Raw genomic sequence first — 57,671 nt, 5'->3', positions numbered from 1 at the left:
TGTATTACGACCCGGAATTGAGATCGCTTGTATTTTACAAGGGACACCGGTACTTGTCGTTGTCATGCCGGGGGCAGGATCAGAAGGAGGCGGGAATGACTTCGTATGCGACCGGGCAAAAGGAAATAAACCGGCTCGAAGGGACATGGCGGGATGCGGAAGACGGGCGGCTCGGGGGCAATCCGATTGCGCAAGGGGCGGTTGACGGAACGGCCGAGCTGGCCTTGCGGGTACCGGCCAAGGGGGCGAAGGAAGCGTGGTTCTGGGTATGCTTCGCCCGGGAAGACCGGGAAGTCCGCAAGCTGGAGCGCACGGTCCGATCGGCGACGCCGCATGCGTTGCTCCAGCGCACGTACAATTTCTGGGGTCAGTGGCTTGGACAGGACCGGCACGATTTGAAGCTGCTTGAGCCGGACATCGCTTCCTTTTACAAGCGCAGCCTGCTCGTGGTCCGCACGAATACGGACAACCGGGGGGCCATTCTGGCCGCCAACGATTCGGACATTTTGAAGTTTGCGCGCGACACGTATTCGTATATGTGGCCACGGGACGGCGCGCTGATCGCGCATGCGCTTGACCGAAGCGGCTACCATGCGCTGACGAAACGATTTTTCCAGTTTTGCAAGCGGGGATTGTCGGAGGAAGGCTACTTGCTTCACAAGTACAACCCGGACGGTTCCGTAGGTTCGAGCTGGCACCCGTGGGTCAATGCCCGCGGCGAGAAGCAGCTTGCCATTCAGGAGGACGAGACGGCGCTTGTGCTGTTCGCGCTGTGGCATCATCACCGGCTGGCCCGGACGCTGGACGAAGCGCGCGACGACTACGACAACCTCGTCCTGCCTGCGGCCGATTTTATGGCGCGTTATACCGATGCCTCCGGATTGCCGCTGCCTTCGCACGATCTGTGGGAGGAACGTTACGGCGTGCATTTGTTCACGGTCGCGAGCGTCTATGCGGGACTGCTTGCCGCCGCGGGCTTCGCCGAGCATTTCGGAGACAAGCTGAGGGCGATGCACTACCGGGATAAGGCGGACAGCGTGAAGCAGGCGGTCGAGCACTCGCTCTATTCCGAGCAGGAGCAGCGGTTTATTCGTTCGCTCTATTGGAATGACGAGAAGCAGGCGTACGAGCCGGATTTGACGCTGGATGCGAGCATGTACGCGATATTCGACTTCGGAATGTTTCCGCCGGACGATCCGCGGGTCGTTTCTACCATGAAAGCAATCCGCCGGCAGCTCTGGGTGCAGACGGAAGTGGGAGGGCTTGCCCGGTATTCCAACGATTATTATCATCAGGTGACGAAGGATGTCGCCAAGGTGCCGGGCAACCCGTGGTTTATTTGCACGCTCTGGTATGCGGAATACGTGATTGCCGCGGCGAAAAGCGAAGAGGAGCTGAAGGAGGCGGCGGATCTGCTGCGATGGACGATGAGCCATGCGCTGCCTTCGGGGATTTTGGCCGAACAGGTGCATCCGTTCAGCGGCGAGCCGATGTCCGTTTCGCCGCTGACTTGGTCCCATGCGACGTTCGTCAAGGTGGTGCAGGAATATTTGGCGAAGCTGAAGCTGTTCCGGCACCGGGAACGCGGCCAAGAGGATCAGAGCGACGCGAGGCTGCTCCATGCGGCGGGAGAGAAGCGATGAAGGCGGTGCGCGTAACCGGCCTTGCCCCCGCAGGCGGAGAGGGTGCAGGGGCGGCGTCGCCGAAGCTGGAGCTGATCGAGGTCGAGCGTCCCGGACGGCAGACGAAGACGGACGTGCTCGTCCGCGTGCTCTGCATCGGTCTTGACGGCACGGACCGCGAGATCATGAGCGAAAAGTACGGCGTGCCGCCGGCGGGCGAAACGTCGCTGACGATCGGGCACGAATCGCTCGGCGTCGTGGAAGAGGCCGACCCGGCCACGGGATTCGCGCCGGGAGACGCGGTCTGCGCCTTGGTGCGCAGGCCGTGCGCGGAGCCGGGCTGCGTCAACTGCCGCAATGGGCAGCAGGACTTCTGCGAAACGGGGCAGTATACGGAACGCGGCATCCGCGGCGCTCACGGGTATTTGTCGGACTACTATATCGAGGATGCGAGATATTTGGTCAAGGTGCCTGCGGGCAGTCTCGCCTACGGGATCTTGGCCGAGCCGCAGAGCATTGTCGAGAAGGTGTGGAGCGAGGTGCAGCGCATTCAACAGCGGCTCGTCTGGCAGCCGAGGACGGCGGTGGTGCTCGGCTCGGGGCCGCTTGGGCTGCTCGCCGCGCTTACGTGCCGGTGTCTGGGCCTGGATACCGTGGTATGGTCCAAGTCGCCGGACGATTCGATCGGGGCCGAGTTGGTGCGGGCCTGCGGAGCGACATACGCGCGGGCGGAAGACGAAGCAGCCGCCCCGGCGGGCTCCGGGGGCGCTCCCGCGGTATCCGCGCTGGGGGCGTTCCTGCAGCGAAACGACCGGCGCGCGGACCTCATCTTCGAATGTACGGGCTACAGCCCGCTCGCGTTTGACGCGATGGCCGCCTTGGGGCCGAACGGCGTGCTGGCGCTCCTCGGGGTAACCCCGGGCAACCGGAGCATCCGCATTTCCTCCGACCAGATTAACCAGGAGCTGGTGCTGGAGAATAAATGCGTGCTCGGCTCGGTGAACGCGTCGCGCAAGGATTTTGAAACCGGGCTGTACCGGTTGAAGCAGATGGAAGTCCGCTTTCCCGGCCTGCTGGGCAGGCTGATGACCGACCGGCTGACGCTTCAGCAGGTGCCGCAGCTGGATTTCGGCCGGATCGCCGTCAAAGCCGTGGTCGATCTTGTGCCGCGGGAGCAATGGACCGGACTGGTCCGGCACGAAGCGGGCGAGGTGGCGTACAGCTTCTCGGTATAATGTGTAAGGCAGCGTCATATTGAGATGAATGGAAAATAAGCGGCAGCGCCTTCGACCTTGAAGGCGGCTGTCCGCTTATTTTCGTTTGGGATCGCGGCGGCGAGCAATCATCAGGCTCGCCAGCAACACCGCAAATATGAGTGCCACGACCGCTCCTGCAACCGTGAAGCTCCATGGTGCTGCCGGGGAGTCCTCGGGCGTAACCGATGTCGGGGGAAAAGACGCCGTATCCGCGCGTCCCTGCTCCCACAGCGCAGTTCGGCCACAGAGGTGCGCGGTAAGCACTCCGTTTTGCTGGGCGGCGTAGACGAGATACGCCTCGCCTTGCTGCACCGGCATCCACATGTTGCTTACCAGCACGTCGATTTTGTCGGAAGCGACGCCCTTCCAGGCTTCTGTCACCTCGAACGTCGTTGCTCCGTTTTTTCGCTCGCCAACGGCTTTGCCATGAAATACGACCGTGCTGCGGGCGAATTCCTCATTGACGGACGGTTGTCTGGCACAGGATAGCGCGTTTGCCTCTCCTGCAGGCCATATCAGCCCAAGGACCCAGATCAGAAGCAAAGCTGCCGCAAAATAGCGTCTCATCGGGAACACGGTTCTCCTTTCCGCTCGGGTGTTGGAGTCTTCCTCCCCTAAGACGCGCCGGTCCGCTCAAAGGTTGCTAGAATTCGCAGTCGTGCGGATGGACCTGCCGGTTGTGACGGTATTCGGAGGGCGAGTGCCCGCAATATTTTTTGAACTGCTTGGAAAAGTACAGCGCATCGCCGAAGCCGACGGAGGAGGCGACCTGCTCGATCGTCAGCGGCCCCTGCAGCAGCAGCTTCGCGCGTTCCATGCGGATTTTCAGCAAAAACTGCATGGGCGACAGGCCGGTATGCTGCTTGAACATTTTGGACAGGTGCGTCCGGTGGTACCCGAGCGTCCGGGCCATCTGCTCGATGGAGATCGGCTGATAATACTGCAGGGTCAACCAGCGAATCGCCTGTTCCACCTGCTGCTGAATGACCGAGCCTTCTTCTTTCGGCACCTCATCCCGCATCCGGTCCTGTGCGTATTCGCCTAGCAAGAGGCGCAAGTAGCCGCCTGCTTGCATATCGCAGCCGGGCTTGGCGAGCTGCAGCGTCTTTTCCAATTGATAATAAAGCGCTGTCAATCGGCGCAGCCGTTCGGAGGAAATCACCGGTTTATCCGGGGAAATGCCGGCCTTGCTCAAAAATTCATCCGCGCGTTCGCCCTTGAAGCCGACCCAGCGGTACGCCCACGGCTCCGAGGCATCCGAAACGTAGGTGACCAGCTCGCCCGGAAAAATAAAGAAGCTGCTGCCTCGCTCCAGACGGTAATCCCGATGCAGGCAGCGAAAGTTCCCCCGGCCCGAAACGACCGTATGCACCAAATGATAGTCCAGCACCTGCGGTCCGACCTTGTGCTGCGCTGCGGTCTGGGCATGGCCTGCGAACAGCACGGTCAGCTCGCCTTTGCCGGGGTGAGGATTGAACGCCGCCTCGTGATAGACATGAGCTATGATGGTACACCTCCGTCAGTTTTGATATGATGTAGACATGAAAGAAGGGAGAGATTGACGAATGAATTGGAAGCAGACCATCCGGGAGAACGGGCACCATCTGTCATGGGTTGTTGCGCTCACGGCGACGCTGGGAAGCCTGTATTTTTCGGAGATTATGATGTTTACTCCATGCAAGCTGTGCTGGTACCAGCGCATCCTGATGTATCCACTCGTGATTATACTGGGCATCGCAGCGGTGCGCAAGGAACGACATATGTACCTGTATGTTCTGCCGATGTCCATTTGGGGCGGGGGCATTTCGCTATACCATTACCTCATGCAGAAGACCGAGTGGTTCAAGACCGGAGCAGCGGCGTGCGGCCCGGTTCCATGCGACTTGGACTATATCGATTGGTTCGGGTTCGTCACGATTCCGTTCCTGGCACTGGTCGCATTCGCGCTGATTACGGTTCTGCAGATTTTGATGTGGGTGGCTGAAAAGAAATAAGACACACTACATTTCTCCATACGAAAATGGTTTGTGTCCATATGCATTCCCGGCGAAGCGGAGTATAGTCAAAGCAGGCAAGACAATGACGTTTCCACAAGCGGGGAGGCAAAAGAAGATGGCAAAAATTACTTTTCTTGGAGCAGGCAGTACCGTATTCGCCAAAAACGTGCTCGGCGACGTTATGCTCACGCCGGCGCTGCAGGAGTTTGAGCTGGCCTTGTTCGACATCGATTTGGAGCGGCTGAAGGATTCCGAGGACATGTTGAACAATCTGAAAAGCTCGCTCGGCAGCGGCTGCACGGTGAAAGCGTATACGAACCGCAAGGAAGCGCTGCGCGGCGCGAAATATGTCGTGAATGCCATCCAGGTCGGCGGGTACGATCCTTGCACGATTACGGATTTTGAAATTCCCAAGAAGTACGGCCTTCGTCAAACGATTGCCGATACGATAGGGGTCGGCGGCATTTTTCGGAACCTACGAACCATTCCGGTCATGCTGGATTTTGCCAAGGACATCCAAGAGGTTTGCCCGGACGCCTGGTTCTTCAATTACACGAACCCGATGGCGGTCTTGACCAATGCGATGATTACATACGGCGGTGTCAAGACGGTGGGGCTGTGCCACAGCGTACAGGCGTGCGTGCCGCATCTGTTCCGCAATCTGGGGCTGGACAGCGAAGGGGTGCAGGCGAAGATCGCGGGCATCAACCATATGGCCTGGCTGCTGGAGGTGACGAAGGACGGCGTAGACCTGTATCCCGAGATCAAGCGCCGCGCTTCGGAGAAGCAGAAGGAGAAGCATGGGGATATGGTGCGTTACGAGCTGATGTTCCGGTTCGGCTATTATGTGACGGAATCCTCGGAGCATAACGCCGAATATCACCCTTACTTTATCAAGAAGAAGTATCCCGAGCTGATCGAGCGGTTCAACATTCCGCTAGACGAATACCCGCGCCGCTGCATCCATCAGATCGAGAAATGGAAGACGATGCGCGAGGAACTCGTCAACGACAAGAGCCTGACACACAGCCGTTCAAATGAGTACGCCTCGTATATGCTCGAAGCGATGGAGACGGATAAGCCGTTCAAGATCGGCGGCAATATGATGAATACCGGACTTATCACGAATTTGCCGAAGGAAACGTGCGTCGAGGTGCCGTGCCTTGTCGATACGAGCGGCGTCACGCCGACGTATGTCGGGGATTTGCCGCCGCAGCTTGCCGCGCTCAACCGCACGAACATCAATACCCAACTGCTGACGCTGGAGGCGGCCGTCACCGGCAAAAAGGAGCACATTTACCATGCCGCGCTGCTGGACCCGCATACGTCGGCAGAGTTGTCGATCGACGACATCGTGGCGCTGTGCGACGATCTGATCGAGGCGCATGGCGATTGGCTGCCGAAGTATCGGTAAATAAGCTGTCGAAAGTATGGTAAATAAGATATATTGAAAATTCGCAGGCGCTCGAAGAGACCGGGTTATCGATCTCTTGGGGCGCTTTTTTGTAGTGCTTGCATACCATTTTCTTATTTTATTGTATAAATTTACATAATTGTTCTTGTGAATCTTATTTTACAATATTATACTATCATCATTATCAACTACTCTATTAAAATTTCATAGGGATAGGCTTCGACAAACGAATTCCCTTGCTTCGTCCCTGCTTGGAGGTGATTGTCCGCAAACTCTCATTCCGGTAAGGCATGACTTGAAAGCAACCAGATCCGCAGATGTTCTCTCTGGAGGATGCCACGTATTTGCTGAAACCAAGTCAAAGGAGCGGATGAATATTGTTGAAGCATAAAAAGTTAAGCAAGCATCTTTCCCTGGGGATGGCTATTCTCCTCTCGCTAACCTTCAGTTATCCGGCCAGTGCCGATAACACAAGCGTCTCTCAAAAGACAGATCTCAAATCCAGCTCTCCCCACATCGCCACCGATAAAGTTTCTTCCAAGCTCAGCCAGCAGTTTGCCGATGACGAATACGTCACTTACCTCGTTAAAATGAAAGAGCAGGCGGATACGACAGCCGCTTCCAAAAATGCCCTGCAAAAACTCACTCTCGAAAAGGCCACACCGGCCGCAATCAAGCTCGCCAGACGGAGCTCCGTTGTCAGCACGCTCCGCGAAACGGCTTCCCGCTCGCAGCAATCCTTGGAACATTATCTCAAGAAAGAACTTGAGCAGGGGGGAGTTAAAGATTACAAGAGCTTCTTTATTGTCAACGCGATGGCGGTAACGAGCAGCAAATCCGTTATGGAGAATATCGCCCAGCTCCCGGAAGTCGACAAAATTTTGCCGAATGAAGAGCGGTTTCTGGATAAAGTGGAAATCGACAAAGAGGCCGAGGCCAAAACGGATACAGTCAAACAGGACAATGTGAAAACGGATGCAGTCAAACAGGACAATGTGGAGTGGAACATCTCGCAGGTCAACGCTCCCGAGGTTTGGGCCAAGGGCATCGATGGCACCGGCATCGTTGTGGCCAACCTGGATTCGGGCGTGGAGTACACGCATCCAGCGCTGCAGCGCAAGTGGCGGGGACTGGATGCATCCGGGAACGTCGTGAATCCGGAGCTCAGCTGGTACGATCCCCACAGCAGATCGCCGCTTCCGGCTGACGGAGACGGCCACGGCACCCATACGATGGGAACGATGGTCGGTTCGGAGGCGAACGGCACGAACCAAATCGGCGTTGCCCCCGGGGCAAAATGGATCGCGGTGCGGATCTTCAACCCGAGCACGACCGACGCCATTATTCTTGACGGCGCCCAGTGGCTGCTTGCTCCCAAGGATGCGCAGGGCAATCTTCACCCCGAGTTGGCGCCGGATGTCGTGAACAACTCCTGGAGCGGTGGCGCGGGACTCGACGAATGGTTCCGGCCCATGGTTCAAGCTTGGCGGGACGCGCAAATTTTCCCCGAATTTTCGGCGGGGAACAAGCGGGCGACGAATCCCGGCGGACCCGGCTCCGTAGCCAATCCGGCCAACTATCCCGAAGCGTTCGCCACCGGAGCGACCGACATCAACAAGAACTTGGCCGATTTCTCGCTCCTCGGTCCTTCTCCTTACGGCGAAATTAAACCGGAGGTTTCGGCTCCCGGGGTCAACATCCGTTCTTCCGTTCCGGGCGGAAAATATGAGGGCGGCTGGAACGGTACCTCGATGGCCGGCCCGCATACGACCGCGATTGCCGGGCTTCTGCTGCAAGCCAATCATTCCTTGACGGTAGATCAGCTCGAGCAAATCCTTATGGATACGGCGACCAAGCGAACGGACAGCCAATATCCTGTCACCCCGAACAACGGATACGGCCACGGCATCGTCAACGCGCTTGATGCGGTCGGGTCCGTTCTGGAGGGAGTCGGTACGGTATCCGGCAAGGTCGTAACCGCCGGAGATGATGACGAAGCTCCCGTATTGGAGCATACGCCGTTAACCCTCGTTTTTAAGGGGCTGGATGCCCGGGTGTCCGCCCGCGTGAAAGATAATGTAGCGGTGAACGCCGTTGAATTGTTTGCCAAAGTGGCAGGAACGGATCATTACACGTACATTCCGATGGAGCGCAAGTCGGGCGACAGCAAGGACGGTATCTACGAAGCGACGATTCCTGCGTTTCTGCTCGATACGAAAGGGCTGGAGTATTATATCCGCGTGAACGATTACGGCAACAACGGCTTTAACAGCAGTGTGTACAAGATCCCGGTATCCAGCGGCGTTAAGCCTGGTTATTTCCAGGATTTTGAAAAAGACAATATGGGCTTTACCACGGGAGGCGAAGGGGGCGCTTGGGCTTGGGGCGTTCCGAGCAGCGGTCCGGGAAGCGCCTATTCCGGGCAAAAGGTAGTCGCCACCAATCTGACCGGCACTTATCCGGCCAGCGCCAATTCCTATTTGCTTGCCCCGCCGATCGATCTTACGGCAAGTCCGGAAGGAGCCGTGCTTTCCTTTAAGCAATGGTACGACTTGGAAAACAATATCGACTTCGGCAAAGTGTACATCGCCTCCAAGACCAGCGACGATGCTTTCGTGCCGCTCTTGACTTTCACTGGAAGCAGCGGGGGCTGGAAAACGCAGTATGTGGACTTGAAGCCGTATGCGGGCCAAGAAATTTCCCTGATGTTTAATTTGACCAGCGACGCCTCGATGCAGAAGGCGGGATGGTATATCGACGATCTTTCCATCCAGCCGCCGGATCGTACCGCCCCGGCAGCTCCTGGCAGCTTGGGCGCTTCGGCGGACCCTGTCGGCAACGTCACGCTGACTTGGACTCCGCCTGCCGACGAAGATCTCAAGCAGTATAAGGTGTACCGTTCCACGCGTTCCGGCACAGGCTATGAAGCGATCGGCACGGTAACGTCGGCAACGTATACCGATACGAATACGGTGGAGAATACCACCTACTATTATGCCGTGACCGCTCAAGATTACAGCGGCAACGAAAGCGTCAAGTCGAACGAAGCCTCGCTGACCGTTCGCCGTCCCGCTATCCTGTTCAGCGATTCTTTCGATTCGAATACGGATAACGGATGGACCCACAGTGGAGCCAAGGACGAATGGGAACGGGGAGTGCCTACAGCTCCCGGACCGGCCGAAGCCGTATCCAAGCCTAACGTATGGGGAACCGATCTGGATGGAACTTACGAGAACGGTGCTGACGCTTCGCTGGTTTCTCCGAGCATCAATCTGACGAATGTGACGAACGCGACGCTGGCGTTCCAGCATTGGTTTGAAATCGAAAGCGGCTACGACTACGGCTATGTGGAAATATCCACAAACGGGGGAGACACGTGGTCCGAGCTGGGCAAATTCTCGCATAACACGAGCGGAAAGCAATGGAGCCCCGTCTACTACAATCTGGACAAGTACACCGGGAAAGAGGTCCAAATCCGCTTCAGACTGAAGAGCGACAATACCGTATCGAAAGCCGGATGGTACATTGACAACTTCCAAGTACTGAATGTGACTACCGCCGTGCAGACGCAAAATACGGCTCCCGAGATGAATCTGCAAAAGCCGAAGCCGGTTTATGACAATCCGCTGTACAAGATCTCAAGAACCGAGAAGAGCGAGTTCAAGCCTGCGGTGAACAACGACAGCATAGGAACGGAGAGCTTGCCTGCAAGCGCAACCGTCACCGTGCTTGAGACCGGCCGTTCCGTCAAAACGGATGCTGCCACGGGACGCTACAGCTTGACTCATGTGGCCGGCAAGTTCACGCTGAAGGCGGAAGCTTACGGGTACTATCCGCGGACCCAGTCTGTCACAGTTACCGATGGGACCGACGTCAAAGCCAACTTTAATCTGGAAGCCATTCCTCACGGCCTAATTAACGGCACCGTGAAGGATGAACGTACCGGTCAGCCGATTGCGGGCGCGGTCGTGGTTCTTCAGGAAGACCCTCGAGTCGCCCCTGTGACGACGAATGTCTACGGCGGTTTTAATCTGGATGTGATGGAAGGCAGCTATACGCTTTCCGTTTCGGCAAAAGATTACTATGGCAAAACGGCCAAAGTAACCGTTACTCCGAATGGCACCGTGGAGCTTCCGGTCACTCTGAAACCGTTCATCGGCTTCCCCGGTGAAATTGCTTACGACGATGGCACGCCCGAGAATGCCAGAGCTTTCAACGCGGCCAACAATGCCTGGGCCGTTCGGATGACGCCGGAGTCCGGTTCCGCGCAAGTGACGGGCGTATCGCTTCGCTTCTGGAACACGGAATGGCCGCAGCCGGGCGGGACGGCGTTCCAATACGCCATTTATGACGCTTCCGGCGCCGGAGGGGCACCCGGACGTCAGCTTGCGGGTCCGTTCGATGGCACCGCGCTTCGTAACAATCAATGGACGACGCTGGAATTGGCTGAGCCCGTCACCGTGCAGGGCGACTTCTATGTCGTCTATATCCAGACGTTGGCCAATCCGAATACGCCCGGACTTGCAACCGACGAGAGCGGTCAAAATGCATTGCGCAGCTGGCAGCGTGTCGGCGGCGCGTGGAGCGCTTCTCCCAAAGAAGAGGGGAACTACATGATCCGCGCGGTCGTCCGCTATCCGGTGAACGCTCCCGTTATTACGGCGCCTGCCGATGACTTCTACACGAAGCAGCCGACCGTTGCCGTCACGGGAACTTCTCCGGCGAACGGAGCGACAGTCCAGTTGTATAACGGGACGGAATTGGCGGGAACCGCTAGCGTGCAGAACGGACAGTTCAGCTTGACCGTGCAGCTTAAGCCCGGGGCAAACCTGCTGAGCGCCGAAGCGGTCGTAGGCGGCAAGGCGACGGATCGTTCGGAGCCCGTCACCGTGACGCTGGACCAGACGCCGCCGGAATTGGTCGTTCTCTCTCCGGTAGAGGGAGCAAGAACCAATAGCGAGGTGCTTCACGTTACGGGGACGGCGACCGACCAGTTCTTCAGCACGCTGACGGTGAACGGGCAGCGGGCCGAGATTGGCAACGACGGCGCCTTCGCTCACCGTATTTTGATCAATCCAGGCCAGAACCTTGTGACGGTAACGGCGAAAGACCTTGCCGACAATGAAACGACGGTTACCCGTGCCGTGTACGTCGATCTGTCCCTGCCGAAAATCAATAATCTCTCGCCTGCGGCTGATGTTCGCCTTAAGGCAGGAGAGCCGCTTCATGTATCCTTCGATAGCGCACCTGGCCTGAATGCCTCTTTCCGCGTCGAAGTACCGCTTCTGCTGAGCAGCAAGGCGCGAAACGAGATTCCATTGACGGAAACGAGACCGGGACACTATGAGGGAACTTATCAGACACCGTCGTCCTTAGTGCTTAACGGCGGAGTCGTCGTTGTCCGCGTCTGGGATCGGGCGGGCAACCAAGCGGAATTCGAAGCGCCCGGCAAAGTCTACGTAACCGGCAACCAGCCTCCGGCCAATGTGCCGCCGGTCGCGGCCATTTCTGCGCCGGATACGGCGAAGAAGAAGCAGCAGGTGACGTTTAACGGTTCTGCCTCCCGCGATCAGGACGGAAAAATCGTCCGTTACGAATGGAAGTTCGGCGACGGCGGAACGGCTACCGGCGTCAAAGCGAAGCACCGTTTTACCACCGCTGGCACTTATACGGTGCAGTTGACCGTCACCGACGATAAAGGGGCTCAAAATACGGCGGTGCACAAAATTACGATCAAGTAAGCGAAGGCTGTTTCATTTGGCCTTCTGTGTATCAGTCGAAAGACCTCTGCGGTTCCGCCGCAGGGGTCTTAGAGTTGAGAAAAGATCAATTGAAATAATAGAGGGTTACGAGGGGGTGGGGTATCCACCTCCGTTTGCATCTCTATTTTTGTAAAAGTCCGCTTGCTCAACATGCTCAGACCTTTGCACTTCCGCCGCAAAGGCCTTTTTTTATGTGCCATGCCTGGTATAGACTTATCCCGCGAGCAAGGAGGGAAGCAGCAGGAAGACCGTCGAGAGACTTTCTAAGCGCCTTAAGGGGGCCGACATCTTTTTTTTTGCGTGAAAGGACCGGCGATAGTTACGTCGGTTTGCCACATGTTACGCCGTTTGGTAAAATATATACGAACAATTATTCGTGTTCGATCAATTGATTTCCGACCGCACCAAATGACTCCACGACCAACGAAATGGGGAACAGCGATGAACAACAAGACAAAGGCGACTTGGATGCTTGCTACGGCACTGTCTCTCATGCTTGCAGCTTGCGGCAATGAGCACGCCGCCGAGCCGCCCGCGCCAACCGAGTCGCCGAAGCCGACCGAAACACCGAAGCAGACCGATGCCAAGAAGCCGGTTGAATCCAAGAAGCCGTCCGATTCGTCGGGCGATTCTTCGGTTGTCCCGGCCCCGCCGGTGACCTCCGTCAACTCGGGGTCAGCCAAAGACGCGAAAGCGGAGAAAGAGAAAGAAAAAGAAACGAAAGAAGCAAAAGCAAAAGAGACGAAAGAAACGAAAGCGACGAAGGACAAACCGACCCCGTCCGAGTCAGCGGACAAGCAAAATCAAACTCCCGGGGCGACGGAGGCCGTCTCCGATAACGGCAAAGCGGGCGCATCCGGACCGAAAAATCCGGCCGCAGCCGTCACGGGCGGCAAAACGAAGGAACCGCCGGCAACGGGAACCGGGGACCGCAAGGCGCTTTCGTGGTATTACATGAAGAAGCCCAAAGGCCAGGTCCCGAATTTCCCGGCGGAGACGAAAAGCTTCACGAAAGACATGAAGGCGCTCTGGGTCGGCACCGGAAAAAAAGTATATTTGACCATCGATACCGGCGGTCCGCTCGGGGATATCGATACGCTGGTGAAATCGTTGAAGGACAACAAGGTGAAGGCGAATTTCTTTATCGCGGGCTATAACGTCAAGAAAAATCCCGATTTCATCCGGACGCTCGTGGCCGACGGGCATCTGATCGCCAACCATACGATGACGCATACGGATATGAATACGCAAACCGACGAGCAGGTGCGCAAAGAAATCGAAGATTACGAGAAGCTTTATAAAGATGTGACCGGAAAGGACATCCAGCCGTATTTTCGTTTTCCGTACGGCCGCTATAATACGCACTTATTGAAAATGGTATCCGATATGGGGTACACGTCCGTCTTCTGGTCTACGGCCATGCGCGACTGGGAGCCCCGCAAGAACGGTGCGGAGGACCCCTACAACGACATCATGAACAATTTGCATGACGGCAACATTATTTTAATGCATCAAGGTTCGCCGGAAAACATCCAGGCGTTGGATAAAATCATCAAAGCCGTCAAAAAAGCGGGCTACGAGTTTGCGCTGTTAAGCGATATCGAGCCTCCGAAGTAGTTTTCGTCCGGCACGCTCCGTTTTGAGCCGTGACCCGCCTCAGGGCGGGTTTTATTTTTGACCGGGGTCTGTTAAGATAAAATGATCCGCACGGCGGAACAAGCCGAACCGGACACCTTTCCTTTTCGCTTTACATACCATAAACCTAGAAGTGAACAGACCAACATAAAGGAAGCGAATAACCGTGCAGCAAGCGATAGCCATATTGGATTCAGGAGTCGGCGGATTGACGGTGGTCAAAGAGGTCATGCGCCAACTGCCGCAGGAGAAAATCGTTTATTTCGGAGATACCGCCCGGACGCCTTACGGACCGAGGCCGGCCGAGGAGGTTACTCGCTTCACGCATCAGATCGTCGATTATTTGCTTCAGTTTCACCCCAAAATGGTAGTCATCGCCTGCAATACGGCAACGGCTGTCGCTTTGGAGGAGATTCGCGCCAGATTGCCCGTTCCCGTGGTCGGCGTCATTCATCCCGGAGCCCGGGCAGCGATTAAAATGACCCGCAACCAGAAGATCGGCGTTATCGGAACGATCGGAACGATCCAAAGCAATGCCTACGAAACGGCGCTGCGTCAAATTTCGCCTAACATTGAAGTCGTGAGCCGTGCCTGTCCTTTGTTCGTGCCTTTGGTCGAGAAGGGCGTATTCCATGGTGAACAAACCCGGCAGGTCGTCGAGGAATCGCTTAGCGAGCTGAAGGAAACCCCGATGGATTGCCTGATTCTTGGGTGTACGCATTACCCGTTCCTTACGGATACGATAGCTTCGGTCATGGGACCGCATGTTACTTTGATTAACTCGGCGGAGGAGACCGCGCGGGAAATCAGCACAATCCTGTATCACAAGGGAATGCTGGCAACCTCCAATAAGCTGCCGGTTCATCAATTTTTTTGCAGCGGAGATCCCTGGATGTTCAAGATGATTGCGCAAGGATGGCTCAACGAGCAAATTAAGGTGACGCCTGTCGTCTGGCAGGTTCCGAATATTATATAGCTCTCCGGCATATGCATTAGCGAACCCCGGACCTTGGCGTCCGGGCAGTGAGCTGAGGAGGGCTGTCGGATGACATTTCCTTACGTCGTCAGACGCGGAGATACGCTTCATCGGGTCGCACGACGGTACGGTATGAACGTGACGGCGCTTTATGGGGCGAATCCGCATTTAAAGGAGCACAGCTACTTGTATCCCGGCCAAGTCGTCCACATTCCCGTAAGAACGACGAGCCGCTACGTTATTCAAGCGGGGGACACGCTGTGGGATTTGGCCCAGCGGTTCAATATTTCGCTGGCGGAGCTCCAGTCGGCCAACCCCAATGCCGAGCCGCGTCGTCTGCGAATCGGACAAACCATCGTGCTTCCCGTAAGCAAAGGCTTGACGATTGTCGAAACGGATGCGGAGTACGATTATGCGGAGCTTATGGACGATGTGGATCGGCTGCTCGAAACGTATCCTTTTCTGGAAATGACGGTTATCGGTCAATCCGTGCTCGGAAAAGATATTCCGGCGCTGCGCATCGGCACCGGCCAGCGGGAAGTGCATTATAACGGGGCGTTTCATGCGAACGAATGGATTACGTCGCTGCTGCTGATGAAATTCATCGAGGATTATGCGGCGGCCTATGCCGGAAGGAAGCCGCTGCGCAACCGGGATATGACCGTAATGTACGAGCAAACCTCGCTGTGGGTCGTGCCTATGGTCAATCCGGACGGCGTGGAGCTTGTGCAGCAAGGGCTTACTTCGGGGCATCCTTACTATGAGGAGCTGCTCCGGTGGAATTACGATTCGCAGCAGTTCTCCCGCTGGAAAGCGAATATTCGCGGCGTCGATCTGAACGACCAGTTTCCCGCCCATTGGGAGGCGGAGCGCGACAGGCGGGAAGTGATGGGGCCGGGTCCGCGGGACTACGCGGGGCCTGCGCCGCTGTCCGAGCCGGAAGCGCAGGCGATGGAGGCGTTCACCCGTGGGCGTTCGTTTCATCTGGTAATGGCGTTTCATACGCAGGGCAGGGAAATTTATTGGAATTACCGGGGGTTGGAGCCGCCGGAAGCCGAAGAAGCGGCACGCCGGCTGGCGAAGGCGAGCGGCTACCGGGCCGTCAAGCTGACCGGCAGCGATGGCGGCTATAAGGATTGGTTCATTCAGGAGTTCGGCCGCCTGGGATTCACCATCGAAGCGGGAATCGGCATCAACCCTCTTCCGATCGAACAGTTCCCGCAAATGTACGACGAGGCGATCGGCATCATGCTGGAAGGGTTGAAGCTGTAGAGGCGGCTCCGGTACCGTCAAAAAAGAAGTGCTTCCGCGAAGATCCAACGATCCGTGGCGGAAGCACTTCTTTTTCACTTTATTTCACAAGCTTCAAAAATTCACGCATGAATCCCGGCAGATCGGGCCAGGCATGCCCGGTGACGAGCTTGCCGTCGACATGAAGCGTGTCCGGGCCGTAGTTGGCGCCGAGGCGTTCGATATCGGGGCGGCAAGCCGTATACGCGGTCATGGTGCGGTCCTTGAAATAGCCATAGTCCGGAAGCGAGGCGAATACTTGAGCCGCATGGCATATCGCTCCGACCGGCTTGTCTGCTTCCAGAAAATGAGCGATGATGCGGGGGACATTGGCATCGGAACGGATGTATTCCGGCGCCCGGCCGCCCGGTATGATCAGCCCGTCGTATTCAGACGGGTCTACATCCGCAAAGGCAATATGGGAAGGAAGCCGGTGACCGAGCTTCTCCGTATAGGTCTCCCAACCTTCGACGAAATCGTGCACGACGGTGTTGAGCGTCTTTTTCGTCGGCGAGGCGATGACCGCTTCGTACCCTTCCTCCAACAGCCGGTAGTATGGGTAGTACACCTCCAGTACTTCAACCGCGTCTCCTGCCAGTACAAGTACTTTCTTGGACATGGTATCACTCCTTGGTAAAGGTTGAAATGTCACTCTCTCATTATGCTGGATGAGAGAAGGGCTGTAAACGGGGTGAAATTGTCGGAATTTGTCGAATCATTTCAGAATTGCCGAAAGATGGTGTATACTGTAGAGAGAGGCCATTCGCACAATTCGAACAAGGAAAGGGGACGATCGTCATGTGGAAGCGATTGTGGTCGCTGCGGCATTGGGGTCATGTATTCCGCCGAATTATCCCGCTGCTGCGTTCGCCCAAAGTGCCGATAGGGGAAAAGCTGCTGTTCTTCGTCCCTGCGCTCGTGTATTGGATTATGCCCGATGCGCTGCCATTGATTCCGCTGGACGATATCGCCGTGACGATGCTGCTCATGACCTGGTTCACCGACCGGGCGGAGCGCAAATACGGCGCCACCTAACCTAATAAATACGACAAAGAGCTGCCCGCGGGCAGCTGAGCTTGTTGAGAAAGTGGTCTAAGCAAAAATAGAGAAACATACGGAGGTGGGGTATCCACTGGAGAAGCGATAGCGTCCGCCTTTGTCTTCGGGAAATGTCCGCTAGTAAGCGGCTTCCAATCAAATTTCCCGAAGACAAGAGTGGTCGGAAGTGGATACCCCGCCCCTTCGTTACCTCTATAATCCCGTTTGACCACTTTTTCAACACTCTGAGCCGCCTACGGGCAGCTCTTTTCTTCTCCCCAATCGAGTCTATCGAGAGATGCTATTTGCTCTTCGGAAGCTCCGGCTCGTACTCCTCCGCCGGCATGCGAATCCATTTTTTCAAATAGCCTTGCTCGTACAGCGCTTTGATCAGGATGATGAGAATCGGCGACAAAATCAGTCCGGCCACGCCGAACAGAGAAAGCGACACGATCATGAAGGAAAGCATCGTAAAAGCGGACACCCCGAGCGAGTCGCCCGTAATTTTCGGCTCCAGAATTTGTCTGGCGGAGATGACGACCGCGAGCAGGACGGAGAGCCAGATGGCCAGCGTTGTTTGGCCGACCACGAACAGGTAAATAATCCACGGAATGAACAGCGTCGAGACGCCGAGCAGCGGCAGCACGTCGAAGATGGCCGACAAGAGCGCGATGGAAAACGCGTTTTTGATATTCATGACGAGCAGCGCGACGAAGATGACGGCAAACGTCACGCTGATGAGCTTGGCCTGCGCCTTGATATAGGTGACGATGCCGATCAGCACGTTTTCGCGGAGAAAGTGGAACGCTTTTTTGAAGGTGTTGGGCGTCTTATCCTCCGCGATCCGCTTCCAGGATTCGATTTCGATGCTTAGAAAATAGGCGAGAATGATCGCAATGACGAAGTTCACCACGAAAGTCGAAAAGGACGTGAGCACGGTAAACGTGCTGGTCAGGAACGAGCGGACGATTTCGGTCGCTTTTTTCGCGATTTCCGCCGAATATTCCTTCGCTTTATTCACGATGTCCGCCGTCGGCAGCGTGCCGAAGCGGTCTTGCAGATGGTCCGTCTGCTTGGCGATTTCCTGTGTCAGCACCGCGGCGTATTCGGGCAGCTTGTCTTTCAGGTTGACGATCTGGCTCGTGAAGATGACCCCGGCACCGGTAATCGCTCCCAGGATGATAAGCACGAAAACGATGGTCGAAATCGTGGTCGCAATGACCTTCTTGATGCCCCTGCGGTGCAGGAAGCGCGCGAACGGCTCGATGATCATGTAAACGATAAAAGCCAGGAAGATCGGGGTTGCAATGCGATACAGGTAACTGAAAACGAGCATGAACAGGTACACGGTAATTACAAGCAAAGCGATGTCGAAGATCGTTTTGTAATATTTGCGGTAAAACGAAATCATAGGGTCACCTCGGAATCTCAGGGGTCAGCACCATTTGGCCGCCCACAGCTTCATTTCGCTTAGCATTCGATGCATGCCGCCGGTCACGTCAAGCGCTTTTTCGATCGGGCACTCAATGTGAACCGGCTGCTTGGGCACATCATTGCCAGTATACCTGTAATCATATCAGAAAGGGGCGGTTTCTTACCAGCATTTGTGAACCGATAGCGGAAGGTTGCTTTCGTTCCCGGGTTTATATACAATAAGGGGAAAATGCTTATTAGTGGGAGATGTGCCTCAACATGAAATGCAAAATTTCGCGCAACGCCGCCAAGGTGCTTTTGGCCGAGATGGAACAAGAGGAAAACAAAGAATTGAAGCTTCGCGTATATGTAACGCACAAGCACGGCGATCATGCGCACTACGGACTCGGAATGGACACGCCTACGGAAAATGACGTGGTCGTAACTACCGACAGCGGCATCGACGTCATTTTGCAGAAGGACGAGCCGCTGCTGGACGGCGTGCGCGTCGACTATTTTTATTTGCCGGAGGAAGGCTTTGCGGTCACCAATCCGAGCAAAGGCAACCACGGCGACCATTAATCTGCCACCCGGGTGCCTCAGAAAGGATAATTCCGCATGGCCAACGATATTCGCGTCTGCGACAAATGCAAGCATATGAAAATGAAAACCGCGCTGCCGAAGCTGCAGAAGCTGGCGCCTGAAGCCGACATCAAGGTCGGCTGCAAGTCCTATTGCGGCCCGTGCTCGCGGTTTGCCTTCATTTATATTAACGGCCGGTACATAACCGGCGCGACGGAAGACGAAGCGATCGAGAAAGCAAGCAAGTATATTAAAAAGAAATGACGGACGAACCTCCTGGCACAGCTTGCGGCCGGGAGTTTTTTTATGGAGGCACGGCTTTACAAAATCTTCATATGCCCTTTACATCGTCGAAACAATCGGGAACTATGCTAGATAAAGTGAGTCCAAGAACCTAGTTTGATTCGCCGGAGGGGTATCGTCATGATGAAACGTTGGTTGAAAAAGAGAAAATGGCTGGTCCTGTCGCTAGCCGCAATGACGCTCATGGGAGCGCAAACCGCAGCAGCCGCGGAAGGCGGCATGGAAGCGATCGGCACGAAGTTCGGCATCTGGTCGGGCGGTAAAGAAGTGAAGACAGACAAGGCCCCTGTCCTGATCGACGGAAGTACATATGTCCCGCTGCGCGCGCTCGGAGAAGCGCTGGGCAAGCAGGTGGAATGGAACGAATGGACGCAGTCGATCCGGCTGAAGGAGATGCCGAAGGTTGCGGCCGTACACGAGTGGAAAAATCCGGGGACGCTGGTCGGCAGCCTGAAAGAGGGCGGCTTCTCGGGGCTGATCCATCTGCCGGGCGACCCGGCCGACGTGTTCTATACGCTGGCTGACCGCGGGCCGAACGGCGAATTCGGCAAGGACAAACTGCGCACGTTCCCGAACGAGGCGTATGTGCCGCGCATCTACAAGATTAAAGCGGCCGGCGGAACGATCGAAGTGCTCGAAACGATCAAGCTGCATTTGCCGGCCGGCAAGACCGACAAGTTCAGCAAGACGGCAGAGCTCACTGGTCTGCCGAATCTGGAAGGCAGCGACGAAGTTCCGTACGACGGCAGCGGCACGAAAAAGCTGGCTTACGATCCGGACGGGCTGGACCTCGAAGGCATCGCCTACAACCCGACGGACGACACGTTCTGGCTGTCGGACGAGTACCGTCCTTCCGTGCTGCAGGTGAAGCGCGACGGTACGGTTGTCGGACGGTACGTGCCGCAGGGAGCGAAGGAGCAGTTGGTCGCGGCGGGCGCGCAAACCGAGATTTATGACATTTTGCCGGCGGTGTACGCGAAGCGGATACCGAACCGCGGCTTCGAAGGCGTCACGATTTCGCCGGACGGCAAATATTTGTACGCTTCGATCCAAAGCCCGATGGCGGTTCCGGACAAAAAGACGGGCGAAGCGTCCCGCAATATGCGCATCTTGAAGATGAATCTGGCCGCCAAAAAAGTCGTCGGCGAATATTTGTACATCGCGGAGAACGCCGATTCGTTCACGAATGTGAAGCAGAAGGACGTCGTCATCAGCGACTTGTCCGCCTTGAGCACCGATGTGCTGCTGGTGGACGAGCGCGATAAGAACAGCGGTAAGGAAGCGCAAATCAAGCGCATTTACCGGGCGGACTTCTCGGCAGCGACCAATCTGCTCGGCACAGAGCACAGCGACAATCTTGAGAAGCTGACGCTGGCGCAAATTAAGGAAAAAGGCATCGTGCCGGCCGGCAAGGAGCTGATCGTGGACGTGGCGAAGCTGGGCTATCCGCACGAGAAGCTGGAAGGGCTCGCGGTGGTGGATAAGCATACGATCGCCGTTGTAAACGACAACGATTTCGGCGTGGACAGCTACGACGGCCAAGGCCAGCTGAAGGTGAACGGCAACCCGACGCAAATGTATATCATTCAGGTCGGCGAAGAATTAAAATAAATAGTTTAATACAGAGAGAGCTCGTCCCAGGCGGACGGGCTCTTTTCCGTTACGCCATAATTTTTTGACGAATGTCTGGGCAGGCTCGACCAATTGCTGTATAATGAAATCCGGTTTCATTCCATGGCTAATTTTACCGAAGGTTAAATATACCGGGGGTTATATACGGAGAGAAGGTCGGTACGATGTTCGCAACTGTAAAGTCTCGTTTGCTTCATTTCTTACGCGAGTATCATCCGATCGTGCATGTGCTGCTCTTGGGAACCGCTCTGGCGCGGATCGCTTCATCCATGAGCATGCCGTTTCTGGCCATCTATTTGTCCCGGGAATCGGGGCTGCACCCGATCATGATCGGCGCGATCATCGGTATCGGCTCGCTTGCCGGCATGGCAGGCGGCTTCGTCGGCGGAGCTTTGTCGGACCGTCTGGGACGCAAGTTCATCATGATGATTGCCTTGTTCGGCTGGGTGATTGTCTTCGCCGGCTTTGCGCTTTCTAAAGCGCCGCTGCTTTTCATGCTGTTCAATATGCTGAACGGGCTCTGCCGTTCGCTCTACGAGCCGGTATCGCAAGCGCTGATGGCCGACGTGACGGTGAAGGAAAAGCGGCTTAACGTCTTCTCGATGCGTTATCTTGCGATCAATGTCGGCGTAGCCGTCGGACCGCTGCTCGGTGCCTACTTCGGCATGTTCGAAGCCTGGCTGCCGTTTCTGGTTACGGCTTTCATTTATTTGACCTACGCGGGTTTGCTCTATTCGCTGCTGCAGGCGTTCGGCATTCGTCAGATCGAAGGCGAGCACCGCAGCGGGGTGACGGTCCGCTCGGCTTGGCGCGTCATCGCGAGCGACCGTGTATTCCGTTATTACATTGCAGGCGGGATTATCGGCGCGATCGGCTATTCGCAGATGATGGCCACCTTATCGCAATACGTGCAGCAAAGCGTAGCCGACGGGGCGACGCTGTTCGCGCTGCTGATGACGATCAATGCGGTAACGGTCGTCCTGCTGCAGGTGCCGCTGTCGAAAATGTTCGAAGGCCGCGGTCCGATGGCTGCGATTGCGGTAGGCGGTCTCATGTTTGCGCTCGGGGATATCGGCTATGCGGTATCTGCCGGATGGATCGGATTTATGATCTCCATGGTTCTGTTCACCGTCGGGGAAGTGCTGAATTTTCCGGCAACGAACATGCTGATCGACCGGTTGGCGCCGGACGGAATGCGGGGCACGTACTTCGGCGCGCAGTCGTTTACGAATCTCGGACATTTTCTCGGTCCGTTGGCGGGCGGCGTGCTTTTGTCGGAATGGGGAGGCGGTCCGCTGTTCTCCGTGATGGCAGTCGTAACGGTGGCAGGAATCTATTTTTATTGGAAAGGCCAGCAAGTCTATAAAATGTTTCATAATTCACATGAAAATTCATGAAAATAGTCCATAAGAACTATGTATTCTACAGGGTTGATCTTTTATCCTAAGAGATGAGATTCAATCATACACAAAAAGACAATTTTCGAGCGTGCTCGATAAAGGCAAACCGGGTGAGAGCCCGCGGGCGCGAAGCTATAGAGGCTAAGGCGCCGAGGTTGCGTGATGCCAGCCAGTTTACCGAAGGCACGGAGTCGCGCGATGATAGATGCGGACTCCCGTACCGTCAACGGAGAGTCTTTTTGTTTTCATATAAAGGAGCGGGAACGGATGGCAGATCAGGTTCAGGGACGGAGCATCATGACGAAGCAAGGCTTCTATACCAAAGTGGGCAACGATTTCGTCGGCGTCTTTTTGTCGAGCGAAGGCCCGAAAATGTTCATCAATCGCGAGGTGTACGAGCTCGCCTCCTCCTGCTGGGACGTGGAAATGGTCAAGGGGCGCAGCCGGCAGGTCATTACATTTTATTGGCGCGGCGAAGTGAAGCTTTCCGTGCGGTGCGAAGCGGACAATGAAGTTTTCATGTCGCTCTTCGATTATTGGAGCTGCCGGGCGCAGGACCTCCGTCACGCCTAGCGGTCGCTTGCCGATCCCCCGAATAGGCACTCGCCCTGGTCGTGGTGCATACGATACTCGTAGCACATGACGGCTTACCGGCCGACGGGGAGGCAGAGACAGTGATGGCAACGGCTTTCGAGACATCCGCGGCGTTCGAACACCGGTTCTGGCTGCAGGTGATGGGAGATCATGCCCGGTTTATTAAAGATTCGCTGTCAGCGGACGAAATCGAAGAAGTGACGCGGGCCCGGGCAATGATCGCAGCCTTTGACGGGCTGCTTGAGCATGCCCGCAAGGCGGAAAAGCGCGAGCGGCTAATCGAAATTACGCGGGAGGCATACGGTTTGACGCAGCAATTGCGCAGCTTCAAGCTGCATCTGCTGCAGAGGCAGCTGATCGGAAAGATTACGATCGGACTGTCGGCTTCGTTTCTGAGCCATATGGTGAACGAGGCGGAGGAATATTTGCGGGTTCTGGGAGCGTTGCTTTCCGGTCAACCAGCCCCTGTATTTCATGAGCTTCACCATCATCTGGTCTGGTTACAGGACGCCTATGGGCATGCGAGCTCGATCGCAGGCGATCTCGATATGGCGGAATCGCGTTTGACCGAGATAGCCCGGACGTTCGATCAGCATTTTCGCGAGTTTTATTTGAAAGCGGTCGAGCTGGCCGGGTATTTGCGCGCGAACGTGAAGAAGTTTCCGGCTTTGGCGCGTTTCGGCAAAGAAGTGGAGCTTGAGATGGCGCTGTTCATGCAGTTTTTGAGGGAGCTGGAGGAGCTTCGGCTTAGCAAGCAGGCGCTCGGGATTTTGTCGCCTCTAATGGCCGATCATATGTCGCGCGAGGAATGCTACTACTTGATGAAGCTTGCTCAAGCATCGGAACATAAAGCGCCCGCCTGCGACCCGGCCCGTCCCCGCGTCGAGACTTAGCGCGAACGAATCGAAAAAATCCTTACAAGGCCCAAGCGGAATCACCGCTCCGGTCTCGTAAGGATTTTTTTGCTTTTGCCAAAAAGGGACCGGGAAGGTTAAAGCGGCAGGCAAATGGAAATATTGGATGGTATCGTTCAAACATTGTTGACAACATTCATCGGCGAACCCGACGAAGTTGCAACGGAGGACTGATATCTTATGGCTAAGGAACAATCCGTGTTGCTTTTGATGTGGATTGCGAGCGTGCTGCTGCTCTGTATGATCGGGCGGCGGCGTGTGAGAGCCACCGTATTTCTCATGCTTATTTTTCAATCGATGACCTGGTTAATAAGTTTAATGCTGTCGAGCTTATCCTTGTTCGAATTTCCGGTGCGGGAATTGCCGAGGGCGACGTCAATTAATTTCACGTTTGAGTTTATTCTGTTTCCGGCTTATTCCGTCTGGTTTCATTATACGTATCCCGAGCGGAGAAGCACGGTTCATCAGATCGGACATTATGCGCTGTTTGCCACAATTTTCGTCGCATTTTACAGTTTCATGGAAAAGTTTACTTCACTTGTGAAATTTCACGCTTCGCCGTTCTGGCTGTATCTTACCTTTCCGGTTGCACTCTATATTACCCGGCGGGTGTTCTTATGGTTCGTTCGGGAGGAACCGGGAAAGTCTCTCGCAGGCTTATCGGAGAAACGGTTATGAGCAGATTCGTCGAGCAGTGGATTCTTGTTTTTGTCTGGGGGATGACGCTGGCTTCCCTTTTGTTCATTCCGAGGGACAAGTACCGCAGCGCGCTTACGATTTTTTTATTTAAGCAGTGCATCACGTGGCTCCTCGGACTTCTTGTGGTCGAGTGGGGATGGATTGACTACCCGGTCCGGTTATTCTGGAAGGTGAATGCCACCAGCTTCACATTCGAATATTTCGTCTATCCGGTCATTTGTATTTTCTTTATGCTGCATTATCCTGAACGCCGGGGCGGGTGGACGAAGCTGGCGTATTATGCGGCGTTTACGACCGGAATCTTGGTGCCGGAATATGTGATCGAGCATTATACCCGGCTGATCGATTACTTGCACTGGACCTGGTATTGGAGCTGGATCAGCTTATTTCTCACATTCGTGCTGTCCCGGTGGTTTTACGTATGGTATTTTAAGCCGGTGCGGCCGGATAAAAACAAGCCCTGAGCTTATTGCTCAGGGCTTGGGTTCGTTTCCCGGTCCTTGCGCCACGCGTATAAGCCGCCCGGTGCGAAGTACTGGTACAATTGGCATTCGATCCGTCCGTTAAACAGCTTCCGCTTCTTGTCTGCCGGGCGGTTCACGTAGTGCTCGAACTGCTTGGCCGGGGTCAGGACAAAAGCGGACCAGGTGGGGACCTGCGCATACAAGTGTCCGAAGTCGCGGACGGCGCGTTCCGCCTCGCTCCGGTCGCCCAGCCGCTCGCCGTAAGGCGGGTTCGTAATGATGCAGCCGTAGTCTCCTTCGGGCCGCGCCTTGGCCACCGGCAGCGTCTGCAGGCTAAGCTCCTTGGCCAGTCCGGCCGCTTTGGCCGACGCTTGGGCAACCTCGATCGCGCTGCGGTCGATGTCCGAACCGGCGATCTGCAGCGGCACGTCGTCACGCACGAGATCGTACGCTTCTTCGCGCGCTTCCTGCCATAACGACTCGGGGACGAGGGGCCACGCCTCCGCATTGAAGCTGCGTCTCAGGCCCGGCGCCAAATTCCAGCCGATCATGGCCGCTTCGACGGGGATCGTCCCGGAGCCGCAGAACGGATCGTACAGGGGACGCTCCGGCTGCCAGCGGCTGAGCAGGATCATGGCTGCCGCCAGCGTTTCCTTCAGCGGCGCTTCGGTGACCAGCTTGCGGTAGCCGCGCTTGTGCAGCCCGGGGCCAGTCGTGTCCAGCGTAATCGTCGCGATATCGTTCAGCAGCGCGACCTCGATAACGAAGCGGCCGCCCGTCTCGCGGAACCATTCGGTCCCATAGCGGAGCTTCATGCTTTCGACGACGGCTTTCTTCACGATGCCTTGACAGGCGGGAACGCTGGACAGCTGCGATTTATGCGAGCGTCCTTCGACCGGAAACTCGCCGTCCTCGGGAATCCATTCCGGCCAAGGCAGCGCCTTGACGCCTTCGAACAGTTCGTCGAAGGTGCGTGCCGGGAATTGTCCCATTTTGACCAGCACGCGGTCGGCGGTCCGCAGCCACAGGTTCGCCCGGGCGATCGCGAGTGCGTCTCCGACGAACGTGACGCGGCCGTTCTCAACCGTCACCTGATCGTATCCGAGGTCGCGGACTTCCCGGGCGACAACGGCTTCCAGGCCCATGGGGGCGGTAGCAATCAATTCAATGGTGTTCGATGTCAACGCTTGCTCACTCCTTGGAAAAGCCATACAATAAACTAGTATAGGCGATTGGCCCCGATTATACAACGGCGGCGGGAACGAAGGTAAGTAAACGGTACAGCCGTACGCCCTACGAGGACCAAACGGAGGAGGAAGAACGGAGATGACGGAGATGCCATTATCGGCGGAAGCGTATTTGGAAGGGTTGTTCGAGCCCGATGCGGAGCTTGAGCGGGTGCAGGAGGGCATCCGGGAGAACGGGATGCCGGAAATTTCAATCGCGCCGGGGTACGGCCGGCTGCTGACGATGCTCACGCGGCTCGTTCGCGCGGAACAGGTGCTGGAGATCGGGGCGCTGGGCGGCTACAGCGGCATTTGTCTGGCACGCGGCCTGTCCGATGGCGGCAAGCTGGTATCGCTGGAGCTGAAGCAGGAGTATGCGGACTTGGCGCACAAGCATCTGCGCGAAGCGGGACTCGGCGACAAGGTCGAATACCGGATCGGCGAGGCGCTGGACAGTCTGGAGGCGCTGTCGGCGGAAGGCCGGCGGTTCGACCTGTTTTTTATCGATGCGGACAAGGGCAATTATCCGAATTATTTGGAATGGGCAATCAAGCTGGCGCGGCCGGGCGCGCTGATCCTCGGGGATAACCTGCTGATGCGCGGCAAGACGACCGATCCGGAGCAGTCCGGCAACGCCGTGACAAAGATGCGCCAATTTAACGAAAGCATAGCGCGCGACCCGCGTCTGGAAGGCGTGCTGCTGCCGGCGTACGACGGCCTCGCCATTGCGAGAGTGCGGGGATAGAGGCAGGCAGGTCAATAGTTAATAGTATGGCGAAGAGACGGTTTCCCTTGGTCGGCACGACGAAGAGAAACCGTCTCTTTTTTTTGCGGAAAACCTCTCAGGAGCCCCGTTTCGTTCTAAACCCCTGCAATTCCCGTGCCCCGATAGCCGAGCTCGTGCGATATGGCGCGTGTAATTCCCACTACCTCTTGAATCCACCGTTCGTGGAAGGGCAGCATACGATCGGTCGGACCGATCACGCTGACGGACGCGATCGCTTTCCCGTCGGCATCAAAGATCGGCGCTGCGATCCCGGTCGCGCCGACATTGCGCAGGTTCGAGCTCAACTCGTATCCGTTCGTCCGGATGTCCTTCAGCCTGCGTTTCATCGTCTCCGCGTCGGTAATCGTATAGGCGGTATACGTTTTCAATTGATCCCCCAGCACGTCGTCGATGAATGCGTCGTCCCGGTAAGCCAAAATGGCGCGCGCCGCCGAGGTGGCGTACATCGGAAACCGCCGGTGCTCCTCCGCGTTGAAGCGGATCGGATACTGCGAGTCGATTTTATCGACGTAAATGGCATCTTGACCGTCAATGACGCACAGCGTGACGAGCTCCTTCGTCTTATCCGAGAGCTGAGTAAGAAACGGCCTGGCGAAATCGACGAGATTATGATTTTTCAGCACCTTGTTACCGAGCTCCAGCAGCGTATAGCCGAGCGAATACTGCTTGGTGGCGGGATTTTGCTTGATGAAGCCTTCGCTTTCGAACGTCATCAGCAGCTTGTGGACCGCGCCTTTGGAAAGCTCCAGCTTGCGGCTCAGATCGCTCACGCCGAGCTCTTTCGGAGAATCGAGAAATAGTTTCAGCAGCTTGCAGCCGTTTTTGACAGAGGATAAATGGTTGTCCATAGCCTTTGTGCTCGCTCCTTGCCGTCGTAAAGTTCAGGGACGGTTTGAAATGTAGAGTAAGTGTAACATAAACCGGGCAAATTTCCCAGAATCCGCTTTCACATGTGAGGAAACATAACATTGAAAACGTTTTAAAAAAAATAAACTATTGCGCTTTATCCAAGTTACGTGCTAAAATCTCCTTGTGTTTCTCGTATAGTAAACGATGTTCACGTATAGTGAACAATACCACATCCGAGGAGGAATTACAATGAACAAAAAAATGGGGGTTCTGGCAGTATTGACGCTTTGCGGCTCGCTGCTCGCAGCATGCGGATCAGGGAAGCCGGCGGCATCGGGTGAAGCGGGGCAAGATCAAGCCGGCGGCACGAAGCCGGAGAAGCAGCTTGTGGTTTCCGGAAACGGAGCGACCGTCGAGCAAATGATGAAAGACGAAGTGTTCAAGAAATTCAATGAAAAATATCCCGATGTGAAGCTCACTTATGTGTCCGGCGTCGCCACCGAAATCGTAGCCAAAGTGAAAGCGCAAAAAGGCGCTCCGCAAATCGACGTGACCGTGATCGAAGCGGGCGAGCAGGAAGCCGGCCGTGCGGAAGGGCTGTGGGAGCCGTTGAACGATAAAGACGTTCCGTCCATGAGCAAGGTTTCTCCCGAGCTGAAAGTGAAGGACAATAGCGGCGTAGCGGTCAACTTTACCCCGATGGGCATTTCGTATAACGCGGAAATGGTGAAGTCCAAGAGCCTCCCGGTGCCGGAGTCGTGGAACGATCTTGCCCGTCCGGAGATGAAGGGGAATTTGACGCTCAGCGAAATTTCCAGCAACTTTGGCCGTTCCGCGCTGATCATGCTCGCTTATGCAAACGGCGGCTCGGAGAAAGATATGGAGCCCGGTTTTAAAAAGTTGGAAACGGTTGCGGGCTATATGCCGACTTTCGCCAAGAGCGCAGCGCAGCTGCAGCAAAACCTGCAAAACAAGACCGCCGCGTATACGGCTTGGACGATGGCGCGCAGCTTGGTGCAGAAGGACGCCGGTCTCGATCTCGAATTCGTCATTCCGAAGGAAGGCGCAAACCTGGTGCCTACCGTAGCGTCGATGGTCAAAGGCGCGAAAAACCCGAACGCCTCCAAGCTGTTCATCGAGTTCCTGCTGTCGGACGAAGTACAGGCGATGTACGCAACCAAGCTGTACTACAATCCGGCAACCAAGGTAAATCTGCCGATGGATATTTCCAAGAAGCTGAGCTTCGACATGAAGAAAGCCGTCAAATTCGACTACGAGGTTATCAGCAGCAAAACGCCGGAGTGGCTCGACCGCTTCAATAAAGAAATTGCGCCGAAAGTCGGAAAATAGGTGAACGATATGATAAAAACGATCGATGTGGAGCTCAAGGGCATCCAGAAGAAGTTCGGATCCAACGTGGTCGTGGAACAGTTCAATCTGCAGGTGGAGCAGGGGGAATGCGTTTCGTTCCTCGGTCCTTCAGGCTGCGGCAAAACGACAACGCTCAATATGATCGCGGGCTTTCTTGAGCCGGATCAGGGCGAGCTGATCATTAAGGGCAAAAAGATGAACGGCGTGCCGTCCAACAAAAGAGATCTTGGCATGGTGTTTCAGACGTATTCGTTGTTCCCGCACATGACGATCTTTGAAAATGTGGCGTACGGGCTGAAGCTGCGTAAGACGCCGAAGGCGGAAATGCAGGAGCGGGTGCGGAAGGTGCTGGAGCTGGTCAAGCTGCCTCACGTGGCCGACCGCTATCCGAAGCAGCTTTCGGGAGGCCAGCGGCAGCGCATCGCCATCGCCCGCGCGCTCGTGACCGAGCCGTCGCTGCTGCTGCTGGACGAGCCGCTAAGCAATCTGGACGCCAAGCTTCGCGAAGAGCTTCGCGACGAGTTAAAGCGGTTGCAGCAGGAGATCGGTCTGACGACCATCTTCGTGACGCATGATCAGGAAGAGGCACTTTACTTGTCCAACCGGATTGTGGTGCTGGATCACGGCAAGGTGGAGCAGATCGGCACCCCGTGGGAGATTTACAACCGCCCGGCGTCCGAGTTCGTACATACGTTCATCGGCAAATCGAACCGGTTGTCCGGCAAAGTGGAGGCGATGGGAAGCCAGACGCTGTCGCTCGTCACGGAGGACGGGCATCCGCTTCGGGCTGCGTTCAAAGGCATTGCGCTTCAAGCGGGGGACGCCGTCTCCGTCTATGTCCGTCCCGAGCGGATCGGCTTTGCGGTTGAGAGCGGCGAGAATTCCTCCGGCATCGTCAATCGGGTGCAGGGCGTCGTCCAACTGATCTCCTTCCTTGGAGCTTACGCCGAATGCGAAGTCCAGGTCGGCCGGTATTCGCTGAATGTGCGCATTCCTTCCGACCGTCAGGACCGCGAATGGTCGGTCGGCGATTCGGTATGGCTGGAATGGAAGCCGGAGGACGTGTTCGTTTTCCCAAGGAAGGGGCATGAGACCCATGGGTAAAGGCAAGTCATCCGCTGTCCGGAGCGCCGCCCTGCTGCTGCTTCCAAGTCTGGCCGTCGTCGCCGGCGTGTTTTTGCTGCCGATGCTTTATATTTTTCTGCTCAGTCTGGAAGGAAAACAGGGGCAGTTCACGCTGGAAAACTATACGATCTTCTTCAAAGATCCTTATTATCTTCAAATTTTATGGCGAACTGTAAAAATGGGCTTGCTCTCGGTGTTGGCCTGTCTGGTGCTCGGCTATCCGGTGGCGATGTTCATGGCCCAGACGTCGGGCAAGCTGCGCGGGATCATTACGTTTCTGATTATTTCCCCGCACTTGATCAGCGTCGTCATCCGGAACTTCGGCTGGGTCGTCATCCTGGGCGAAAAGGGCTGGATCAACAGCACGCTGCTGAAGCTGGGGCTCATTGACACGCCGCTCAAGCTGCTCTATAACCAGCTCGGCGTCGTCATCGGCTTGACCGATTCCTTGATCGTGTACATGATTCTCGCCATCGCGACGAGTCTGTACCAGATCGACGGCTCGCTCTATAAAGCGGCCGGCATTCTCGGCGCGGGCAAGGTGCGCACGTTTTTCACGGTAACGCTTCCGCTCACACTGCCAGGCATCGTCGCCGGAACGACGCTCGTGTTCAGCCTGTCGATGAGCGCGTTCGTTACGCCTGCGCTGATGGGGGGCACATCCGTGAAAGTGCTGCCGGTCATCGCTTACGAGAAAATTATGGCCCAGCTCAACTGGCCGCTGGGAGCGGCGCTTTCGTTCCTGCTGCTCGGTTCGACTATCGCGCTCGTCTCGCTGTTCACGCGGCTTATCGAAACGCGGCGCTATAAAGAGGTGTTCTCCTCATGACAAAACGATTTTCGCCGCTCGGCCTCATTACGTTTATCGTCGTCTTGTTCGTTGTTTCGCCGCTGCTGGTCATTATCCCGACCTCGCTGACATCGGCCAAATATTTGTCGTTTCCGCCGGTCGGATTCTCCTTTCAGTGGTACGTCAAAATTTTCGACCGCCCGGAATTCGTCGATTCGTTCTGGTTCAGCCTGGAGTTGGCGGCGTTGACCGCCGTCATTTCCACGCTGCTTGGCACCATCGCGGGACTGGCGCTGCACAAGTACAAGTTTCCCGGCAAAGGGCTGATCAACGGGCTGATGCTGTCGCCGCTGACCGTTCCCGCGCTGATCATCGGGATTGCGGCGCTGCTTTTTTTCACGCGGATCGGGCTGGCCGGCACGTTCACCGGGCTGCTGCTCGCGCACACGTTGATCTCGATTCCGTACGTGGTCCGGCTCGTGCTGACGGGGCTCAGCTCCTTCGATTATACGCTAGAGAGGGCGGCCTACATTTTGGGCGCCAAGCCCTTGAACGTCTTCTGGGACATCACGATGCCGCTGCTGAAGCCGGCGATTATATCCGGCATGATTTTCGCTTTCTTGACTTCGTTCGATAACGTGACGGTGTCGTTATTTCTCGTTTCCCCGACGACAACGACGCTTCCGATGGCGCTGTTCAGCTATATGCAGGAAACGCTGGACCCGCTCGTCGCGTCCGTATCGTCTGTCGTGATTTTACTAAGCTTGGTGTTCATCATTATATTGGAAAGGGCATACGGATTGGACCGTTTGTTCGGATCGAATTCGCATTCCCATTAACGGAGATGCTGCGGTGTGAAGTCAATAAAAGATCGGATTGAACAATATTTGCCCGAGATGCTGGCGCGGCTTGAAGCAAGCGTCAATATGGATTCGCCGTCCGCCGACAAAGCGCTGAACGACCGGATGGCGGACTGGTACGCGGGCCAATTCAAGGAAATTACGGGAGGAACGGTCGTCCGGGTCCCGAACGAAGTATACGGCGACCGGCTTCTGTGCGAGGCAGGGCAAGGGGAGAAGCAGATTTTGCTGGTCGGCCACTTCGACACGGTTTGGCCGCAAGGAGAAGCGTTGCGCCGGCCGTTTCGCATCGGGAACGGACGCGCTTACGGGCCCGGGGTCTACGACATGAAAGCGGGACTGATGCAGGCGATGTTTGCGATCAAGGCGCTGCAAGAGTCGGGGCGGTTCCCGGCGGATAAAAAAATCGTGCTCCTGCTCAACAGCGACGAAGAGCTCGGCAGTCCGACGTCCCGGGCTTTTATCGAAGAGCAGGCCAGGAAGTCCGCCGTCTCCTTCGTGCTGGAGCCGCCGATGGAGCCAAGCGGTGCGCTGAAGACGGCGCGCAAAGGAAGCGGCCGGTTTAAGCTTGCGGTGCAGGGCGTTTCCGCGCATGCCGGCGTGAATCCGGAAAAGGGCGTCTCGGCGATCCAGGAGCTCGCTTGCCAGATCCAGCGGCTGCATGCCTTGACCGATCCCGCGGTCGGGACGACGGTGAACGTCGGTGTCGTCAAGGGAGGCATCGGTTCCAACGTTGTGGCGGAGCATGCGGAAGGGGAGATCGACATCCGCGTCGCCACGGCGGAGGAAGCCCGGAGAATCGAATCGGCGCTTGGCGGGCTCGTTCCTGTACTGCCGGAGGCCCGGCTGCAGCTGACCGGCCGGATGATGCGTCCGCCCATGGAGCGGACGGAACGGACGGCGGCGCTGTTTGCGCTGGCCCGGCAGATTGCCCGCGCCGAATTCGGCGTCGAGCTGGAGGAGACGCATACGGGTGGCGTCAGCGACGGCAATTTTACCGCTGCCGTCGGCACGCCGACGCTGGACGGGCTGGGGGCGCGGGGCGATTACGCCCATTCGCCAGACGAGTACGTCCGGATAGACGAAATTCCGTTCCGTACGGCGCTTCTTGCGGAGCTGATTGCACGGTGCTAGAGAGCTTCGCTTCGCGCACTCGCGCAAGCAATAAAAGAAGGCCGGGAAGCGCCCTCAAGCGTTTCCCGGCCTTCTTTATATATACCGCATTTATACGCTTACGGGCCTGTCGATCAGCTCGTTGGACGAAATGCCCAGAAAGACGTAGGCTTCCTTTTTCATGACGCTCGGATCGTCGTTCCAGAAGCTCTGGAGCACGTCGATAAATCCGGACGCCCGCGCGATGCGGTCCATTTGCATTTTCATAATCGCTCCGCTGCACAGCACGGCGCACTGGGATACTTGAGGCAAAATGCCGCCTTGAAGCTGCTCCCAGATCGCGTTCACTTCGGGAGAGAAGACAATCGGTCGGCCGTTCTTGATCATGAACCGGTTATCGACGAGGAGCTTGGCTCCGCTCATCGTAGAAAGGCTGCTTTTTACCAGCTTGCTTGCTTCGGTAGCATCCTCCACTGTCAACGAATCGAGTACCTGCCAGGACAAAACATGGTTTGTGCGATCAATGTGATACTTAAAAACGTCTTCGAATGCCATATCAATCTATTCCTCCTATTTAAACCAGGACGCGAGCATGATATCGAGCGAACGGCACGTATATCGAACCAAATGCTCGGCTTCCTTTAGTTCAGTATCGTTCATATCCTGAATGAGATGATAGACGTTGCTGTGCTCCTCGTCCGCCACGCAGTGTACTTCCCAATACTCCAGATTCGTAAATCCGGCTCTTTTCAAAATCGCGTAGGCGTGCAGGTACATGGCGTGGGCGTAGCCTTCCGCCGTACTGTTCACGAGAAGCAGCGACAAGTTTTCGCTCATGGAGCTGACAGCGCGGTACTGGAGCGAAATGAAGTCCTCGGTCTCATAATTCGGAAACGATTGTTCGGGGTCGTCAAGCCCCAAATCCGTCATCCATTTGCGGAGCATCTCGGCGTGGTCTTTCTCTTCCTTGTAATGGGTGGAGAAAACATCGTGATCGACGTCCGGGAACCGCTCCCAGCGCAGTTTAAGAAGCTCTCCGAAATGCTTGGACAAGTGGTATAGGTGCATGCACCATTTGAAATCCTCCGGTTGCGCGCTCTCGGGAAATCGGGTGAAAAAAGGATTCGACTTTTTTGCTTTCTCAAGTTCTTCTGCGATGATCGTCGAAATCGTCTCAACAACTTGTGATTGCTTCATAAATTATCTTCCTCTTTTCTCTGTTGAATTGGATACTTCCCGGTGGAACGACAGATGACGGATCATAAGCGAATTTCTGGTTCACCTCCTTTGGAAACACCATCCATAAGGTAAGCAGGAGGAAAAAAATATTTAATTTTCTTTACTATTTCTTACATTCTTATTATCGGATACATTTTCCTTCTTGTTAGGAAAAATGGCATAATTTATTTATTAAGTTTTCATTAAAGTTCACTAATTTGTCAAATTTTCGGAGAAAATAGGCGGAAAATCATAGATTTTTGGCAAAAAAATCCTGTAAGCCCAGGATGACAAAGCACCAAAGGCTTACAGGCTGATTGCGATAAGCGTGGTTATGAAGGGGAGGGGGTCGATTTTTGTCGGAGCAAAATCGATTTTCGGGCCCACAAGCCATTAATCAAGAGCAGAACGGCCGAAACAAGAAAAAGCTGCTGGATCGTCATCACGCCGGAGATTGCTCCGCCTACGACGGGGCCCAGCATGTTCCCGAGCGCAAGCGCGCTTGTGTTGAAGCTGTAGGAGCGGCTTTCCATCCCGTTCGGCGTATATTTCCGGATGAGCGCGTTCACCGTAGGGAGCAGTCCTCCGAGAAAAATGCCGAGGAAAAACCGGGCCGCGCAGAGCTGCCACACGTTATGCACGAAGGCTTGGGGGACCGAAGCTACGGCGGCGCCGAGCAGGCAAGTTACGAGAATTTTCTCCGGTCCGATCCGATCGGACAATTTGCCGAATACCGGCGAAGCGATCATATTGGAGAAGCCGGTCACCGATCCGACCAGACCGGCGTAGAACGCCAGCATCTCGTCCTGTCCGTGAAGCTGCTGAACGAACAGCGGGAGAAGCGGCATGACGCTGAGCAGCGAGAACTGGATCAAGAAGGTGACGGAGTACAGCGAAGGAAGCTGCGAAATGCGCCGCAGCTCGTTGAACGCCGCCAGCATGGACTGCTTCGGCTTCTGAAGCGCTTTTTTCGCGTCGAACGTTTCCTTCACCAGCAGCGCTGCAAGCAGCGAGGCGGCGAAGAGCGTCGCGCCCGTCACGAAGAAAATGTTGCGGAACCCGATCCATTCTGCCAGCAGTCCGCCGAGAAACGGCCCGAGAATCGATCCGGCGACGGAGCCGGATTGCAGCGTGCCCATCGCGAAGCCGACCTTCTCCCGCGGCGTGGTGGCCGACATCAGCGCGACTCCCGCGGGCACGAAGCCGGACACCGTACCGTTCAAGAGCCGGAGAAGCAGCAGATGCCAGGCGCTGGTCGAGAAGCCCATCAGCGTCATGACAATCGCCATGCCGAAGCCGGAGCGCAGCAGCATCACTTTGCGTCCGTACCGGTCGGCGAGTCCGCCCCAGATCGGTTGAAAGATAAAGGAGGTGACGAAATTCCCCGCAAAGATGACCCCGGCCCAAGTAGCAACGCTATGAGGGTCATGGAGGCCCAGCTCCTGCAAATACAAAGGCAAAAAAGGAACAATCATCGTCATGCCGGCCATGACCAAAAATTGTCCCACCCATAATACGATTAAGTTAACCTGCCATTTCGCCACGCGAGTTCGCCTCTTTTCAAGCTGACCATCGCATGCAAACCGAAGAAGATGTTTGCCGTCCTCTGTGTGCTGGTCTATGTAATGTATCGTTCGACATGCTTCGAGTATACTCTCATTATTTCTGCGATGCAAACGTGTTCGGGGCAAGAGACGGTTGGTTGTCCCGGACATGACGACGAATGCCAGCCCGTTATTTCCGCTCGATCCCGCTGCGAATTTCGCCAACGAACCGCTCCAGATTGGGCAGGCCGACGCGTTCGGCGATGGCGACGGCTTGCTCGACGTCATAAGGCACGCGGACGAGCTGTACGGAGAACGGGGCAGGCTCCAGGCAGGCCGGATGCGACGTCTCTCCTTCCAGAATGGCATAGCTCGCATAAGGGAGCCCATCGTAAGGCGCGCCGACGCTGCCGGTGTTGAACAGCAGCAGACCTTGTCCCGCCTTCGACTTCAGCGTCTGGACGTAAGGAACGTGGATATCTCCGTAGCCGATGACATCCGGTGTCAGCTCCGTGCCCGCAAACCCGCCCGTCTGGTCCGTATTTTGGAACATTGCTAGCTTTTCCTTCTTATTAGCCTTGCGGATCACGCGATGATAAATGCTTTGCGCGGAAGCGTGAAAGAGCCGTACGCGGCGTCCGCTTAGCCGCAGTTCCGCGGAAAACGGCAGCTCCCGCAAGTAGCGAAGCCGCTCTGTCCCGAGCAGGCGCTGCTGCCACAAGCCGGTTTCCTTATCCTGGGGGTTGTTGATGCCGTGATCCCAGTTGCCCTGCACCGTCGTTTCGCATAACTCGCGAATGCGGTCTACCGCCTCGCACGGCTGAGGCCCTTTGCCGACCAGATCGCCGAGGCAGACGATACGCCGGATACGGCGGCGGCGAATATCCCGAACGACCGCCTCCAGCGCAGGCAAGTTGCCGTGGATGTCGGAAATGACGGCGATTTTGTCCATGATGTATAGGTTCCTCCTGTTTCTGCTGCTGCCAAGTGGCGGATCCTTCCATTATAGCACATGCAAAGAACCTTCGGAGAACGGCATTCCCGGAAGGTTCTTATTTTTTGCAGCTTTGTCGGCGTCCTAGTACACTTTATGAATGATCTCTTCGAAATCCGGCTCCTCCATATGAACGTCGCGGGCCGTTCCATATGGCTCCAGCCGGCGGAGTACCTCTAAGGCAGGAAGCTCCTGCCGGTTGAAATGGACGGTCAGCTCGCAGCCGTTCGCTTCCGCAACGGTGAAGCCTAACTCCGGCTCCGTGGCAACGCCCGGAGAAACTTCGGCTTCAAACGATACGCGCAGAATCGTCGGCAGTCCGATGCGCTCCCGCAGCTCGCCGATCGTTCCGTCGTACGCCAGCGACCCGTGGTTAATCACCATGACGCGGTCGCAGAGCTGCTCAATGTCGTCCATATCGTGAGTCGTCAGCAGCACCGTCTTGCCGAGCTCACGGTTTACTTTGGACAGCAGCCCGCGAATGTTGCGCTTGGCGATGACGTCCAGTCCGATGGTCGGCTCGTCAAGGAACAGGATATCCGGCTCGTGCAGCAATGCGGCGGCAAGATCGGCCCGCATCCGCTGGCCGAGCGACAGCTTGCGGACCGGCGTATCGGCGAATTCGCCGAGGCCGAGCAGCCCGTCCAGCTCCGCCAGCGTCCGCTGCTGCCGCTGCCGGTCGATGCGGTACATCGCGCACAAAATATCGAACGAATCGCGCACCGGCAAGTCCCACCACAGCTGGCTGCGCTGGCCGAAGACGACACCCAGCCGGGAAACGACCCGGCGGCGGTCCTTATGCGGGCTCATGCCGTCGATCCGCACCTCGCCCGAGGTCGGGTGCAGAATGCCGGTCAACATTTTGATCGTCGTCGATTTTCCGGCGCCGTTCGGACCGATATACCCGACGAACTCGCCCGTACCGACCGTGAAGCTGATATCGCGGACCGCCGTTTTTTCCGCCCCGCCTCCGGTCACGGCCGCTTTGATCCGTTCCCACCGGCTTAAATGGGGGGCGGGAATGCGAAAGCTTTTATGTAAATGCTTAACCTCAATCATCGGTTCATTCGCTCCTTTCAGATCTGGAAGTGTGGAAGTCTGTGGAAAATCAGCTTCCGCTGCTCTGGTAGCGGCTCAGGCCGAACCGCCAAAACCGCAGCATGAGCCACAGGAAGACGGCGGCAAAAGCCATGACGGCCGGCAGCAGCCACCAGCCGAGCTGGCCCTTCACGATATAAAGCGCCGGCATGTAGTTCGCCATCCCGACGGGGATCAAGGTGAGTAGCAAGGTCCGCAGCCAACCGGGATACAGCTCCATCGGATACTGCACGGCTTTGTTTGCGGCATCTTCGGTCAAGTTTTGCAGTTCGCTGACCCGCGTCGTCCAGAAGCCGAACGTTGCGGTGCCGAGTCCGATGGCGAACAGTAGCGCTGCGCCCGTCACCAGAACGACTAGCGTGAGCGGAATGGCGGCTGCGGTCACCTGTCCCGAGCTTATCATTTGTCCTAAGCAGAGCGTCAGGATGATGCCGCCCTGCACCCATTCGCCGAGCATCAGGCGGAAATTTTGCGACATCAGCGCCAGCAAGACGGGAATCGGCCGGACAAGCAGCTGGTCCAGATCGCCGGAGACCAAATATTTTTCCAAATGATGCACGTCGTTGGCGAAGCTGCGGTAGAGCGCTTTGGACAGCAGGATGGTGGCGTACAAATAGCCGATTTCGTACAAGCTCCAGCCTTGAATCGAGTCGAATTTCCATAAAATCACGGAGAGCAGCAAAAAGTCCATCACACTGACAAGGGCCGCGAGCACGGTGGATAGCCAGAAATTGAATTTATACTGCATCCGGCTGCGGACGCTGGCTTTGACCAGCAGCAAAAACATGCGTACCGTGCTCATCCGCCCTGCACCTCCACTTTATTCCGTACGACAGCGGTTGCGGCGAGGCAAAGCGCAGTGAACAGTACGCACCACAAAAGGCCGCCGTACATTTCGGACGGGGAAGCAAGGCCCAAATAAATTTTGCTTGGAATGTACTGCATGTACGGATAAGGTGTCATGTAAGCGATGCGCTGAAGCCAGTGCGGCAGCCATTCGATCGGAATGAGAAAGCCGGAAAGCACGCTTGAGATGGAATTGTGAACCCAAAATAGCCAAGTCGATTCGGTAGTCCAGAGGGCCGTTACGCCGATGAGGTAATTCACGCAAATGTTCATATAGGCGGCCATCGCAAGCGCCGTGGCGAAAGCAAGCCAGGTGCCGGTACTGCGTGGAACCGGAAGCGAGAGCATCCATATGTAAATCAGGTAGATGGGGATCGTTTTGTAGAGCAATTGGTAACCGATTTGTCCCCATTCGCGGCACATCAACTGGTAAAACAGATGAACCGGACGCATCAAGTCGGTTGCGATCTGTCCGGTACGTACGGAGCGCTCGATTCCAAGCCCGTTGGTCACGAACAAGGTTACCCACAGCGTCGCTTGATTCAGCGCGACATAATGGATGACGGTTTGCAGGCTGTAGCCGTGCATGCCGTCCTGCTGTCCGATGCCCTGCCAGATCGAGACGTAGATCAGCCCGAACACGATGCTGGCGACCGTATTGACCGCATGGGACAAGCGGTACTGCAGATTGCGTGCGAACGCTTTCTTCATTAAGACAGGGAAAAGCATAGACACCTCCGTAAGCTTGGATTGGAGCTTTGCTGGTAACGGCAGCGAAGCCCGGTTCGCCGGGTTCGGCGAGGGATGAGGCGGATTGAGGTGAGTTGCCTAAAAAGTCGAGAGAAAATCTATGTTACCAGAATAAGGGGGGGCTTGGCAATCGTTTTTTTTAGGTATTTGTGCCCCATGACCACAGGCGGACGATTTGCTATAATGGGAAAAGAGAACATATGCGCTGATTCGCAGCGGGATAGGATAGGGGTAGGTTAAGATTCAGAAGGAACCGGTTGATACGGAGCAATCGCGTAAGCAAAAGCATGAACAGGAGCAGAAGCAGAACAGAACGCTCTGGATAAAAATTGGCTTGTTAAGCCTCATCACGGCTGGCGCCTTCGCATATTTGATTCAAAAGCTGGACCCTCCGCAGGAGGGGGACAAAGAGGGCGGGCTGGCATTGCCTCCGAAGATCGAAGCGATGTCCAAGCCGCCTGCGACGACGACTCCGGGCGTCACTCAGGAGAAGCCGCCGGCAGCGGATAGCGGTGCAGCGACGGCGCCTCAGGAGCCATCCCCGAAAGTCAAGCTCACGTTCGTGGGCGATGTCATGTTCGGCAGCAAGGTGGATGACCTGCTCCAAAAGAACGGCTACGATTATCCGTACAAGCATGTCAAGCCGTACTTGGAGAAGGCGGATATTACGGTAGCGAATCTGGAAACGCCGATCACGACAAGAGGCGAAGTCCAAGAGAAAGAATACGTGTACCGGTCGTCGCCGCAGTCGCTCCCTGAATTGAAGCGTGCGGGCGTCGATCTGGTGAATCTGGCCAACAACCACAGCATGGACTATGGCGTCGAAGGGCTGCTCGATACGCTGGATTACCTTGATGCCCAGGACATCAAGCATGTAGGCGCGGGCCGGAATTCGGACGAAGCGTATAGCTACGTGATTACGGAGCAAAAAGGCATCAAGATTGCCTTCCTCGGCTTCAGCCGGGTCATTCCCGATACGAGCTGGTACGCCGGCAAATCGAAGCCGGGGATGGCGGAAACCTACAGCACGAAGCTGGCGTTTGAAGCCATCGGCAAGGCGAGAGCCGAGGCGGATCTGGTTGTCGTTATCGCCCATTGGGGAGAAGAGCGCAAGGCGTATCCGGTCAAGTCGCAGACCGATCTGGCAAGGCAGTATATCGATGAGGGCGCAGATCTCGTCGTCGCCAGCCACCCGCATGTCGTTCAAGGCTTCGAGCAGTACAAGGGCAAATGGATCGCCTACAGCATGGGCAATTTTATATTTACTACCAATGATAATCCGAATACTTGGGAAAGCATGATTTTGGAAGCCTCCTGCACCAAGGAACGAAGCTGCGATCTAAGCATGGTGCCGATTCTGACCAAGTGGGCCCAGCCGGTCCCGATGGTCGACGAGGCCCGCGACAAGCTGTTCGAGAAGCTGACGAACTTGTCCGTCAATGCGCAGATCGACAAGGAAGGGCGGATTACGCTTGGGGAGACCCGCAGTATTCCATCCGACGCGGAAGAGAAGCCGCCTGTGAAGAAGGAGACGGGCATCGTCGGCGGAACGTCCAAAACAGCCGTCAAAGCGCCTGCGGACGGGGCGAAAAAGCCTGCCGATTCCGGCAAAGCCGCCGATCCGAAGAAGGCCGAGCAGGGCAAGAAGTCCGAGACCGGGAAGACAACGGATACGGGGAAGAAGACGGATGCGGATAAAACGCAGACCGGGAAGACAGGAGAATCGGGCAAGTCGCAGGGAACCGGCAAGAATACCGAGGGCAAGAAAAAGACCGAGGAAGGCGCCAAATCGTCCGAGGGCGGTAAAAAATCGACTGAAAGCACCAAGAAATCTGCCGAAGATCCGAAGAAATCGACCGATTCCAAAAAGACGAACGAATCTTCAAAATCCTCCGGTGAAACCCGCAAGACGGAGGAAGACCGGAAAACATCCGGATGAACGTAAAACGGCTGCTCCATTCGCATGGGGGCGGCCGTTTTTTACGATGCGCAAGCGTTGAGATTCCTCCAAGCCGGGCTTATAATGAAGGCGGAGTCTTATTTTAACGGAAAAGGAACGATCCGAAGATGAACGAATCGATTCGCAACATTTATTGCGTAGGACGCAATTACGGACTGCATGCGGCTGAGCTCGGCAACGATATTCCGGAGGAGCCGATGATTTTTACGAAGCCGACCCATGCACTGGCGGCGATTGACGGCGGCGAAATCGAGCTGCCCGGCGGACGGGGCGAGGTGCATTACGAAGCCGAGCTGGTGCTCCGGATCGGACAAGCGTATAAAGAGGGCATCACCGTGGACGAGTTGGTGGACCAACTGGCGCTGGGCATCGATTTTACTTTGCGGGACGTGCAATCGGCGTTGAAAAAGAAAGGCCACCCCTGGCTCCCGGCCAAAGGGTTTAAAGGCTCGGCCGCGCTGACCGGATTCCGTCCGTTTCCCGGCTTCGGGCAAGTCAAGCAGGTAGAGTATTCCTTGAACCGGAACGGTCAGGAAGTACAGCGGGGGAATTTGAACGACATGATTTTTGATCTACAGGTGATCGTAGATTATATCGCCGCACATTACGGCTTGGGTGAAGGGGATATCATTTACACGGGTACGCCTGCGGGCGTTGGGGCGGTGAATGACGGAGACCGTTTCGAGCTGTTCTGGGGGGAGCGTGCTTTCGGCGCTTTTACGGCCAAGATCGGGAAGTAGCGGGTCCTGGAACGAAGAGGGCTCTGCCGCATCCGGCTTTTTACGATCATATTACATGGGGTTGAAAGGGGCTCGGATGAATTGCAGCATTGGATCATCGGATTGGCAGGAAGCGTTCTGATTGCCGGGGCGGCGTACAGGAAACGATCGCTGTCCGGATCGGGGGCTGCCGCTGCGGTCCTGCTCGGAACGCTGATGTATGCGGCAGGAAGCTTGGCTTGGTTCGGGACGCTGATTGCATTTTTTATCTCGTCCTCGGTATTGTCGAAGTGGAAGAGCAAGAAGAAGGCGGCCGCCGAGAGCGGCTATGCCAAATCCGGACGGAGGGATGCCGGCCAGGTGCTTGCCAACGGCGGCCTGGGGCTCGCTCTTTGTCTGGGAGCCGCATTCATACCGCATCCGGCCTGGTGGGCCGTCTACATCGGCGTGATGGCAACGGTGACTGCGGACACGTGGGCGACGGAGATCGGCGGCCTCAGCCGGACGGCCCCCCGGTCCATCGTCAACGGCCGTCCGGTGCCGCCCGGCACTTCCGGCGGCGTATCGCCGCTAGGACTTGCCGCATCCGCGGCCGGCGGCTTGTTTATCGGAGCCGTCGCATGGGCGCTGGCGGCGCTTCAGCCGGAGCAGGCAGGGGACGCCCCTGCGTGGGCGGCCTCCGTCCGGTCGGCGGCCGGCCTGTGCGTCCTTGGGCTGGTTGGGGGCCTCGCCGGGTCGCTGGCCGACTCGTGGCTCGGGGCGGTGGTTCAGGTCATGTACCGCTGCCGCGTCTGCGGGAAAGAAATCGAAAAAAACCGCCACTGCGAGGCAGCGGCGGTTCGAATCCGGGGGTTGGCGTTCATGACCAACGACACGGTTAACGCTTTAAGCTCGGCGTTTGGCGGTGCCGTAGCTCTCCTACTCTCGCTGTGGCTGTAACAGCGGTTTAATCCTCTTCCTTGCGGGAATAAGCAAGCTTCGTTACATACATGGTGATGCCCGAGATAAGCAGCGCGACGATAATGCTGATGACGATAACGGTAGTTACCATGGCTTAAGCAGTCCTCCAAGCGGATAAATGTCACTTCGGTCATTGTACCCCATGGAGGACAAAAAGCCAACCGTTACGGATTGCGCGGCTTCCAGGCCGGAAGCTGCAGCGAACCGACTTCGCGTAGTGTGCTCAAATCGTTCGCTTTCAGCATATCGGGCGAGGACGAATACAGCGTATCGCCGATATACAGCAGGCGCTCGATATTGCGTTCGCTGCCGTACCAGTGCTGCCCCGCTTTGTTCATATCGTCTCCCGTCAAGTGCGTAATTTTGCCGCGAAGCTGGAAGCCTTTTTGCAGATCCAGCCCGTAAACATAAGCGCCTTGGAAGGTGAAGTCCCCGTATTTCGATGCGTTTTCCTGCGTGTTGGCGCCGGTCTTATCTTTCACTTCCGCAACCGTGACCGGGAAGGCCAGCAGCTGCTTCTCCTTGGAAAACAGCAGCGCTTTATGATTGTATAGCAACGGCGATTCGGTCCCCCGGTCGCCGATCGTTTCCTTGAACAGCTCCTTCGGATTCGCGACATCGGATACATCGAACAGGGCGAGCTTCATGCCTTGATAGAAAGCGACCGTGTCCGAGCCGTCGCCTTTTTTGTTAGCGACCTCTACAGCTTCCTTGCCGAAGCCGATCAGATGGTTCTCGTCGTACGGATGCAGATAGTCGCTGTAGCCCGGAATTTTCAGCTTGCCGAGCATAGCCGGCGCTTGAGGGTTACTCAGATCCAAGACGAACAGCGGATCGGTATTTTTAAACGTCACCATATAGGCGCGGTTCCCGGCATAGCGTACGGAATAGATACGCTCGCCCGGGGCCAAGCCTTCCAGCTTCCCGACGACGCTTAGCGATTCGTTCAGCACATACACGTTATTTTTCGACGTATGCTCGTCGTTCCGCCACATGTCGCCGCTTGTGGTGGCGATGCGGAAATAGCCGTTGTGCTCATCCATCGAAAACTGGTTCAGCGCATGTCCCGGCACTTTGCCGCGCCCGACATACCGGACCGTCCCGTTGTCCATGCCGAATTTATATATGGCGCTTGTCAAGTTAAGCGGCGCAGGGATGAAGGTGGTTTTGCCGTCCGCCTGCACCGTCTGCTCATTCTCTTTCAGTGGCTCGTACTCGCTCACGGTGACATACAGGTTGTCGGGAGAAGCGTAGACGTTTTGCCCGGAGCCGAGATAGCTCGTCACCTGCATTTTTTGATCGGGCTTGCTGAGCTTGAGGCCGCCGATCAGCAAATAATTCGGCTCGACGGCTTTCGGAAAGTACCGGATATCCTCATAGCCGATCGTAATAAATTGGTCTCCGGCAGCGGAATCCCGGTAGGCCGGCAGCGATTCGTTCGCCTGCTTCGCGGCGGAGTCCGCCTCTTGGCGCATGATCCAAAAATAATTCATCGACTTGTTCGTTACGACGTACAACGAGTCGCCGATTTTGCGGGAAGAGACGTAATGCCCTTCCAGCTCCGCCTCGCGGACTTGCTTCAGCTGGGTCCGGTCGCCAAGCTCGTAAACGATGGTCTTCGTCGTCGAGCGGGTCGGGCGTCCGGGCCATACGACCATCTTCTTGGCCGTTCCGATGCCCGGCTCTGCAGAAACCGCAGGGCTGGCGTCATAAGGAATCGGTCCCGGCTTCTCGTACGTCGGATAGGATGTGTTGCCGACAACGACGAGGTAGTTGTTATCGACGTACAGCTCCTGCGGATAAAAATTCGGGTCCGCCCAGTAGACGGTGCTGACGACGCTCATGCTTTCGGCCGGAGAAGCTTTCGTCACGAGAACGCGGTCGCGATTCACCTGGTAGATGTAGGTGCCGTCCGTCTTGATGACGTCCGCTTCATCGACGCCCTGCACTTGCACATTTGTGCCGGAGTAGGCGGGAGCCGCTGCGTCGGAAGCCTGCTTGGCGGCACTGCCGGCAGCTTGCGGTGCGTCAGCGGACGATTTCTCGGTAACCGCGATCGCATTGTCGCCCCGCAAGATCATGCTGGGACCGCTTCCGTGAACGGCGGCAGACTCCTTAAGCAGCGCTTCCATCCGTTCCCGCGAACCGACGGTCGGCAAGCTTTTGTCCGCATCGGCAATCGTTACGCGCTTGTTCGGGCCGTCCCAATAAACGTTAAAATCGAACGACTCGCTGAAAAAGCGCAGCGGTACCAAAATATTTCCATTATCGAGCGCGGGCGCTTCGTCCAACGTGACGGCTTCGCTTCCGCGGAAAGCTTCCTTGCTGTCCAGCCGAAGCTTGATCGAGCGATCGGCTTTGGTTGCCGTGGCCGAGCGTTCGGCTTCGTCCCACTGCACCTGCACACCGAGTGCATCCGACAGCTCGCGGAGTGGAACCATCAGCGTGTTTCCGATCAAACGTGGCTGCACGGACAAGCTGACGGGCTGTCCGTTTAGCGTCAGCGCGATGATTGCTTGCCCCGTGTCCGCCGCCACGGATAAAGGCGCCGGGGAGACGGAAGTAAGGAGTGTCAATGCCAACATGCCTGCAAAGAGTGTTTTTTTCTGCACTTGATTTTCCTCCTTTGATGTTTCGTACCCTCTTTGTATCCTTTTTGAAATCTCTTCTTGTTCACCCCTACTGACGCGCCCCCCGAAGAAATTGTTTCATCAAAAACCGCTCTTTTCCAAAAAGAAAAAGAGCGGTTTACCGGTTTATTCGTCGCGATAAGCTATAGCCCGGTTCCGCCCTTCCTGCTTGGCCCGATAGAGCGCCTTGTCCGCGCGGATAATCAGCTCCCGCGGCGAGACGTCGCGGACGGGAATCATGGTGGCTACTCCCAGACTCGCGGTGACGAAGGAGGAGACGGCGGAGCCGCGATGAGGGATGCGCAGTTGTTCCACTTCCGAGCGCATTCGCTCGCCTACATAAAGCGCGCCCCGGCCGTCCGTAACCGGCAGCACGATGACGAATTCCTCGCCGCCGTATCTCGCAATCATGTCGCCCGGACGCTTGGCTGCGCGCCGCATCGCTTCGGCTACATACTGGAGGCAGGCGTCGCCGTCATGATGTCCGTAGGTGTCGTTATACCGCTTGAAGTAGTCGATATCGAGCAGTATAACGGACAGCGGCGTGGAGAAACGCATGGCATGCCGCCATTCCTTGGCAAACCGCTCATCGAAAAAGCGCCGGTTGGCGAGCCCGGTCAGCGCGTCGATCGAAGAAATTTTTTGCAGCAGCTCGTTGGTTTTCATCAGCTGCTGTTCCGTTTGCTTGCGCGAAGAGATGTCCCGGGAGATGCAGATCACCGTTTGTCCGTTTCCCGAATCGTGTTCGTCATCTGCAATTCGTCCGCTTGTTTCGAACCAGACATAACCGCCGTTTTTCGTGCGAATCCGGTAGGAGCTCAAAGGCAAGTTCGGCGCCGTTTCCATAGGGGACATCATTCCAGGGATTTTCGTCAAATCCTCGGGATGAAACAAATCGTAGGCGCTGGTCCCGATCAATTCTTCGGGCTCGTACCCAAGCAGTACACGGCAAGAAGGAGAAATGTACAAAATACGGCCGGACAAATCGTGCATCGACACAACGTCTGTGCTTTGCTCTACAAGAGTCCGGTAGAGTGAATCGCTGCCTGTTCCGTTCGTCTCACATTTCGCTTCCCGTCCGGGGGCAAGCGCCGCGAATCGGCTCTGTGCATCGCTCTCCAGGATTTGGACGAACAGAGAAGCCGGCCATCCGTTTGGCCGGGGCACGACCGGCGCCGTGACGGAACACGGGACCAGTGTACCGTCGCGGCGGATAAGCCTTGCTTCGAACGGCTGAGCTGCGGACGTCCCGTCGGCCAACTCTTTCAATATTCTATGAATCCGCTCTCTATCTTCGGGATGGACAACAGGTTCCCAAGGCTTGCCGTTCAACGCCTCTTCGGGATAGCCGATTTGCTTGCCGAATGCAGGATTGACACGAAAAAATAGGCCTTCTTCCGAGAAGAAAGCCATACCGCTTGCGGATAGCCTAAACGCGCTGAAATATAATTGGGTTTGCTCTGCATCCGTCCATTGATCAACCATGCTGCCGGCATCCTTCCTGCATGGATTACGTCCTAGTAACTAGGAAAATCGTTCCATAAACTCGCACTTACTATTTTAATGAAAGTGGAGTTTTTGATCAATGAGGATGGAAAGGTTATGGCAGATTTAATATAAATTTTACTATTTCTTGACTATTTAAAAAACATCCGGTATGAAAACGTTATTTGCTCGAATTGTTTCCGTCTTCCACATGCTCCAAGTCTGTGTCGGCGGAAAGGAACGGCCGGGTTCCCGCGTCTTCGGTAACGGTCAGAGCTTGCTCGGAGGACGCCTCGTTCAGCCGTTTCTCAAGCTGCTTGATCTTACGCTGCAGCTTGATCTGGCGGAACAAGCCGATCAGAAAGGCGATCAAGCCGCCGAGCAGGGTAGATCCCAGAATGACCAGAATAAGTGGAATGTCGGCTTGGGTGAACAAGAAATTGACGCGGACGGGCTCCACGTTAATAACGGCGAATACCGCGGTAATAAGGGCAAAAAGCAACGTGCTGATCAACATCCATTGGGCTCTCATCGAAATCGTCTCCTTTTGACTGCTGCATGAAGGGGCAAAAAGGCCGAGCCGGGCAATACCGGACTCGGCCTGTGTCGGCGGCTTACTTCGCCAGCGCTTCCATTTGCTCCAGAAGCTCTTTGAATACGCTCATCGCCTGTTTGATCGGTTCCGGCGTCGACATATCCACGCCTGCCTTCTTCAAGATATTGATGGAGTAATCGCTGCTCCCGCTTTTCAGGAAGCCGAGATAGCGGTCGACGGCCGGCTGGCCCTCGTCCAAAATCTGCTTCGCAAAGCTGGTGGCCGCCGAGAAGCCGGTGGCGTATTTGTACACGTAGAAGCTGTTGTAGAAATGAGGGATGCGCGCCCATTCCATCTCGATGTCCTGATCTACCGCCATATCCTTGCCGTAATACTGCACGTTCAGATCGTAGTAGATTTGGCTCAACAGCTGCGGGGTAAGCGTTTCGCCTTGCTCCGCTTTTTCGTGAATGATCTTCTCGAACTCGGCAAACATGGTTTGCCGGAATACCGTCGTCCGGAACTGATCCATATAGTAGGTGAGCAGGTACATTTTTTCTTTCTTGTCCGTTGACTTCTTCAGCAGATAATCCATCAGCAGCGCTTCGTTCAGCGTCGATGCGACTTCCGCGAGGAAAATCGTATACTGCGCGTAGCGGTAAGGCTGATTCGCGTCCGACAAGTAGGAATGGAGCGCGTGGCCCATCTCGTGCGTCAGCGTGAACATGCTGTTCAGGTTGTCCTTGTGGTTTAGGAGCACATACGGATGGGTGCCGAATGCGCCCCAACTGTAGGCGCCGTTGCGCTTGCCCTCATTCTCGTAAATGTCGATCCAGCCGCCTTCGAAGCCTTCCTGCAGGGTCTTCAAATACTCTTCGCCGAGCGGCTTCAAGCTTTCCTTGACCGTTTTCTTTGCTTCCTCGTACGTAATCTCCATGTCGTATTCTTCGACCAGTGGAGCGAACAGGTCGTACATGTGCAGCTTGTCGACCTTCATCAGCTTGCGGCGCAGCTCCATATAGCGGTGCATGAGCGGCAGCGACTCGTGAATCGTGTCGATCAGGTTCGTGTACACTTCCTTCTTGATGTTGTCTCCGAACAGGGACATTTCCAGCGTGGAAGGGTACTTGCGAATCTTGGAGTAAAAAATATTTTTCGTCACGTTGGCGGCAAGCGTCGAGGCGATCGTGTTCTTTTGCTTGGCATACGTGGCGTACATCGCTTCGAAAGCTTGCTTGCGGACGTCGCGGTTACGGCTTTCGAGGAATTGGATGTAGCGGCCGTGCGTAAGCTCGACCTCTTCGCCTTTTTCGTTTTTCACTTTCGGGAATTTGATATCCGCGTTGTTGATCATGCCGTAAATCGTGCTCGGCGCTTGCGACAGGTTGCCGACCTGGGCCAGCAGCGCCTCCTCCGCTTTGCTGAGCACGTGCTGCTTCTCGCGGATCAGCTCTTCGAGCGTCCTTTTGTAGAAGGCGAGCTGGGGATCGTTCACCAGCTTCTGCAGTTGGTCGTCCGACAAGCTCAAAATTTCCGGGGAAATGAACGAGGTCGCTTCACCGGCTTCGACGCTCAATCTTTTCGATTTATCGGATAAGGCCTGATATGTAGGGTCCGCCATGTCCTCGTGATGCTTCATGTTGGCGTAGACATACAGACGTTCGGTATGTAGGGAGATTTTATCCTCCAGCTCGAAGCACTGCTTGATGGCCGCCGGGTCGTTCAGCTTGCCGTGAAAGCGGCCGATTTCCTGCAGCGCGTTTTTTACTTCTTGATGCTCTTGGTCCCAGGCCTGCTGGTTCGGAAAAAGGTCTTCCAGGTTCCAACGGTGTTCCGCAGGAACGTCGCTCCGCTTCGGTACTTGATTCATGGGAGCCCTCCTTGTCAAATGAAGTGGTTTAGCTGCTTGATTCGCAGCCGCTGCCGATCCGATCACCACACCGGAGAGCAGCGCGCCCGATAGCAGCAACGGTAACAATCGCATTACCCGCTCACGCTCCAAGCTGTTTATGGGTCCGTTGGAAAGCTCTAGTTAGTATAGCCGGAGCGCGGGTTAAATATAAGTATAGGGAATTCAAGGAAAGAAGTCTATTGGCTTACTTCGCGCCGGAAAAAAAACTAAAGATCATCAGCACGAACGAAAACGATACCATCACCAGCGCCAAAATGGCCAGCGGCCGTTTCACGTTCGCCGGAAGGGAATCTTTCTTCATGATTAAGATCAACGCGAGCGAGAATGAAATAATCATGAACGTCAAGATCGATGCGCCATTGCTCAAAGCTTATCACCTCTTACTGTCTATGTTCGCCAATTCGGGCGGTTTTCCTTTAACTCCTCATGAAAAAAATGCAACGGGAAACGTTTCAAAGGGAACGCTATACCCGAAAACGAAAGGAGTGATTGCGTGAGTCCCACTACCCTTGCGGACGCTGCCGCGCCCCCAGTGCTTGCCGACAAAAAAAAGCCTACAGCGGGCTTATCCGTATCGCAGTTCGTCCTGGAGCAGCTGAAGGCTTGGAAGGTAGAGCGGATCTACGGCGTCATCGGCGACGCCAATTTAAGTTTATTGGATGAGCTCGGAAAACAGAACGCGATCCGGTATGTGGCCTGTCGGCATGAGAGTGCAGCCGCGCTGATGGCTTCCGCCGAGGCCAAGCTGACGGGAAGGACGGCGGTATGCCTTGCAACAAGCGGCCCCGGCGTAACGAATATGTTGAACGGTCTTGCCGATGCGGCCATGGATCGGGCGCCGGTGCTGGCGCTGTCGGGACAGGTCGAAACGGCGAAGATCGGCACCCGGGTCAAGCAGTATGTTGATCAGCAAAAGCTCAACGCCGCTGTGGCGGGTAAATCCGAGCTGGTCACGCATGCGGACGCGCTGCCCGAATTGATGGAACAGGCGCTCGTCCACGGTTTGCTCCAAGGGCAGGTGACCCATCTGTCCATCCCGAAGGACTTGTATTCGGTGAAGGTAAAAGGCGAGATAAAGTCGTACGCCGCCCACCTGCATCAGCCGCTGGCCACCCCCGACAGCGAGATTGCGGAATTGGCAGCCTTGCTCGCCTCGGCCGAACGGCCGGTCCTGTTCATTGGCCGCGGCGTGAAGCAGGCAGCGGAGCATATCCTTCAGCTCGCGGAGCAGCTGTCGGCCGCCGTCATCACCACGCTGCCCGCCCGGCCGTTGTTTCCGAACGACCACGAATGCTACGCGGGGGGCCTTGGTCAAGCCGGCAGCGAGGCGTCCAGCGTCCTGCTGTCCGAAAGCGATCTGATCGTCATGCTCGGTGCGACATGGTGGCCGGACGATTACGTGCCGACGCAGGCGCGGATCGTTCAGATCGATTGGAACCGGGAAACGATCGGCCTCGGTCATCCACTGCATAAGGGCGTCGTCGGCAACCTCGGGCAGATTGTACCCAAACTCGCCGCTGCCGAGCATCTCTCGGCCAAAGACCGCAGCGCTTGGTGTGCCCGGGTTCACGACGTATGCACGGGCTGGAAACGGCAAATCGAGGCCGAGACCCGGGCCGATGGCACGCCGATCCCGCCGCAGCGCGTCATGAAGACGATTGCGGATCACGTATCGGATCAAGCGATCGTCGCCGTCGATACCGGCGATCATACGCTATGGTTCAATCGTATCTTTCAAGCCAAGGCGGGGCAGGATATCCTGATTTCCGGCCGGTGGCGGACGCTCGGCTTTGCTTTGCCGGCGGCAATAGCCGCCAAGCTCTGCTACCCGGACCGTCAAGTGATCGCGGTAGCAGGGGATGGGGGAGTCGTCCAGACGCTGATGGAATTCCAGACGGCGGCCGAGCTGCGGTTGCCGATCGTACTGGTTATTCTGAACAACGGCGCTTACGCGATGGAGCGGGACCGGATGAACGTCGCCGGCATGAACCTGACCGGCAGCGCGCTTCAGCCGCCCGATTTCGCAGCTATCGCGGAAGCCTGTGGCGGCTCCGGTTATCGGGCATCGAATTCGGCTGAATTCGAGCAATCTCTCCGTCAGGCGCTGACCGGCAGCAAGCCTGCGCTGATCGACGTCCGCACTGCCGCAACACCCGTTCCGCATGCGAAAATTTAAGCTTTAACGCAGCAAAGCCGGCACTAGTGGAATGTGCCGGCTTTTCGTCGTTGCCCCACCATACTAGCCGCGAGGCTGATTTTTGTTTTTGAACTTTCTTTTGAAATAATGCATACAGAAGGTAGAGTAACTGTCGGAGAGCTTGCGTGCCGCCTTTGACAACGGGTTATTACCATAATATATCCAATTCATTTAACCCGTTGTCAACAGCGGCCGGAGGCAGTTACTCTACCGCTTAGCGAGCACTTATTTCAAGGTTCAAGAGCAACCTGATCAGCCTCGCGACTTCACCAAAATCATGCGACCTTTTTCATCTCGCTTCGCTTCAAAGCTGTCGTTCGGTTGGATGTCCGCTCCCTGCTCCAGATCGGGCGGGATCGTCAGGTGGCCGCTCTCGTTAATGGATACCAAGGAGCCATAGATTTTTTTCCAGTAGCCCGCCAGGAGAACGCCCACGACGACGATGGCAACCAAGCCCCATTTCACGATCGGGTTGGCGATAAACCATTCCTTGACTAGCGGGTCTCCCGTCAGCATCGAACCCGCGGTATAGGCCAGCACGCCGGAACCGATGTAAATGATCCAAGGAAATCTTTCAAGCAGCCGGATAAACAAGGTGCTTCCCCATACCATGATCGGCACGCTGATAATGAGGCCGAGTATAACGAGAAGGGAGCTGCCGTGGGAAGCGCCGGCCACCGCCATGACGTTGTCGAAGCCCATGGCCGCGTCAGCGATTATAATCGTACGAATGGCGGGCCAGAGCTGCGGTTTGGCTTCGATGGCATGGTCTTTCTTGTCCACCAGCAGCTTGTAGGCGATCCAGATCAGCACGACTCCGCCGATGAGCAGCAAGGCAGGCAGCTTCAGCAGCCAGACGACGGCGAGTGTGGCGATGACACGAATGATAACGGCACCGACCGTTCCCCAGAGGACTGCGCCTTTTTGCTGTTCTTTCGGCAAATTGCGCGCTGCGAGTGCGATGACGATGGCATTGTCCCCGGCAAGCACGAGGTCGATCAAGACAATGTTCATCAGGGCGAGAAGAAATTCTACGGACAACCATTCCATGTCCTACCACTCCTTTTTACGTTGTTGTTGGTGTTAGTATTTACACAAAAATGACCTCTACCACATCGGTACAGGTCATTTTCCACCAAAAAAGACCTCTACCTCAATGGCAAAGGTCTTGCTAACAACGTTTCGTTGCCAATAAAGCCGGGGCTCTTCCCAGAACCCGAACTGACGACTTTACTGTGACAGCTACTCCCCTTTGGAGGACATCCTTATGTAATTGCCCTCATTATACCGAATGGACAAGCCGGGCGTCAAGCAAAAATATGTCCAATTTCGTATTAAACTTGACGGAAAGCTTCCATAATACTCTCGCGCTCTTCGTCGGTGCCTTGGAACCGTTCCTTCGAGAAGCGTTCGTTCACCCAATGCATCATCTCCGGACGGCTGAGAAACGTGTGGCAATCCTCGCCCCACTGGTCGGAAATTTCTCTTAAAATCAGCTGCTTTCCGTTGACCTCGACCGTCAGCATGTTCCATTTGTCTTTTTTGTAGATCGTATGTTTTTTAATCCCCTGATTTTTCAAGGCTGTTACCTCTTTCTATTCCAATGGTTACGGGCGAGTGAGAGAGCCCTTGCTACCTCTTTACCTTAGCATGAATTGATCTTGGCTTCAACCAAGCGGGCAACCATGTTGCGATTGTCAATCACCATAGACCGTGATAAAATGCCAATAAGCTCCAGCACCAAGCCGAAGGGCGGGTGGGGGCCAAGCGATTCAATACATGAGCAGAGGAGAGCGGAGAAAGATGAGCAGAGGGTATGAGCAGATTGGAGTGGCAATGACCTGCCGGTCGTTTGCCGAGTACGAACGTATGTTTAGGCTGAAGCCGGAGCTGCTGGAGGCGGGTCCGATTTTGGACGTGGCCGCAGGAGCTTCGTCGTTTGTAGCGGAAGCTGCTGCCCGCGGATTGGCGGCTCAAGCGGCCGATCCGATGTACGAGCTGTCGGCAGAAAGAATTTACCGCCACGGGATGACGGAAATCGAAGTGTCGACCGGGAAGCTGACCAAGCTGCGGGAGAGCTTTGATTGGACGTTCTACGGCGACCCGGACCGGCATCGTGCGATGCGGGAGGAATCGATGAAGCGGTTTGCCGACGATTATGCGCACCCTTCCGAAGGAAGCAAGTATACGGCGGCCAAGCTGCCTCATCTTTCATATGAAGACGAGTCGTTCGGGCTTGTGCTGTGCAGCCACTTTTTATTTCTGTACCATGAGCAATTCGACTATGACTTTCATGCCCGCGCGCTGCGTGAGCTGCTAAGGGTATGCCGTGCAGGCGGAGAGGTGCGGGTATATCCCGTCATTACACTGCAATGGGATCGGTATCCGATGTTGGACCGGCTTCTGGAAGAGCTGCGGACGGACGGATTCGAGGCGTCTTTGGAGCTCTCCGAATTGCCTTTTATTCCCGGTTCCAAAGAGCTGCTGCGCGTACAAAAATAAGGCTGCGTATAATTTAGGTCTTGTTGATTTATCCTGATAAGGGTGATATACTTTAAGCATTCGCCCTTGATGGCGATACATCTAGGAGGTTGTTTTCATTGAAAGGTACAGTAAAATGGTTTAACGCAGAAAAAGGCTACGGGTTCATTCAAGTAGAAGGCGGCGACGACGTATTCGTACACTTCTCCGCAATCCAAGGCGACGGCTTCAAAACTTTGGAAGAAGGCCAAGCGGTTGAGTTCGAAATCGTTCAAGGCAACCGTGGTCCGCAAGCGGCTAACGTTCACAAACTGTAAGACGAAACTAACTACGATGCCCGGTCGACAATCGGTTGACGGGTTTTGATATAAGCTTTCTTTTAGAAATCAAAACGATGAAACTTCTTGAATTCGCTTCTTGATTTCACAAGAAAACTTACCGCTGCGGCGGTTTTCATCTCATCGTTAGATAGTTTACTTAAGTTTTAATGCCAAATGAAAAGCCAACAAGGCGGTTCTTGGAATAATCGTTCCAGGAACCGCTTTTTTTGCATCCCCGCTGGAAGGCGAGGGTGCCGAGAAGCCGCCCAAAATGACTTCGCCATAAAAAACAAGAACGCCCCGGATACCAACATTGGTCCGAGGCGTTTTTTAGCATTTCGTCATTAATCGACGATACGCAGAATGTCGTCGATTTCCTTGCGCGGCAGGCGGGCCGGCCGCTCGGAAGGATAGCCGAGGGCAATGACCATGTTGATCTGGCATTCCGGCCGGATGTCCAAATATTCGCGAAGCTGGTCTTGGGCGAGCAGCACCGGACCGGTCATCGGGCATGTGCCAAGTCCGCGGGCATGTGCGGCCAGCATCAGGTTTTGAGCGGCGAGGCAGCTGCTCTTGATGCCTTCTTCCGCCCACACCGCATCGTTGACCAGTTCGACGGGATCGAAAATACGCTCCCGGAACTTGGAGTTGTACGGCGTCGCGAGACATACGATCAGTACAGGCGCATCCGAGAAAGCGGTAGCGTAAGGTCCGAACGACTTGGTCAACAGGCGGGCTTCCTTAGAAAGGCCGCGCTGCTCCGCTTCGGCGGCTCTGCGATGCAATTGATCCCAAGTAATTTGCTCGATTTCTTTAATTTTGTCGCGATTCATGACGGCAATGAATTCCCACGTTTGGGAGTTCGTATCGCTTGGGGCGTAACGGGCGCAATCGATGATTTCGCGGATATCTTCGACGGCAACCGGCTGATCCGTATATTTGCGGATGCTGCGGCGGTCAAGCGCGATCGTTTTGAATTCATGGTAGGACAGTGTAGATGTATCGGTCATTAGGGGCCATCCTCTCTTTTCGACTTGCGGTATTTCTTAGGACTTGGTACTAAAAGCTCTTTTCCATTATAACGGCGCCGCATGAAAATGACAACCGTATGGTGGCTCCAACAGAAAACCCGCTCCGCGTCATACGACGCAGGAAGCGGGACTAGAACGTCAATGGGCGCCGGGCACGGACAAGCCGATGCGGTCGACCAGCCGTTTGCTTTCTTCGTTCAACCCTTTAAGGGACACGGCCTTGCCGTGCATTTCATAGCGGGAGATCATCTTCGCTACGGCGTTCACGGCGGAATGGTCCCAGAGGTGAGAATGGCTGAAATCCACGGTGACGGAGGCGGGGTCCCCGGCATAATCGAATTGCTCGATGAAGTGAGAGACCGTTCCGAAAAACATTTGTCCGGATACCTGATACTGCTTGCTTCCATCCGGGAGAAGCGTTGCGGCTGTTCGCAAGGATGCCATTTTCCAAGCGAAAATGACAGCGCTCAAGACGACACCTGCAAAAACGCCTTTGGACAAATCATGCGTAGCGACGACAATCACCACCGTAACAATCATCACGAACGAATCGGTTTTCGGGATCGTACGAAGCTGCTTCAGCGAACCCCAGTCGAACGTGCCGAGCGAGACCATGAACATGACGCCGACCAAAGCAGCCATCGGAATTTGCTTGACGACATTGCCGAGCACAAGAATCAGGAACAGCAAGAAGACACCGGCTACCAAGGTCGAAAGCCTCGTCCGTCCACCGGATTTGACATTGATGACGGATTGGCCGATCATCGCGCAGCCTGCCATGCCTCCGAAAAAGCCGGTTACGATGTTCGCAAAGCCTTGACCGCGCACTTCCCGGTTTTTATCGCTTTTGGTATGCGTCATTTCGTCCACGATCGTTGCCGTCAGCAGCGACTCCAGAATGCCGACCATGGCCAAGGACAGCGAGTATGGAAGCAGGATGAGCAGCGTCTCGAACGTAAGCGGAATTTGCGGGATATGAAAAGTCGGTGGGACGTTCGTCAGCTGCCCCATATCGCCGACCGTTTTGACATCCAGATGCAGCCCGATCGTTAATACGGATACGACCAGGATGGCCGCGAGTGCGGAAGGTACAGCCTTAGTCAGCCGCGGCAGCGTGTAGATAATCACAAGCGTCAAAGCGACCAGTCCGTACATGACCCAGCCTTGTCCCGTAAAATGCGTCAGCTGAGCCATAAAAATCAAGATGGCGAGCGCATTGACGAAGCCCGTCATGACGGAGTGCGGCACGAACGTGATGAAACGCCCGAGCTTCATCGCTCCCATGAGCCATTGGATAATCCCGGTCAATACGGTGGCAGCGAACAAATAGTCGAGACCGTGCTCCTTCACGAGCGTGACCATCAGCAAAGCCATGGCTCCGGTTGCAGCGGAAATCATAGCGGGGCGGCCTCCGGTGAAAGAAATAACGACCGCCATGCAGAACGAAGCGTACAGGCCGACCATCGGGTCCACTCCGGCAATGATGGAAAAAGCAATGGCCTCGGGAATCAAGGCGAGGGCTACCGTCATCCCGGATAAAATGTCCGCACGCGGGTTGGAAAACCAAGTCGTATTCAATTTTTGCAAAAACAATGTCAGTACCTCCTGATCTACGATGTTGTGACTTTCCACTCTCAGAAAAGTCGGGGCCGATAGTCAATGGGATAGATTATACAAGAAATCGGAACGTCGTTCCATCTTGTGAAAATTGAAAAAAGCGGTTTTATCGCAAATTTACTGGACCATACGGCTCCGTTCGGCAGAATTCTTGCCAAAATGAAAAACCGTACCCGAAGGTACGGTCAGCCTGTTGAGAAACCCTCAGCAGGCTATTTCTTTGTTTCCGTTTTTTATCCATTCACCGCGTTAATATGGTATA

At 55.8% G+C, this 57,671-nt stretch carries 51 protein-coding genes and 1 riboswitch (1 of these 52 running past the window's edge); of the genes, 29 read left to right on the top strand and 22 right to left on the bottom strand.

The genetic code is table 11. The annotated features are described in order from the left end of the window. Together KQX66_RS20495 and KQX66_RS20490 are read left to right on the top strand one after the other, a co-directional pair. Positions 1–1,643, top strand: partial view of a glycoside hydrolase family 15 protein gene (locus KQX66_RS20495; RefSeq protein ID WP_216794665.1) — the 3' portion only. The gene continues 397 nt to the left of window position 1, outside the view; 1,643 of the gene's 2,040 nt are visible here — the last part of the coding sequence; the start codon falls outside the window, past its left edge; the stop codon is at positions 1,641–1,643. Continuing rightward, on the top strand, positions 1,640–2,857 hold the full coding sequence (locus KQX66_RS20490) for a glucose 1-dehydrogenase (protein WP_216794664.1): 1,218 nt from the start codon (positions 1,640–1,642) through the stop codon (positions 2,855–2,857). The genes KQX66_RS20495 and KQX66_RS20490 overlap by 4 nt, the downstream gene beginning before the upstream one ends. 75 nt (positions 2,858–2,932) lie before the next feature. On the opposite strand, the gene KQX66_RS20485 is transcribed toward KQX66_RS20490, so the two are convergent. Both KQX66_RS20485 and KQX66_RS20480 read right to left on the bottom strand, forming a co-directional pair. Further along, positions 2,933–3,445, bottom strand: a complete 513-nt coding sequence (locus KQX66_RS20485; protein ID WP_216794663.1) for a hypothetical protein — start codon at positions 3,443–3,445, stop codon at positions 2,933–2,935. Positions 3,446–3,521: 76 nt separating this feature from the next. Next, the gene (locus KQX66_RS20480; RefSeq protein WP_216794662.1) at positions 3,522–4,322 is read right to left on the bottom strand and encodes an AraC family transcriptional regulator; all 801 of its coding nucleotides are present in this window, start codon (positions 4,320–4,322) and stop codon (positions 3,522–3,524) included. Between the two features lie 121 nt (positions 4,323–4,443). Between KQX66_RS20480 and KQX66_RS20475 the strand changes: the two genes are divergently transcribed. The 6 genes from KQX66_RS20475 to KQX66_RS20450 all read left to right on the top strand — a co-directional run bounded on the left by KQX66_RS20475 (position 4,444) and on the right by KQX66_RS20450 (position 15,934). Next, positions 4,444–4,872, top strand: a complete 429-nt coding sequence (locus tag KQX66_RS20475; protein ID WP_216794661.1) for a disulfide oxidoreductase — start codon at positions 4,444–4,446, stop codon at positions 4,870–4,872. 118 nt (positions 4,873–4,990) lie between these two features. Continuing rightward, on the top strand, positions 4,991–6,289 hold the full coding sequence (locus tag KQX66_RS20470; protein ID WP_216794660.1) for an alpha-glucosidase/alpha-galactosidase: 1,299 nt from the start codon (positions 4,991–4,993) through the stop codon (positions 6,287–6,289). Positions 6,290–6,666: 377 nt separating this feature from the next. Then, positions 6,667–12,030 carry a S8 family serine peptidase gene (locus tag KQX66_RS20465; RefSeq protein WP_216794659.1) on the top strand — a complete coding sequence of 1,788 codons (5,364 nt, stop codon included), beginning with the start codon at positions 6,667–6,669 and terminating at the stop codon, positions 12,028–12,030. A 462-nt stretch (positions 12,031–12,492) separates the two neighbouring features. Then, complete coding sequence (locus tag KQX66_RS20460; protein WP_216794658.1) at positions 12,493–13,668, top strand: delta-lactam-biosynthetic de-N-acetylase; 1,176 nt, start codon at positions 12,493–12,495, stop codon at positions 13,666–13,668. Positions 13,669–13,852: 184 nt separating this feature from the next. Beyond that, entirely contained in the window at positions 13,853–14,662 is an 810-nt protein-coding gene (gene racE, locus KQX66_RS20455) for a glutamate racemase (protein WP_216794657.1), read from the top strand. Positions 14,663–14,731: 69 nt separating this feature from the next. Next, positions 14,732–15,934 (top strand): M14 family zinc carboxypeptidase, encoded by a 1,203-nt coding sequence (locus tag KQX66_RS20450; protein WP_216794656.1) that lies wholly within the window; start codon positions 14,732–14,734, stop codon positions 15,932–15,934. Positions 15,935–16,013: 79 nt separating this feature from the next. On the opposite strand, the gene KQX66_RS20445 is transcribed toward KQX66_RS20450, so the two are convergent. Further along, the gene (locus KQX66_RS20445; RefSeq protein WP_216794655.1) at positions 16,014–16,571 is read right to left on the bottom strand and encodes a DJ-1/PfpI family protein; all 558 of its coding nucleotides are present in this window, start codon (positions 16,569–16,571) and stop codon (positions 16,014–16,016) included. A 179-nt stretch (positions 16,572–16,750) separates the two neighbouring features. On the opposite strand from KQX66_RS20445, the gene KQX66_RS20440 reads away from it, so the two are divergent. Continuing rightward, the gene (locus KQX66_RS20440) at positions 16,751–16,987 is read left to right on the top strand and encodes a hypothetical protein (RefSeq protein WP_216794654.1); all 237 of its coding nucleotides are present in this window, start codon (positions 16,751–16,753) and stop codon (positions 16,985–16,987) included. 304 nt (positions 16,988–17,291) lie between these two features. On the opposite strand, the gene ytvI is transcribed toward KQX66_RS20440, so the two are convergent. Then, positions 17,292–18,401: a sporulation integral membrane protein YtvI gene (ytvI, locus tag KQX66_RS20435; RefSeq protein WP_216794653.1), complete on the bottom strand. Its 1,110-nt coding sequence runs from the start codon at positions 18,399–18,401 to the stop codon at positions 17,292–17,294. 281 nt (positions 18,402–18,682) lie between these two features. Here ytvI and KQX66_RS20430 point away from each other — a divergent pair, with 281 nt between their 5' ends. The 8 genes from KQX66_RS20430 to KQX66_RS20395 all read left to right on the top strand — a co-directional run bounded on the left by KQX66_RS20430 (position 18,683) and on the right by KQX66_RS20395 (position 24,991). Beyond that, positions 18,683–18,985, top strand: coding sequence for a heme biosynthesis protein HemY (locus KQX66_RS20430; RefSeq protein ID WP_010491539.1), 303 nt, complete (start codon positions 18,683–18,685; stop codon positions 18,983–18,985). A 36-nt stretch (positions 18,986–19,021) separates the two neighbouring features. Continuing rightward, positions 19,022–19,249: a YuzB family protein gene (locus KQX66_RS20425; RefSeq protein ID WP_216794652.1), complete on the top strand. Its 228-nt coding sequence runs from the start codon at positions 19,022–19,024 to the stop codon at positions 19,247–19,249. A 159-nt stretch (positions 19,250–19,408) separates the two neighbouring features. Then, the gene (locus tag KQX66_RS20420; RefSeq protein WP_253957307.1) at positions 19,409–20,899 is read left to right on the top strand and encodes an esterase-like activity of phytase family protein; all 1,491 of its coding nucleotides are present in this window, start codon (positions 19,409–19,411) and stop codon (positions 20,897–20,899) included. Between the two features lie 185 nt (positions 20,900–21,084). Then, positions 21,085–22,317: an MDR family MFS transporter gene (locus KQX66_RS20415; RefSeq protein ID WP_216794651.1), complete on the top strand. Its 1,233-nt coding sequence runs from the start codon at positions 21,085–21,087 to the stop codon at positions 22,315–22,317. Positions 22,318–22,410: 93 nt separating this feature from the next. Then, positions 22,411–22,502, top strand: a riboswitch (cyclic di-GMP riboswitch). 85 nt (positions 22,503–22,587) lie between these two features. Further along, a complete protein-coding gene (locus KQX66_RS20410) occupies positions 22,588–22,893 on the top strand; it encodes a hypothetical protein (protein WP_036679994.1) in 306 nt (101 codons plus the stop codon). A 104-nt stretch (positions 22,894–22,997) separates the two neighbouring features. Further along, complete coding sequence (locus tag KQX66_RS20405; protein ID WP_216794772.1) at positions 22,998–23,807, top strand: DUF2935 domain-containing protein; 810 nt, start codon at positions 22,998–23,000, stop codon at positions 23,805–23,807. Positions 23,808–24,008: 201 nt separating this feature from the next. Next, the gene (locus KQX66_RS20400; RefSeq protein WP_216794650.1) at positions 24,009–24,506 is read left to right on the top strand and encodes a CBO0543 family protein; all 498 of its coding nucleotides are present in this window, start codon (positions 24,009–24,011) and stop codon (positions 24,504–24,506) included. After that, positions 24,503–24,991: a CBO0543 family protein gene (locus tag KQX66_RS20395; protein WP_216794649.1), complete on the top strand. Its 489-nt coding sequence runs from the start codon at positions 24,503–24,505 to the stop codon at positions 24,989–24,991. Before KQX66_RS20400 ends, KQX66_RS20395 begins: the two co-directional genes overlap by 4 nt. A gap of 2 nt (positions 24,992–24,993) precedes the next feature. Here KQX66_RS20395 and KQX66_RS20390 read toward each other — a convergent pair whose 3' ends face one another. Continuing rightward, positions 24,994–26,175 carry a THUMP domain-containing class I SAM-dependent RNA methyltransferase gene (locus tag KQX66_RS20390; RefSeq protein WP_216794648.1) on the bottom strand — a complete coding sequence of 394 codons (1,182 nt, stop codon included), beginning with the start codon at positions 26,173–26,175 and terminating at the stop codon, positions 24,994–24,996. A 142-nt stretch (positions 26,176–26,317) separates the two neighbouring features. Here KQX66_RS20390 and KQX66_RS20385 point away from each other — a divergent pair, with 142 nt between their 5' ends. Next, complete coding sequence (locus KQX66_RS20385; RefSeq protein ID WP_216794647.1) at positions 26,318–26,962, top strand: O-methyltransferase; 645 nt, start codon at positions 26,318–26,320, stop codon at positions 26,960–26,962. Between the two features lie 116 nt (positions 26,963–27,078). On the opposite strand, the gene KQX66_RS20380 is transcribed toward KQX66_RS20385, so the two are convergent. Continuing rightward, complete coding sequence (locus tag KQX66_RS20380) at positions 27,079–27,852, bottom strand: IclR family transcriptional regulator (RefSeq protein ID WP_216794646.1); 774 nt, start codon at positions 27,850–27,852, stop codon at positions 27,079–27,081. Positions 27,853–28,102: 250 nt separating this feature from the next. Between KQX66_RS20380 and KQX66_RS20375 the strand changes: the two genes are divergently transcribed. Genes KQX66_RS20375 through KQX66_RS20355 form a run of 5 tightly spaced genes read left to right on the top strand, consistent with a single transcriptional unit; the run spans position 28,103 to position 33,133 of the window. Beyond that, the gene (locus tag KQX66_RS20375; protein WP_216794645.1) at positions 28,103–29,203 is read left to right on the top strand and encodes an ABC transporter substrate-binding protein; all 1,101 of its coding nucleotides are present in this window, start codon (positions 28,103–28,105) and stop codon (positions 29,201–29,203) included. 9 nt (positions 29,204–29,212) lie between these two features. After that, positions 29,213–30,328 (top strand): ABC transporter ATP-binding protein, encoded by a 1,116-nt coding sequence (locus tag KQX66_RS20370; protein ID WP_216794644.1) that lies wholly within the window; start codon positions 29,213–29,215, stop codon positions 30,326–30,328. Further along, a complete protein-coding gene (locus KQX66_RS20365; protein ID WP_216794643.1) occupies positions 30,321–31,178 on the top strand; it encodes an ABC transporter permease in 858 nt (285 codons plus the stop codon). The genes KQX66_RS20370 and KQX66_RS20365 overlap by 8 nt, the downstream gene beginning before the upstream one ends. After that, positions 31,175–31,978 carry an ABC transporter permease gene (locus tag KQX66_RS20360; RefSeq protein ID WP_216794642.1) on the top strand — a complete coding sequence of 268 codons (804 nt, stop codon included), beginning with the start codon at positions 31,175–31,177 and terminating at the stop codon, positions 31,976–31,978. Before KQX66_RS20365 ends, KQX66_RS20360 begins: the two co-directional genes overlap by 4 nt. A 57-nt stretch (positions 31,979–32,035) precedes the next feature. Next, positions 32,036–33,133: a M20 family metallopeptidase gene (locus KQX66_RS20355; RefSeq protein ID WP_216794771.1), complete on the top strand. Its 1,098-nt coding sequence runs from the start codon at positions 32,036–32,038 to the stop codon at positions 33,131–33,133. 90 nt (positions 33,134–33,223) lie between these two features. Here KQX66_RS20355 and KQX66_RS20350 read toward each other — a convergent pair whose 3' ends face one another. The 7 genes from KQX66_RS20350 to KQX66_RS20320 all read right to left on the bottom strand — a co-directional run bounded on the left by KQX66_RS20350 (position 33,224) and on the right by KQX66_RS20320 (position 39,541). Continuing rightward, positions 33,224–33,667, bottom strand: a complete 444-nt coding sequence (locus tag KQX66_RS20350; RefSeq protein WP_216794641.1) for a hypothetical protein — start codon at positions 33,665–33,667, stop codon at positions 33,224–33,226. 15 nt (positions 33,668–33,682) lie between these two features. Continuing rightward, on the bottom strand, positions 33,683–34,309 hold the full coding sequence (locus KQX66_RS20345) for an iron-containing redox enzyme family protein (RefSeq protein WP_216794640.1): 627 nt from the start codon (positions 34,307–34,309) through the stop codon (positions 33,683–33,685). Between the two features lie 353 nt (positions 34,310–34,662). Continuing rightward, a complete protein-coding gene (locus KQX66_RS20340; RefSeq protein WP_216794639.1) occupies positions 34,663–35,874 on the bottom strand; it encodes an MFS transporter in 1,212 nt (403 codons plus the stop codon). A 190-nt stretch (positions 35,875–36,064) separates the two neighbouring features. After that, the gene (locus KQX66_RS20335) at positions 36,065–36,826 is read right to left on the bottom strand and encodes a metallophosphoesterase family protein (RefSeq protein WP_216794638.1); all 762 of its coding nucleotides are present in this window, start codon (positions 36,824–36,826) and stop codon (positions 36,065–36,067) included. A 126-nt stretch (positions 36,827–36,952) separates the two neighbouring features. After that, positions 36,953–37,927, bottom strand: coding sequence for an ABC transporter ATP-binding protein (locus tag KQX66_RS20330; RefSeq protein ID WP_216794637.1), 975 nt, complete (start codon positions 37,925–37,927; stop codon positions 36,953–36,955). Between the two features lie 49 nt (positions 37,928–37,976). Next, on the bottom strand, positions 37,977–38,768 hold the full coding sequence (locus tag KQX66_RS20325; protein ID WP_216794636.1) for an ABC transporter permease: 792 nt from the start codon (positions 38,766–38,768) through the stop codon (positions 37,977–37,979). Continuing rightward, the gene (locus KQX66_RS20320) at positions 38,765–39,541 is read right to left on the bottom strand and encodes an ABC transporter permease (RefSeq protein WP_216794635.1); all 777 of its coding nucleotides are present in this window, start codon (positions 39,539–39,541) and stop codon (positions 38,765–38,767) included. The genes KQX66_RS20325 and KQX66_RS20320 overlap by 4 nt, the downstream gene beginning before the upstream one ends. A 355-nt stretch (positions 39,542–39,896) precedes the next feature. On the opposite strand from KQX66_RS20320, the gene KQX66_RS20315 reads away from it, so the two are divergent. The 3 genes from KQX66_RS20315 to KQX66_RS20305 all read left to right on the top strand — a co-directional run bounded on the left by KQX66_RS20315 (position 39,897) and on the right by KQX66_RS20305 (position 43,180). Next, entirely contained in the window at positions 39,897–41,501 is a 1,605-nt protein-coding gene (locus KQX66_RS20315) for a CapA family protein (protein WP_253957306.1), read from the top strand. A gap of 128 nt (positions 41,502–41,629) precedes the next feature. Continuing rightward, positions 41,630–42,262, top strand: a complete 633-nt coding sequence (locus KQX66_RS20310) for a fumarylacetoacetate hydrolase family protein (RefSeq protein ID WP_216794634.1) — start codon at positions 41,630–41,632, stop codon at positions 42,260–42,262. 81 nt (positions 42,263–42,343) lie between these two features. After that, positions 42,344–43,180 (top strand): DUF92 domain-containing protein, encoded by an 837-nt coding sequence (locus KQX66_RS20305; protein WP_216794633.1) that lies wholly within the window; start codon positions 42,344–42,346, stop codon positions 43,178–43,180. Between the two features lie 185 nt (positions 43,181–43,365). Here KQX66_RS20305 and KQX66_RS20300 read toward each other — a convergent pair whose 3' ends face one another. From KQX66_RS20300 to KQX66_RS20280, 5 genes are all read right to left on the bottom strand, one after another. Continuing rightward, positions 43,366–45,813 (bottom strand): beta-propeller domain-containing protein, encoded by a 2,448-nt coding sequence (locus KQX66_RS20300; RefSeq protein ID WP_216794632.1) that lies wholly within the window; start codon positions 45,811–45,813, stop codon positions 43,366–43,368. Between the two features lie 144 nt (positions 45,814–45,957). After that, entirely contained in the window at positions 45,958–47,316 is a 1,359-nt protein-coding gene (locus tag KQX66_RS20295) for a sensor domain-containing diguanylate cyclase (RefSeq protein WP_216794631.1), read from the bottom strand. A 181-nt stretch (positions 47,317–47,497) separates the two neighbouring features. Then, complete coding sequence (locus tag KQX66_RS20290; RefSeq protein WP_216794630.1) at positions 47,498–47,848, bottom strand: LapA family protein; 351 nt, start codon at positions 47,846–47,848, stop codon at positions 47,498–47,500. A gap of 82 nt (positions 47,849–47,930) precedes the next feature. Then, on the bottom strand, positions 47,931–49,721 hold the full coding sequence (pepF, locus tag KQX66_RS20285; protein WP_216794629.1) for an oligoendopeptidase F: 1,791 nt from the start codon (positions 49,719–49,721) through the stop codon (positions 47,931–47,933). 226 nt (positions 49,722–49,947) lie between these two features. Continuing rightward, the gene (locus KQX66_RS20280; RefSeq protein WP_010491482.1) at positions 49,948–50,130 is read right to left on the bottom strand and encodes a hypothetical protein; all 183 of its coding nucleotides are present in this window, start codon (positions 50,128–50,130) and stop codon (positions 49,948–49,950) included. A 126-nt stretch (positions 50,131–50,256) separates the two neighbouring features. On the opposite strand from KQX66_RS20280, the gene KQX66_RS38105 reads away from it, so the two are divergent. Next, on the top strand, positions 50,257–51,939 hold the full coding sequence (locus tag KQX66_RS38105; protein WP_216794628.1) for a thiamine pyrophosphate-binding protein: 1,683 nt from the start codon (positions 50,257–50,259) through the stop codon (positions 51,937–51,939). Between the two features lie 273 nt (positions 51,940–52,212). On the opposite strand, the gene KQX66_RS20270 is transcribed toward KQX66_RS38105, so the two are convergent. Continuing rightward, positions 52,213–53,010, bottom strand: coding sequence for a TerC family protein (locus KQX66_RS20270; RefSeq protein WP_054974053.1), 798 nt, complete (start codon positions 53,008–53,010; stop codon positions 52,213–52,215). Positions 53,011–53,294: 284 nt separating this feature from the next. Beyond that, positions 53,295–53,486 carry a hypothetical protein gene (locus KQX66_RS20265; protein WP_054974061.1) on the bottom strand — a complete coding sequence of 64 codons (192 nt, stop codon included), beginning with the start codon at positions 53,484–53,486 and terminating at the stop codon, positions 53,295–53,297. A 277-nt stretch (positions 53,487–53,763) separates the two neighbouring features. Here KQX66_RS20265 and KQX66_RS20260 point away from each other — a divergent pair, with 277 nt between their 5' ends. Continuing rightward, entirely contained in the window at positions 53,764–54,462 is a 699-nt protein-coding gene (locus KQX66_RS20260) for a methyltransferase domain-containing protein (RefSeq protein WP_216794627.1), read from the top strand. A gap of 98 nt (positions 54,463–54,560) precedes the next feature. Further along, positions 54,561–54,758: a cold-shock protein gene (locus tag KQX66_RS20255; RefSeq protein WP_010491474.1), complete on the top strand. Its 198-nt coding sequence runs from the start codon at positions 54,561–54,563 to the stop codon at positions 54,756–54,758. Between the two features lie 347 nt (positions 54,759–55,105). Here KQX66_RS20255 and KQX66_RS20250 read toward each other — a convergent pair whose 3' ends face one another. Next, a complete protein-coding gene (locus KQX66_RS20250) occupies positions 55,106–55,771 on the bottom strand; it encodes a nitroreductase family protein (protein ID WP_216794626.1) in 666 nt (221 codons plus the stop codon). 159 nt (positions 55,772–55,930) lie between these two features. Further along, positions 55,931–57,385, bottom strand: coding sequence for a SulP family inorganic anion transporter (locus KQX66_RS20245; RefSeq protein ID WP_216794625.1), 1,455 nt, complete (start codon positions 57,383–57,385; stop codon positions 55,931–55,933). Positions 57,386–57,671 lie beyond the last annotated feature (286 nt).

Origin of the sequence: Paenibacillus oleatilyticus, from assembly GCF_018998565.1 — a bacterium.
GTDB lineage: Bacteria > Bacillota > Bacilli > Paenibacillales > NBRC-103111 > Paenibacillus_G > Paenibacillus_G oleatilyticus.
Note: the sequence above shows the minus strand (reverse complement) of the source record. Positions and strands in the feature narration are given on the sequence as shown.

Coding starts and splice junctions, on each gene's coding strand:
- KQX66_RS20460 (WP_216794658.1), top strand. CDS start 12,493: ATGAACAACAAGACAAAGGCGACTTGGATGCTTGCTACGGCACTGTCT.
- KQX66_RS20335 (WP_216794638.1), bottom strand. CDS start 36,826: ATGGACAAAATCGCCGTCATTTCCGACATCCACGGCAACTTGCCTGCG.
- KQX66_RS20445 (WP_216794655.1), bottom strand. CDS start 16,571: ATGTCCAAGAAAGTACTTGTACTGGCAGGAGACGCGGTTGAAGTACTG.
- KQX66_RS20365 (WP_216794643.1), top strand. CDS start 30,321: ATGGGTAAAGGCAAGTCATCCGCTGTCCGGAGCGCCGCCCTGCTGCTG.
- KQX66_RS20415 (WP_216794651.1), top strand. CDS start 21,085: ATGTTCGCAACTGTAAAGTCTCGTTTGCTTCATTTCTTACGCGAGTAT.
- KQX66_RS20470 (WP_216794660.1), top strand. CDS start 4,991: ATGGCAAAAATTACTTTTCTTGGAGCAGGCAGTACCGTATTCGCCAAA.
- KQX66_RS20380 (WP_216794646.1), bottom strand. CDS start 27,852: ATGGACAACCATTTATCCTCTGTCAAAAACGGCTGCAAGCTGCTGAAA.
- KQX66_RS20320 (WP_216794635.1), bottom strand. CDS start 39,541: ATGCTTTTCCCTGTCTTAATGAAGAAAGCGTTCGCACGCAATCTGCAG.
- KQX66_RS20360 (WP_216794642.1), top strand. CDS start 31,175: ATGACAAAACGATTTTCGCCGCTCGGCCTCATTACGTTTATCGTCGTC.
- KQX66_RS20405 (WP_216794772.1), top strand. CDS start 22,998: ATGGCAACGGCTTTCGAGACATCCGCGGCGTTCGAACACCGGTTCTGG.
- KQX66_RS20430 (WP_010491539.1), top strand. CDS start 18,683: ATGAAATGCAAAATTTCGCGCAACGCCGCCAAGGTGCTTTTGGCCGAG.
- KQX66_RS20310 (WP_216794634.1), top strand. CDS start 41,630: ATGAACGAATCGATTCGCAACATTTATTGCGTAGGACGCAATTACGGA.
- KQX66_RS20290 (WP_216794630.1), bottom strand. CDS start 47,848: ATGAGAGCCCAATGGATGTTGATCAGCACGTTGCTTTTTGCCCTTATT.
- KQX66_RS20260 (WP_216794627.1), top strand. CDS start 53,764: ATGAGCAGAGGGTATGAGCAGATTGGAGTGGCAATGACCTGCCGGTCG.
- KQX66_RS20295 (WP_216794631.1), bottom strand. CDS start 47,316: ATGGTTGATCAATGGACGGATGCAGAGCAAACCCAATTATATTTCAGC.
- ytvI (WP_216794653.1), bottom strand. CDS start 18,401: ATGATTTCGTTTTACCGCAAATATTACAAAACGATCTTCGACATCGCT.
- KQX66_RS20440 (WP_216794654.1), top strand. CDS start 16,751: ATGTGGAAGCGATTGTGGTCGCTGCGGCATTGGGGTCATGTATTCCGC.
- KQX66_RS20475 (WP_216794661.1), top strand. CDS start 4,444: ATGAATTGGAAGCAGACCATCCGGGAGAACGGGCACCATCTGTCATGG.
- KQX66_RS20395 (WP_216794649.1), top strand. CDS start 24,503: ATGAGCAGATTCGTCGAGCAGTGGATTCTTGTTTTTGTCTGGGGGATG.
- KQX66_RS20385 (WP_216794647.1), top strand. CDS start 26,318: ATGACGGAGATGCCATTATCGGCGGAAGCGTATTTGGAAGGGTTGTTC.
- KQX66_RS20250 (WP_216794626.1), bottom strand. CDS start 55,771: ATGACCGATACATCTACACTGTCCTACCATGAATTCAAAACGATCGCG.
- KQX66_RS20375 (WP_216794645.1), top strand. CDS start 28,103: ATGAACAAAAAAATGGGGGTTCTGGCAGTATTGACGCTTTGCGGCTCG.
- KQX66_RS20410 (WP_036679994.1), top strand. CDS start 22,588: ATGGCAGATCAGGTTCAGGGACGGAGCATCATGACGAAGCAAGGCTTC.
- KQX66_RS20425 (WP_216794652.1), top strand. CDS start 19,022: ATGGCCAACGATATTCGCGTCTGCGACAAATGCAAGCATATGAAAATG.
- KQX66_RS20355 (WP_216794771.1), top strand. CDS start 32,036: ATGCTGGCGCGGCTTGAAGCAAGCGTCAATATGGATTCGCCGTCCGCC.
- KQX66_RS20490 (WP_216794664.1), top strand. CDS start 1,640: ATGAAGGCGGTGCGCGTAACCGGCCTTGCCCCCGCAGGCGGAGAGGGT.
- KQX66_RS20400 (WP_216794650.1), top strand. CDS start 24,009: ATGGCTAAGGAACAATCCGTGTTGCTTTTGATGTGGATTGCGAGCGTG.
- KQX66_RS20265 (WP_054974061.1), bottom strand. CDS start 53,486: ATGCTGACGGTCGAGGTCAACGGAAAGCAGCTGATTTTAAGAGAAATT.
- KQX66_RS20420 (WP_253957307.1), top strand. CDS start 19,409: ATGATGAAACGTTGGTTGAAAAAGAGAAAATGGCTGGTCCTGTCGCTA.
- KQX66_RS20345 (WP_216794640.1), bottom strand. CDS start 34,309: ATGAAGCAATCACAAGTTGTTGAGACGATTTCGACGATCATCGCAGAA.
- KQX66_RS20330 (WP_216794637.1), bottom strand. CDS start 37,927: ATGATTGAGGTTAAGCATTTACATAAAAGCTTTCGCATTCCCGCCCCC.
- KQX66_RS20450 (WP_216794656.1), top strand. CDS start 14,732: ATGACATTTCCTTACGTCGTCAGACGCGGAGATACGCTTCATCGGGTC.
- KQX66_RS20270 (WP_054974053.1), bottom strand. CDS start 53,010: ATGGAATGGTTGTCCGTAGAATTTCTTCTCGCCCTGATGAACATTGTC.
- KQX66_RS20350 (WP_216794641.1), bottom strand. CDS start 33,667: ATGGCATTCGAAGACGTTTTTAAGTATCACATTGATCGCACAAACCAT.
- KQX66_RS20370 (WP_216794644.1), top strand. CDS start 29,213: ATGATAAAAACGATCGATGTGGAGCTCAAGGGCATCCAGAAGAAGTTC.
- KQX66_RS20325 (WP_216794636.1), bottom strand. CDS start 38,768: ATGAGCACGGTACGCATGTTTTTGCTGCTGGTCAAAGCCAGCGTCCGC.
- KQX66_RS20485 (WP_216794663.1), bottom strand. CDS start 3,445: ATGAGACGCTATTTTGCGGCAGCTTTGCTTCTGATCTGGGTCCTTGGG.
- pepF (WP_216794629.1), bottom strand. CDS start 49,721: ATGAATCAAGTACCGAAGCGGAGCGACGTTCCTGCGGAACACCGTTGG.